The organism is Variovorax sp. GrIS 2.14 (assembly GCF_046115955.1).
Classification (GTDB): Bacteria; Pseudomonadota; Gammaproteobacteria; order Burkholderiales; family Burkholderiaceae_C; genus Variovorax.
Map to the genome: position 1 here is coordinate 112404 of NZ_JBJXIA010000012.1, position 45863 is coordinate 158266.

The 45863-nt window shown below is 64.0% G+C and carries 46 protein-coding genes (1 of these 46 only partly in view); 26 read left to right on the plus strand and 20 right to left on the minus strand.

Features of this window, described 5'->3' with window-relative positions; genetic code table 11:
• From RCH10_RS19110 to RCH10_RS19150, 9 genes are all read left to right on the plus strand, one after another.
• On the plus strand, positions 1–1523 hold the 3' portion of the coding sequence (locus tag RCH10_RS19110) for an ABC transporter ATP-binding protein (protein WP_409053617.1). The gene continues 100 nt to the left of window position 1, outside the view; 1523 of the gene's 1623 nt are visible here — the last part of the coding sequence; its start codon lies off the left edge, out of view; the stop codon is at positions 1521–1523.
• An 8-nt stretch (positions 1524–1531) separates the two neighbouring features.
• A complete protein-coding gene (locus tag RCH10_RS19115; RefSeq protein ID WP_409053618.1) occupies positions 1532–2737 on the plus strand; it encodes a YbfB/YjiJ family MFS transporter in 1206 nt (401 codons plus the stop codon).
• A gap of 141 nt (positions 2738–2878) precedes the next feature.
• Positions 2879–3532: a ribosome maturation factor RimP gene (gene rimP, locus RCH10_RS19120; RefSeq protein ID WP_323501345.1), complete on the plus strand. Its 654-nt coding sequence runs from the start codon at positions 2879–2881 to the stop codon at positions 3530–3532.
• 15 nt (positions 3533–3547) lie between these two features.
• Complete coding sequence (gene nusA, locus RCH10_RS19125) at positions 3548–5032, plus strand: transcription termination factor NusA (protein WP_187052082.1); 1485 nt, start codon at positions 3548–3550, stop codon at positions 5030–5032.
• A gap of 24 nt (positions 5033–5056) precedes the next feature.
• On the plus strand, positions 5057–7954 hold the full coding sequence (gene infB, locus RCH10_RS19130; RefSeq protein WP_409053619.1) for a translation initiation factor IF-2: 2898 nt from the start codon (positions 5057–5059) through the stop codon (positions 7952–7954).
• Positions 7955–7975: 21 nt separating this feature from the next.
• Entirely contained in the window at positions 7976–8347 is a 372-nt protein-coding gene (gene rbfA, locus RCH10_RS19135) for a 30S ribosome-binding factor RbfA (RefSeq protein WP_187052080.1), read from the plus strand.
• A gap of 2 nt (positions 8348–8349) precedes the next feature.
• Positions 8350–9330, plus strand: a complete 981-nt coding sequence (gene truB / locus RCH10_RS19140) for a tRNA pseudouridine(55) synthase TruB (protein ID WP_409053620.1) — start codon at positions 8350–8352, stop codon at positions 9328–9330.
• Entirely contained in the window at positions 9327–11153 is a 1827-nt protein-coding gene (gene typA, locus RCH10_RS19145) for a translational GTPase TypA (protein WP_187052078.1), read from the plus strand. The genes truB and typA overlap by 4 nt, the downstream gene beginning before the upstream one ends.
• 38 nt (positions 11154–11191) lie before the next feature.
• On the plus strand, positions 11192–12112 hold the full coding sequence (locus tag RCH10_RS19150; RefSeq protein ID WP_409053621.1) for a DMT family transporter: 921 nt from the start codon (positions 11192–11194) through the stop codon (positions 12110–12112).
• A gap of 58 nt (positions 12113–12170) precedes the next feature.
• On the opposite strand, the gene RCH10_RS19155 is transcribed toward RCH10_RS19150, so the two are convergent.
• The 6 genes from RCH10_RS19155 to smpB form a co-directional block, all read right to left on the minus strand.
• Entirely contained in the window at positions 12171–12554 is a 384-nt protein-coding gene (locus RCH10_RS19155) for an ATP-binding protein (RefSeq protein ID WP_409053622.1), read from the minus strand.
• Between the two features lie 72 nt (positions 12555–12626).
• A complete protein-coding gene (locus RCH10_RS19160; protein WP_409053623.1) occupies positions 12627–13472 on the minus strand; it encodes an anti-sigma factor family protein in 846 nt (281 codons plus the stop codon).
• A gap of 7 nt (positions 13473–13479) precedes the next feature.
• On the minus strand, positions 13480–13986 hold the full coding sequence (locus RCH10_RS19165; RefSeq protein WP_409053624.1) for a sigma-70 family RNA polymerase sigma factor: 507 nt from the start codon (positions 13984–13986) through the stop codon (positions 13480–13482).
• A gap of 155 nt (positions 13987–14141) precedes the next feature.
• The gene (locus RCH10_RS19170) at positions 14142–15245 is read right to left on the minus strand and encodes a glycosyltransferase family 4 protein (RefSeq protein ID WP_409053625.1); all 1104 of its coding nucleotides are present in this window, start codon (positions 15243–15245) and stop codon (positions 14142–14144) included.
• Positions 15242–15850 (minus strand): putative colanic acid biosynthesis acetyltransferase, encoded by a 609-nt coding sequence (locus RCH10_RS19175; RefSeq protein ID WP_409053626.1) that lies wholly within the window; start codon positions 15848–15850, stop codon positions 15242–15244. Before RCH10_RS19175 ends, RCH10_RS19170 begins: the two co-directional genes overlap by 4 nt.
• An 87-nt stretch (positions 15851–15937) precedes the next feature.
• On the minus strand, positions 15938–16417 hold the full coding sequence (gene smpB, locus RCH10_RS19180) for an SsrA-binding protein SmpB (protein WP_187052072.1): 480 nt from the start codon (positions 16415–16417) through the stop codon (positions 15938–15940).
• A gap of 63 nt (positions 16418–16480) precedes the next feature.
• Here smpB and RCH10_RS19185 point away from each other — a divergent pair, with 63 nt between their 5' ends.
• Complete coding sequence (locus tag RCH10_RS19185; protein WP_323495209.1) at positions 16481–16927, plus strand: type II toxin-antitoxin system RatA family toxin; 447 nt, start codon at positions 16481–16483, stop codon at positions 16925–16927.
• 5 nt (positions 16928–16932) lie between these two features.
• Positions 16933–17262, plus strand: a complete 330-nt coding sequence (locus RCH10_RS19190) for an RnfH family protein (protein WP_409053627.1) — start codon at positions 16933–16935, stop codon at positions 17260–17262.
• Between the two features lie 38 nt (positions 17263–17300).
• On the opposite strand, the gene RCH10_RS19195 is transcribed toward RCH10_RS19190, so the two are convergent.
• Positions 17301–17837, minus strand: a complete 537-nt coding sequence (locus RCH10_RS19195; protein ID WP_323495211.1) for a DUF4124 domain-containing protein — start codon at positions 17835–17837, stop codon at positions 17301–17303.
• Between the two features lie 194 nt (positions 17838–18031).
• On the opposite strand from RCH10_RS19195, the gene guaB reads away from it, so the two are divergent.
• The 6 genes from guaB (at position 18032) to RCH10_RS19225 (ending at position 24294) form a co-directional block, all read left to right on the plus strand.
• Positions 18032–19501: an IMP dehydrogenase gene (gene guaB / locus RCH10_RS19200; protein ID WP_409053628.1), complete on the plus strand. Its 1470-nt coding sequence runs from the start codon at positions 18032–18034 to the stop codon at positions 19499–19501.
• Positions 19502–19510: 9 nt separating this feature from the next.
• Positions 19511–21136 (plus strand): glutamine-hydrolyzing GMP synthase, encoded by a 1626-nt coding sequence (gene guaA, locus RCH10_RS19205; RefSeq protein ID WP_409053629.1) that lies wholly within the window; start codon positions 19511–19513, stop codon positions 21134–21136.
• Positions 21137–21303: 167 nt separating this feature from the next.
• A complete protein-coding gene (locus RCH10_RS19210; protein ID WP_409053630.1) occupies positions 21304–21936 on the plus strand; it encodes an FMN-binding negative transcriptional regulator in 633 nt (210 codons plus the stop codon).
• 39 nt (positions 21937–21975) lie between these two features.
• Positions 21976–22224: a hypothetical protein gene (locus tag RCH10_RS19215; protein WP_409053631.1), complete on the plus strand. Its 249-nt coding sequence runs from the start codon at positions 21976–21978 to the stop codon at positions 22222–22224.
• Between the two features lie 55 nt (positions 22225–22279).
• Positions 22280–23350 carry a tRNA adenosine(34) deaminase TadA gene (tadA, locus tag RCH10_RS19220; RefSeq protein ID WP_409053632.1) on the plus strand — a complete coding sequence of 357 codons (1071 nt, stop codon included), beginning with the start codon at positions 22280–22282 and terminating at the stop codon, positions 23348–23350.
• Positions 23347–24294: an LD-carboxypeptidase gene (locus RCH10_RS19225; RefSeq protein WP_409053633.1), complete on the plus strand. Its 948-nt coding sequence runs from the start codon at positions 23347–23349 to the stop codon at positions 24292–24294. Before tadA ends, RCH10_RS19225 begins: the two co-directional genes overlap by 4 nt.
• Before the next feature lie 47 nt (positions 24295–24341).
• Here the strand turns inward: RCH10_RS19225 and RCH10_RS19230 are convergent, their stop codons facing one another.
• Positions 24342–24794 carry a hypothetical protein gene (locus RCH10_RS19230; protein WP_409053634.1) on the minus strand — a complete coding sequence of 151 codons (453 nt, stop codon included), beginning with the start codon at positions 24792–24794 and terminating at the stop codon, positions 24342–24344.
• 243 nt (positions 24795–25037) lie between these two features.
• On the opposite strand from RCH10_RS19230, the gene RCH10_RS19235 reads away from it, so the two are divergent.
• From RCH10_RS19235 to RCH10_RS19265, 7 genes are all read left to right on the plus strand, one after another.
• A complete protein-coding gene (locus RCH10_RS19235) occupies positions 25038–25982 on the plus strand; it encodes an adenylate/guanylate cyclase domain-containing protein (RefSeq protein ID WP_409053635.1) in 945 nt (314 codons plus the stop codon).
• 216 nt (positions 25983–26198) lie between these two features.
• Complete coding sequence (locus RCH10_RS19240; RefSeq protein WP_409053636.1) at positions 26199–28478, plus strand: AMP-binding protein; 2280 nt, start codon at positions 26199–26201, stop codon at positions 28476–28478.
• Between the two features lie 25 nt (positions 28479–28503).
• Complete coding sequence (locus RCH10_RS19245) at positions 28504–29475, plus strand: ABC transporter permease (RefSeq protein WP_187052060.1); 972 nt, start codon at positions 28504–28506, stop codon at positions 29473–29475.
• A 91-nt stretch (positions 29476–29566) separates the two neighbouring features.
• Positions 29567–30580 (plus strand): sugar ABC transporter substrate-binding protein, encoded by a 1014-nt coding sequence (locus RCH10_RS19250; RefSeq protein ID WP_323495222.1) that lies wholly within the window; start codon positions 29567–29569, stop codon positions 30578–30580.
• Between the two features lie 22 nt (positions 30581–30602).
• Entirely contained in the window at positions 30603–32717 is a 2115-nt protein-coding gene (locus RCH10_RS19255) for an ABC transporter permease (RefSeq protein ID WP_409053637.1), read from the plus strand.
• Positions 32717–33883 (plus strand): strictosidine synthase, encoded by a 1167-nt coding sequence (locus RCH10_RS19260; protein ID WP_409053638.1) that lies wholly within the window; start codon positions 32717–32719, stop codon positions 33881–33883. Before RCH10_RS19255 ends, RCH10_RS19260 begins: the two co-directional genes overlap by 1 nt.
• Positions 33880–35439, plus strand: a complete 1560-nt coding sequence (locus tag RCH10_RS19265) for a sugar ABC transporter ATP-binding protein (protein ID WP_323495225.1) — start codon at positions 33880–33882, stop codon at positions 35437–35439. The genes RCH10_RS19260 and RCH10_RS19265 overlap by 4 nt, the downstream gene beginning before the upstream one ends.
• Before the next feature lie 26 nt (positions 35440–35465).
• Here the strand turns inward: RCH10_RS19265 and RCH10_RS19270 are convergent, their stop codons facing one another.
• Positions 35466–35930 (minus strand): SET domain-containing protein, encoded by a 465-nt coding sequence (locus RCH10_RS19270; protein ID WP_323495226.1) that lies wholly within the window; start codon positions 35928–35930, stop codon positions 35466–35468.
• Between the two features lie 139 nt (positions 35931–36069).
• Positions 36070–36315, minus strand: coding sequence for a hypothetical protein (locus RCH10_RS19275; RefSeq protein WP_409053639.1), 246 nt, complete (start codon positions 36313–36315; stop codon positions 36070–36072).
• 79 nt (positions 36316–36394) lie between these two features.
• Between RCH10_RS19275 and RCH10_RS19280 the strand changes: the two genes are divergently transcribed.
• On the plus strand, positions 36395–37045 hold the full coding sequence (locus tag RCH10_RS19280; RefSeq protein WP_409053640.1) for a response regulator: 651 nt from the start codon (positions 36395–36397) through the stop codon (positions 37043–37045).
• Positions 37038–38813: an ATP-binding protein gene (locus RCH10_RS19285; RefSeq protein WP_409053641.1), complete on the plus strand. Its 1776-nt coding sequence runs from the start codon at positions 37038–37040 to the stop codon at positions 38811–38813. The genes RCH10_RS19280 and RCH10_RS19285 overlap by 8 nt, the downstream gene beginning before the upstream one ends.
• A gap of 21 nt (positions 38814–38834) precedes the next feature.
• Here RCH10_RS19285 and RCH10_RS19290 read toward each other — a convergent pair whose 3' ends face one another.
• Genes RCH10_RS19290 through RCH10_RS19335 form a run of 10 tightly spaced genes read right to left on the minus strand, consistent with a single transcriptional unit; the run spans position 38835 to position 45704 of the window.
• On the minus strand, positions 38835–39719 hold the full coding sequence (locus RCH10_RS19290) for a F0F1 ATP synthase subunit gamma (protein ID WP_409053642.1): 885 nt from the start codon (positions 39717–39719) through the stop codon (positions 38835–38837).
• Positions 39716–41248 carry a F0F1 ATP synthase subunit alpha gene (locus RCH10_RS19295; protein WP_409053643.1) on the minus strand — a complete coding sequence of 511 codons (1533 nt, stop codon included), beginning with the start codon at positions 41246–41248 and terminating at the stop codon, positions 39716–39718. The genes RCH10_RS19290 and RCH10_RS19295 overlap by 4 nt, the downstream gene beginning before the upstream one ends.
• Positions 41232–41975 carry a hypothetical protein gene (locus RCH10_RS19300; RefSeq protein WP_409053644.1) on the minus strand — a complete coding sequence of 248 codons (744 nt, stop codon included), beginning with the start codon at positions 41973–41975 and terminating at the stop codon, positions 41232–41234. Before RCH10_RS19300 ends, RCH10_RS19295 begins: the two co-directional genes overlap by 17 nt.
• A gap of 15 nt (positions 41976–41990) precedes the next feature.
• Positions 41991–42236: a F0F1 ATP synthase subunit C gene (locus RCH10_RS19305; protein WP_012494624.1), complete on the minus strand. Its 246-nt coding sequence runs from the start codon at positions 42234–42236 to the stop codon at positions 41991–41993.
• Complete coding sequence (locus tag RCH10_RS19310) at positions 42233–42934, minus strand: F0F1 ATP synthase subunit A (protein ID WP_409053645.1); 702 nt, start codon at positions 42932–42934, stop codon at positions 42233–42235. Before RCH10_RS19310 ends, RCH10_RS19305 begins: the two co-directional genes overlap by 4 nt.
• On the minus strand, positions 42931–43230 hold the full coding sequence (locus tag RCH10_RS19315; RefSeq protein ID WP_409053646.1) for an ATP synthase subunit I: 300 nt from the start codon (positions 43228–43230) through the stop codon (positions 42931–42933). Before RCH10_RS19315 ends, RCH10_RS19310 begins: the two co-directional genes overlap by 4 nt.
• The gene (locus tag RCH10_RS19320; RefSeq protein WP_409053647.1) at positions 43227–43517 is read right to left on the minus strand and encodes an AtpZ/AtpI family protein; all 291 of its coding nucleotides are present in this window, start codon (positions 43515–43517) and stop codon (positions 43227–43229) included. The genes RCH10_RS19315 and RCH10_RS19320 overlap by 4 nt, the downstream gene beginning before the upstream one ends.
• Positions 43514–43978, minus strand: a complete 465-nt coding sequence (locus tag RCH10_RS19325) for a F0F1 ATP synthase subunit epsilon (RefSeq protein ID WP_409053648.1) — start codon at positions 43976–43978, stop codon at positions 43514–43516. The genes RCH10_RS19320 and RCH10_RS19325 overlap by 4 nt, the downstream gene beginning before the upstream one ends.
• Positions 43975–45411, minus strand: a complete 1437-nt coding sequence (gene atpD / locus RCH10_RS19330; protein WP_409053649.1) for a F0F1 ATP synthase subunit beta — start codon at positions 45409–45411, stop codon at positions 43975–43977. Before atpD ends, RCH10_RS19325 begins: the two co-directional genes overlap by 4 nt.
• On the minus strand, positions 45408–45704 hold the full coding sequence (locus RCH10_RS19335) for a hypothetical protein (RefSeq protein WP_323501335.1): 297 nt from the start codon (positions 45702–45704) through the stop codon (positions 45408–45410). Before RCH10_RS19335 ends, atpD begins: the two co-directional genes overlap by 4 nt.
• Between the last annotated feature and the right edge of the window lie 159 nt (positions 45705–45863).

Sequence of the window (45863 nt, forward strand, 5' to 3'; positions counted from 1 at the left end):
AGCTTGCGCTCGTCGGGGAGTCGGGTTCGGGCAAAACGGTGACTGCGTTGTCGCTGTTGCGCCTCGTGCAAAACGCCACGGTGAGTGGCGTCGCCAGGCTTCAGGGTGGCGACAAAGATTCAGGTTTTCGCGATCTGCTGTCGCTCCCTGAGCAGCGACTGCGCGGCATCCGCGGCAAGGAGATCGCGATGATTTTCCAGGAGCCGATGACAGCGCTCAACGCGCTCTACAGCGTCGGCGACCAGATCGCGGAGGTGCTCGAACTGCACGAAGGCCTGTCGGCGCGTGCTGCCCAGGCTGCAGCGGTCCAGCTACTGGCCGACACCGGCATCGCCGAGCCGGCACGGCGGGCGCAGGCGTTACCACATCAGTTGTCGGGCGGGCAGCGCCAGCGCGCCATGATCGCCATGGCCCTGGCCTGCAAGCCGCGGGTGCTGCTGGCCGACGAGCCGACTACCGCGCTCGATGTCACGGTGCGGGCGCAGATTCTCGAACTGCTGGCCGACCTGCAGCGCCGCTACGGCATGGCGGTGCTGTTGATCACGCACGACCTGAATCTGGTCCGCAAGTTCGCCGATCGCGTGGCCGTGATGGAAAACGGCGACATCGTGGAGCAGGGCGATGTTGCGGCGGTGTTCGACGCACCGCGCCATGCCTACACGCGCAAGCTGATCGACAGTCATCCGGTGCGCAACGTGAGCCCGGTGCCGAGCACGAACGATGCGGCGCCTGTGCTTCAGGCCGAAGCGCTGCGAGTGGTCTACCCGGTGCCGCGCCCCGGCATCGCCGGATGGTTCAGCAAGGGATCGTTCGTAGCCGTCGAAGGCGCGGATTTCCGCATCGTGCCGGGCGAAACGCTGGGTGTGGTCGGCGAGTCGGGCTCGGGCAAGTCGACGTTGGCGCTGGCCGCGCTGGGCTTGCTGCCGCACGGTGGCACGCTTGCAGTGACGGGGCAACGCTGGGCCGCCGGCAAGGGCGCTGATCGGGCATTGCGCCGCGTCATGCAGGTCGTCTTTCAAGATCCGTTCTCGTCGCTCTCACCGCGGATGACAGTCGAGCAGATCGTCGGCGAGGGGCTGCTTGTGCACGAGCCGGCGCTCGGCTCGTCCGCGCGGCGGGATCGCGTGCTGACGGCGCTGGCCGATGTCGGCTTGACGGAGGTTCAATTCCCCGCGCTGCTCGACCGTTATCCGCATGAGTTTTCGGGTGGCCAGCGGCAGCGACTGGCCATTGCGCGTGCCCTGATCGTCGACCCGCAGTTGCTGGTGCTCGACGAACCTACAAGTGCGCTCGACGTCACGGTGCAAAAACAGGTGCTCGGTCTCCTGCAAAAGCTGCAGCGCGAGCGCGGGCTGAGTTACCTGCTCATCACGCACGACGTCGAAGTGATTCGGGCCATGGCGCATCAGGTGATCGTCATGAAGGACGGTGCCATCCTGGAGCGCGGCAGTGTCGATGAAGTGCTCGACTCACCACACCATCCCTACACGCAAACACTGGTCCGGGCTGCATTGGCCACCTGAAATGAAGAATGACAAGTTTTGAATCGGATCGACGCGGAGCCTGGCGTGCGGCGCTGGCTTGCATGGTCACGCTCGCGGTCGCCATGGGCCTGGGGCGCTTCGCTTTCACACCGATGCTGCCGATCATGTTGCATGAGGGCAAGCTCGACCTGCAGGCGGGCGGTTTGCTGGCGTCGCTCAACTACCTGGGTTACTTCGTTGGTGCGGTGACCTGCGCGTCGCTCCGGGTCAAGGCCACAACGATGGTGCGCAGCGGCCTGATTGCGACCGCGGCGTTGCTGATCGGAATGGGATTGCTGCACGGCTTCAGCATCTGGGGCGTGCTGCGGACGGCCGCTGGCGTGATGAGTGCTTGGGTGTTTGTCTTTGCGTCCGGCTGGGGCGCACGCCGGCTCGCAGAAACCAATTCGCCGATGCTGGGCGGCGTGATCTTTACCGGGCCAGGCGTTGGCATCGCGACGACCGGCCTGCTTGGCGGCGTGGTGGGGCGGTGGGGCTCCGATGCGGCGTGGATCGGTTTCGGCATCGTGGCGCTGGCGCTGATCGCGGTGATCTGGCGCGTGTTCGACGATGGCGCGAAGGCCGTGCCAGCGTCGGTGGGCATGTCGGCGGCGCCTCGTTCTGCTGCAGCGACTCAGGCGGCGCGCGGGGACGCCGGCTGGTTGATCGCGCTGTACGGTATCGCCGGCTTTGGGTACATCATCACAGCGACGTTTTTGCCTGTCATCGCGCGGCAGGCATTGCCTGGGTCTCCGTGGCCAGACCTTTTCTGGCCTTTGTTCGGGCTGGCGGTGATCGTCGGCGCGCTGATCGGCGCCCGAGCGCCAACGCATTGGGACAACCGGCTGCTCATGGCCATTGCCTATGCGCTGCAGGCGGCAGGTGTCGTGCTGTCGGTGGTTTGGCCCACCATCGTCGGCTTCGCGCTTGGCAGCTTGCTGCTCGGCTTGCCGTTTACGGTCATCACGCTGTTTGCCGTGCGCGAGGCGCGGCGGCTCCGCGGCAATTCAGCGGCAGGGCTGATCGGCTATGCGACGGCGTCTTATGGCGTCGGCCAAATTCTGGGGCCGCTTTTTGCTGCGCCGCTGGCGCAGCGCACCGGTTCTTTCGGGGTGCCCTTGCTGGTCGCGGCGGCAGCCTTGGCGCTCGGCAGCGTCATGTTTGCGTGGGTATGGTCGAAATCGCGTGCCTCAAGCCACGTGGCAGCCGTCTAAGGCCTGGGAAAGCCTTTATTTGTCACCTGAATGGCATATAATTCGAGGCTCACGACCAAACGGGCGGGTACCAACCGCCCGTTTTTTTTGGTCTGTGCATTTCCGGCATTCCGGCTTTCCAGATAGGGCAACTTCGAACACGTGGCATTGCAGCAGACAGTGGAACAAACCGTGGTCGCGACCGTAAAAGGGTTGGGCTACGACCTCGTCGAGATCGAAAGATCGGCCGGGGGGTTGCTGCGCGTGACGATTGATTTGCCATGGAAGGCCCCCAATTCGGAAGCTGTGGCTGCCGGGTTGCCCGATCCTGCCGTCACGGTGGAAGATTGCGAGAAGGTCACGCGGCAATTGCAGTTCGCGTTGGAAGTGGACGGTGCTGAATACAAGCGGCTCGAGGTTTCCTCGCCGGGTATTGACCGGCCGCTGCGCAATGAGCAGGATTTCGAGCGTTTCGCAGGCGAGGTGATCGACCTCACGCTGAAGGCCCCCATGGGAGCGGCTGCGGCGGGCCAGGTGTCGCCCACCCGCAAGAAGTTTCGCGGCACGCTGGAGCGTGTCGAAGGTGCGGCTGGCGCCGACGGAAGCGATTCCGTCAGAGGCTGGCAGATCGTCTGGAGCGAAGAGCCGAAGACCAAGCCTGGACAAAAAGTGAGCAAGAAGCGTGAGCCGGCCCCGTTGCAGGCGCTCGGCTTCAGGTTGGACGAGCTGCGTGACGCGCGGCTCGCGCCGATTGTGGATTTCAAGGGTCGCAAGACGAAAACCGCCAAAGCCGCCACAGGCAATGGACAGGATTGATCGAGGAGCAGTGGCATGAATCGCGAAATGTTGATGTTGGTGGATGCGATCTCGCGCGAGAAGAACGTCGAACGTGACGTCGTTTTCGGCGCGGTCGAGTCTGCGCTGGCCCAGGCCACCAAGAAGCTCCACCAGGGCGACGTGGACATCCGCGTGGTCGTGGACCGCGACAGCGGTGACTACGAGACTTTCCGCCGTTGGCATGTCGTTCCGGATGAAGCCGGCCTGCAGCTGCCCGACCAGGAAATCCTCCTGTTCGAAGCCAAGGAAGAGATGCCCGACATCGAGGTCGACGAGTACATCGAAGAAACGGTGGACTCGGTACCCATCGGCCGCATTGGCGCGATGGCGGCCAAACAGGTCATCCTGCAAAAGATCCGCGACGCCGAGCGGGAGATGCTGCTCAACGATTTCATGTCGCGCGGCGATAAGATTTTCGTCGGCACCGTCAAGCGCCTGGACAAGGGCGACATCATCGTTGAGGCCGGTCGCGTCGAAGGGCGCCTGCGCCGCAGCGAAATGATCGCCAAGGAAAACCTGCGCAATGGCGACCGCGTCCGCGCCATGATCATGGAAGTCGACCTGACGCTGCGCGGCGCGCCGATCATCCTGTCGCGCTCGGCGCCGGAATTCATGATCGAGCTGTTCCGCCAGGAAGTGCCAGAAATCGAACAGGGCCTGCTCGAAATAAAGAGCTGCGCTCGCGATCCGGGCTCGCGTGCCAAGATCGCCGTGCTGTCGCACGACAAGCGTGTCGACCCGATCGGCACCTGCGTCGGCGTGCGCGGTACACGTGTCAATGCCGTTACCAACGAGCTGGCCGGCGAGCGCGTCGACATCGTGCTGTGGTCCGAAGATCCAGCGCAGTTCGTCATCGGTGCTTTGGCTCCCGCCAATGTGTCGTCGATCGTCGTCGATGAAGAAAAGCACGCCATGGACGTGGTGGTCGACGAGGAAAACCTCGCCATCGCCATCGGCCGCGGTGGGCAGAACGTGCGCCTTGCGTCCGACCTGACCGGCTGGAAGATCAACATCATGGACGCCAACGAGTCTGCGCAAAAGCAGGCCGTCGAAACCGATGCCAGCCGCAAGCTCTTTATGGAAAAGCTCGATGTCGACGAGGAAATGGCCGATATCCTGATCTCCGAGGGCTTCAACAGCCTCGAAGAAGTGGCTTACGTGCCGATCTCAGAACTGCTTGAAATCGAGAGCTTCGACGAAGACACGATCAATGAGCTGCGCACGCGTGCAAAAGATGCGCTGCTCACAATGGAAATCGCCAAGGAAGAGGGCGTCGAGACCGTCTCGCAAAATCTGCGCGACCTCGAAGGCCTGGACCCTGAGTTGATTCCAAAACTGGCCGAGGCGGGTGTACACACCCGTGACGACCTGGCCGACCTTGCGGTCGATGAACTTACCGAGATCACCGGCCACAGCGCCGCTGACGCCACGACCCTCATCTTGAAAGCCCGCGAACATTGGTTCGCTGGCCAAGAGTGACGGTCATGAAGGCACGAAACCAATATGTCCAGTACCACTGTCGCCGAGTTCGCGAACGAGCTCAAGAAGACTCCCGAAACCTTGCTTGACCAGCTCAAGAGCGCAGGCGTGCCCAAAGCCGCGCCTACCGATGCGCTCACGGAGGCCGACAAGCAGCGCTTGCTCGGTTTCCTGAAGGCCAGCCACGGCACGGCCGAGTCCGAGCGCAAGAAAATCACGCTCACCAAGAAGTCGACCAGCGAGATCAAGCAGGCCGACGCGATGGGGCGTGCCCGCACGATCCAGGTCGAAGTGCGCAAGAAGCGCACATTCATCCAGCGCGATGAAGGGCCGACCGCGGCGCCCGAGCCGGTGCATGAGGCTGAGGCGCCTGCTGCCCCTGGTATAGACGAAGCTGAATTGGCGCGGCGCGAAGAAGAAGCTCGCCGTCAGGCCGAACTGATTCGCCGCCAGGAAGAAGAACTGGTCGAAAAGCGCCGCATTCGCGAAGAAAGCGAAGCGCGAGAGCGCGAGCACGCCGAGCGTGCTGAAAAAGCCGAACAGGAAGCACGCGCCGCCGAAAAGAAGGCGGCTGCTGTGCCGGCCGTCGCGACCGAAGGCGCGTCCAGCAAGGCTGCGGTAACCGAAGAAGCGACCAGCGCTGCTGCCACCAAGGCGGCAGCCGACGCCACCGTGGCGCAAGCCAAGGAAGACGCCAAAGCCAAGGCCGCGGCCGATTCGAAGGCCCGTGCCGACGAAGAATCTGCACGTGCCAAGGATCTGGACGAACGCCGCCGCAAGGCACTCGCCGAAGCCGAAGCCATCCGCGCGATGATGAATGCGCCCGCTCGCGTGCTTGTGCCGCACAAGGTGCCCGAAAAGCCTGCGCCAGAAGTCAAGCCGGCCGTTAAGGGCACTTTGCACAAGCCCGCCACGCCCGCGGCACGTCCCGGCGCACCTGCAGCGCCTGGCACGACCGCGCCCGGCGCCAGCAAGGACGTCAAGTCCGCCAAGCTCTCGTCGAGCTGGGCTGGCGATCCGGCCAAGAAGAAGGAAATCAAGACCCGCGGCGATGCCAGCGGTGGCGTCGGTCGCGGCAATTGGCGCGGAGGCCCGCGCGGCCGTCGTGGCAGCAACGATCGTGGCGGCCACGAAGAGCAGCAGCAAGCCGCTCCGGTCGAAGCGCGCGTGCTCGACGTGCACGTGCCGGAAACCATCACCGTGGCCGAGCTTGCGCACAAGATGGCCGTCAAGGCCCAGGAAGTCATCAAGCAGTTGATGAAGGCCGGGATCATGGCGACCATGAACCAGTCACTCGACCAGGACACCGCGATGGTGATCGTGGAAGACATGGGTCACAACGCGATGGTGGCGGCACTGGACGATCCAGAAGCCTTCACCGACGACGACGCGGCCGCACAGACCGCAGAGTCGTTGCCACGTGCCCCCGTGGTGACGGTCATGGGTCACGTCGACCACGGCAAGACTTCGTTGCTCGACTACATCCGCCGTGCCAAGGTCGCAGCGGGCGAAGCCGGCGGCATCACGCAGCACATCGGTGCCTACCATGTGCAAACCGATCGTGGCATGGTGTCGTTCCTCGACACCCCCGGTCACGAGGCGTTCACCGCCATGCGGGCCCGTGGCGCGCAGGCGACCGACATCGTCATCCTCGTGGTGGCGGCCGACGACGGTGTGATGCCGCAGACCAAGGAAGCCATCAAGCACGCGAAAGCTGCCGGTGTGCCGATCGTGGTCGCGATCAACAAGATCGACAAGTCCGATGCCAACCTGGACCGCGTCAAGCAGGAACTGGTGGCCGAAGAAGTCGTGCCCGAAGAGTACGGCGGCGAGGTGCCTTTCATCTCTGTTTCGGCCAAGACCGGGCAGGGCGTGGACGAACTGCTCGAGCAGGTGCTGCTTCAGGCTGAAGTGCTGGAACTCCGCGCGCCGGTCGATGCCGCTGCCAAGGGTCTGGTTATCGAAGCGCGCCTCGACAAGGGTCGTGGCCCTGTCGCTACGGTGCTGGTCCAGTCGGGTACGCTGAAGACTGGCGACGTGGTGCTGGCCGGCTCTACTTTCGGCCGCGTGCGCGCCATGCTGGACGAAGACGGCAAGACGATCAAGACTGCGGGTCCATCGATCCCGGTCGAGATCCAGGGCCTGACCGAGGTGCCGCAAGCCGGCGACGAGTTCATGGTGATGGCCGACGAGCGCCGTGCGCGCGAAATCGCCACCTACCGTGCCGGCAAGTTCCGCAACACCAAGCTGGCGCGTTTGCAGGCATCGAACCTGCAGAGCATGTTCACGGACCTGTCTGCAGGCGAGGTGCAGACGCTGCGCCTGATCATCAAGGCTGACGTTCAGGGTTCGCAGGAAGCATTGGCGCAATCGTTGCTCAAGCTGGCGACCGAAGAAGTCAAGGTGCAGATCGTGTACGCCGGTGTCGGCGGCATCAGCGAGAACGACATCAACCTGGCCATCGCATCGAAGGCGGTCGTCATCGGCTTCAATGTGCGGGCCGACTCCGGTGCGCGCAAGCTGGCCGAGAACAACGGCGTGCAGCTGAACTACTACAGCATCATTTACGACGCTGTGGACGAGATCAAGGTCGCGATGTCCGGCATGCTGGCGCCCGAACGCCGCGAAGAGATCATCGGCTCGGCCGAGATCCGCACGGTGTTCGTCGCTTCCAAGATCGGTACGGTCGCAGGTTGTATGGTCACTTCGGGTTCGGTCAACCGCAGCGCACATTTCCGTTTGCTGCGCGAGAACGTGGTCGTCTATACCGGCGAGGTCGACTCGATCAAACGTATGAAAGACGACGTGCGCGAGGTCAAGGAAGGCTTCGAATGCGGTATCAAGCTCAAGAACTACAACGACATCAAAGAGGGCGATCAGCTCGAGTTCTTTGAGATCAAGGAAATTGCCCGGACGCTGTAAAGCGCCCAAGCGAACCTGGCCATGCCCAAGAGAAAAGCCGCAGCCCCCAACCGCTCGTTCAAGGTTGCTGATCAGATCCAGCGCGATCTGACGGAACTGATCGCGCGCGAGTTGAAGGACCCGCGCGTGGGCATGGTCACGATCCAGGGGGTCGAGGTCACGCCTGACTATGCGCACGCCAAGATTTTCTTCAGCGTGCTCACGGGCGACATTGTCGAGACCACCGAAGCGTTGAATCAGGCAGCCGGATTTCTCCGCAACGGCCTGTTCAAACGCCTCCATATCCATACCGTGCCGACGCTGCACTTCCTGTTCGACCGAACCACCGAGCGTGCGGCCGACATGAATGCGTTGATCGCTCAGGCCGTCGCTTCCCGCTCGAAGGACGAGTAGCCATGAACGCCCCTCGCACCAGGGTGCAGCGGCGCCCCGTGCATGGGGTGTTGTTGCTCGACAAACCTCTCGGCCTTTCGAGCAACCAGGCGTTGCAGCGGGCCAAGTGGCTGCTGCGCGCCGAAAAGGCGGGGCATACCGGCACGCTCGATCCGTTGGCGACTGGCGTTTTGCCGTTGTGCTTCGGTGCAGCGACGAAGTTCAGTCAACTGCACCTCGAGGCCGACAAGACCTACGAGGCCACGGCCCGACTGGGCGTGAAAACATCGACCGGCGATGCTGAAGGCGAAGTGATCGCAGAACGTGCAGTTCACCTCGATGCCGAAGACCTGAAACGTGTCGAGGCGCGGTTCACCGGGCCGATCCGCCAGATTCCGCCGATGTACAGCGCGTTGAAGAAAGACGGCAAAGCGCTGTACGAATACGCCCGCGAAGGCATCGAGGTCGAGCGTGCGCCGCGCGACGTCGTCGTGCACAGGCTTTCGGTCACTGAGACGCCCGACATGGCGCCGTACCGCGCCGTGAGGATCGCCGCGACAGTGACCAAAGGAACTTACATCCGCACGCTCGGCGAAGACATCGGCGAAGCGTTGGGTTGCGGCGCGCACCTGACTGCATTGCGCCGCACCGCGACGGGTGACTTCGACGTCTCGCAATGCGTGACGCTCGAAGCGCTCGAAGCCATGGCCGAAGACGAACGGCTCGCGCTCTTGCTCCCTGCCGAGTCCCTCGTCGCCGGCCACGACCGCGTCACGTTGGGCACGGAAGATGCGGCGCGGTTCCTGTCCGGCCTGCGCCGGCGCGGCGATTGGGCCGATGCAGCCGAGGTGGCGGTATTCGGCATTGAGCCTGCTGCGTTTTTGGGCTCGGCCCATATCGTGGCCAACGAATTGATTCCGGGGCGCTTGCTGAACCCCATTGAAATCCAGCAAATCCTTTTGAACGCCCCCGTCCCCCATTTTTTCTGCGAAACGACATCATGAGCATCAAGCAAATCCGCAATATCGCCATCATTGCCCACGTCGACCATGGCAAAACCACGATGGTCGACCAGCTGCTGCGCCAGTCCGGCACCTTCGCCGAGCACGAGAAAGTGGTCGACACAGTGATGGACAACAACGCGATCGAAAAAGAACGTGGCATCACGATTCTTGCCAAGAATTGCGCCGTGACCTGGGAAGGCACGCACATCAACATTGTCGACACTCCCGGTCACGCCGACTTCGGCGGCGAAGTCGAACGCGCACTGTCTATGGTCGACGGCGTTGTGCTGCTGATCGACGCGCAAGAAGGCCCGATGCCGCAAACGCGCTTCGTGACCAAGAAGGCATTGGCCCTCGGCCTCAAGCCTATTCTGGTGGTGAACAAAGTCGACAAGCCGGGTGCGCGCCCTGACTTCGTTGTCAACGCGGCGTTCGACCTGTTCGACAAGCTCGGTGCGACCGACGAGCAGCTCGATTTCCCGGTGGTGTACGCCTCGGGCATCAATGGCTGGTCGTCGATGGAAGAAGGCGAGGCGGGTGAGCAGTGGGGCCCCGACATGTCGGCGCTCTTCAACACCGTGCTCAAGCACGTGCCGGCTCAAAAGGGTGACCCGGATGCACCGCTGCAATTGCAGATTTCCGCACTCGATTTCTCCACCTTCGTCGGCCGCATCGGCGTTGGCCGCATCAGCCAGGGCACCGTCCGGCCGATGATGGACGTGGTTGTGATGGAAGGTACGGACGGCAAGGCCGTCAAGGGTCGCGTCAACCAAGTGCTGACGTTCCAGGGACTGGAGCGCGTGCAAGCGACGGAAGCCGGTCCGGGCGAAATCGTGCTGATCAATGGCCTGACCGACATCGGTATCGGCGTCACCGTGACCGATCCGATCAATCCGGCACCGTTGCCCATGCTCAAGGTCGACGAGCCGACGCTGACGATGAATTTTTGCGTCAACACGAGCCCGCTCGCCGGTCGTGAAGGCAAGTACATCACCAGCCGCCAGATCTGGGACCGCCTGCAGAAAGAGCTGCAGCACAACGTAGCGTTGCGCGTCGCCGAAACCGGGGAAGAAGGCATCTTCGAGGTCATGGGCCGCGGCGAACTGCACCTCACCATCCTGCTGGAGAACATGCGCCGCGAAGGTTACGAGCTCGCTGTGTCCAAGCCGCGCGTGGTGTTCAAGGATATCGACGGGGTGCGCCACGAGCCGATCGAAATGGTGACCATCGACGTCGAGGAGCAACACCAGGGCGGCGTGATGCAAGCCATGGGCGAGCGCAAGGGCGATCTGGCCAACATGGAATCGGACGGACGCGGCCGTGTTCGTCTGGAGTACCGCATTCCGGCGCGCGGCCTGATCGGCTTCACCAACGAGTTCCTGAACCTGACGCGTGGCTCGGGTCTGATCGCGAATATCTTCGACAGCTACGAACCGCACAAGGGCGACATCGGCGGCCGCAAGCAAGGCGTACTGATCTCGATGGACGACGGTGAAATTTTCACCTACGCCCTGGGCAAGCTGGACGACCGCGGCCGTATGTTCGTGCGCGCGAACGATCCGGTTTATGAGGGCATGATCGTCGGCATCCACAGCCGCGACAACGATTTGGTGGTCAACGCCACCCGTACCAAGCAGCTGACCAACTTCCGCGTGTCTGGCAAGGAAGACGCGATCAAGATCACACCGCCGATCGAACTCACGCTCGAATACGGCGTGGAGTTCATTGAAGACGACGAGTTGGTCGAAATCACGCCAAAGAGCGTTCGTCTGCGCAAGCGGTTCCTGAAGGAACACGAGCGCAAGCGCGCCGGCCGCGACTAAAAAACTGCGGGCTTTCGAAGACCGTGAGTTCGAGTCGGATGGCGGCTGACGAACATGCGGTGACTTCGGGGCGCATGGCCCACGGACGTGCCGTGTGGCTCATGGTTCTCGTCACGCTGATGTGGGCTACAGCCGGCGTCGTGACGCGCCAATTGGAGCATGCACGGAGCTTCGAGGTCACTTTTTGGCGAGCGTCATTCACCGTGTTGTCGCTGCTTGTGATCCTGCCGACCTGGCGCGGCCGGGCGGTGTTCGCGACGATCCGGCAGGGCGACCGTTCCCTCTGGGTATCTGGCGTCTGCTGGAGCGTGATGTTCACGGCCTATATGGTCGCGCTCACGCTGACCAGCGTCGCGAACGTGCTGGTGACGATGGCGCTGGCGCCTTTATTCACCGCGCTCGCGGCTCGTCTGTTCATCGGGCACCGGCTGGCAACGCGCACCTGGATCGCGATCCTCGTCGCCGGCATCGGCATCGGCTGGATGTACGGCTCCGAATTTTCGAGCGCCGGTGGTCAGCTTCTCGGCACACTGGTTGCGTTGTGCGTACCGTTGGCCGCTGCGGGCAATTGGACGGTCACGCAACACGCGCATGCAGCCGGACACGATGTGGACATGGTGCCTGCGGTGTTGATCGGTGCGGCTTTGTGTGCCTTGGCTACTTTGCCGCTCGCATGGCCCTTTCAAGTCAACGCTCACGACCTCGGCTTGCTGGCATTTCTGGGATTGGTCCAGCTGGCCATTCCCTGCGTGTTTTCAGTGATGTGCGCCCGTGTGCTCAAGGCACCGGAGTTGTCGCTGCTGGCGCTGCTCGAGGTGATCTTCGGCATCGCTTTGGCTTGGCTTGGCGCGGGCGAAGAACCCGCTTTGCGCGTGCTCGCCGGGGGTACTGTGGTCATCGCTGCGTTGGTCGGCAACGAGCGGCTCGGACTTTCGAGGCGCAGCGGCAAATCGGTCTGAGCCAAGAAAATAAAAAAGCCGGCACTTGGCCGGCTTGGCTGAGCCAGCGCGCAGGCGCTCAGGGGCGCGCAAGCTTCCACGCATTGTTGAAGTTGTCGCCCGTTCGATCGCCCGCCTTGGCGTCGTTCGCGTAGTAGTAGAGCGGGGAGCCCTTGTAGGCCCACTGCTGGGTGGCATCGTCGCGCACGATGATGGTGTAGCCGCCCATCGGCTTGGCCGTTGCGGCGACCGGCAGCGCCGGCCAGAGCTTGGCGCACGCCGCATTGCAGACCGACTTGCCGCTGTTGGCGGTGTCGCGGTTGAACGTGTAGAGCGACTTGCCGTCAGGCCCGACGAGCACGCCATCAGATGTCTTTGTCGGGGTGTCGGCCATCATGGACGACATGCTTGCGCAGCCTGCGAGCAGGGTGACGGCGAGGATCGATGCACTGAGCAGTTTCATATCAAGTTTCTCCTTCGGTTTCAAAAAAACGCCGGCACATTGGAGCTGTGCCAGCGACCAGTCTAAATTGCCCTAAGACAGCTGACGGTAGGTGACCGTCGCCAATTTCATCAACGCGTCGCGCGGCAATTTGCCGGCGACGGCATAGCCGAACCCATGATCGACCCAGTAGAAGCTGGGTACCGGCCCCTCCGATGTGAAACGGAATGCCGTTTCCCGAGATGGCGTGAAGGCACTCGCCGCGGCGTCCAGGGCACCGATGTAAAGGGTCACCCGTTCGCCAGTGGCGCTTTCGAACATGAACTGGGCGCGCGCGCCTTCGTCGCCCGGCAACAGCCGACCTCCGACCAGCGAATAGCCTTCGCTCGAGAGATCCGGCACTTTGAGTGGCCGGTCGAGCCGCTTCGAGAGCCATTGCACCAGATGCTGTTGCTCGGCGGCAGCGACCTCCACGGGATGGCGCTTTTCGGGCGCATACACCGCATGCGCCACCGACGCCGCATGCACGAATTCGTGCGACGCAAGCGCCCCTGTCGGCGCCGGTCCGGGCCCAGGCGCCTTCGCCAAGGTCGTGCCGTGCGACAGCGTCCACTGTGCGTTGACCAGCCAGCCGGCGCCAAAGGCGATCGCGAAGCCCGCTGCCATTCCACCCCAGCGCGTCCACACCGACTGCGCTGCATGGCGAGCCGATCGGGCGCCCAGCGCGTTCAGTAGTGGTGCGGGGATCGGTTCGTCGAGCAAGCCAAGGTGCAACTGGCGAAGCGCATCGCGCTGCACTCGCCACGAGGCGACGCGGGCCGCAAGAGCTGGCTCCCGCTTCAGCAAATCGTCGATCGCGGCACCGCGTTCGAGCGCCAATTGGCCGTCGACGAAAGCATGCAGTTCATCGTCGGAAACGGAGGAAATGTGGGCGTTCATGTTCAGCTCACTTGAGGCGGCGCAGGCCAGGTCGGTTAGGCGTTGCGGTGGTACCTTCCATCAGCTCGTGCAAACGTGCGCGAGCACGCGATAGGCGGGACATGACCGTGCCGGCCGGGATGCCGAGTACCTTTGCGACTTCGGCATAAGAGAGGTCTTCCAGTGTGACCAACAAGAGCACTGCGCGCTGTTCCTCGGGCAGTTGATGCAGGCAACGTTGCAGATCGATACCGTGGTCGCGCCCTGACTCGACGGCGCGAAGTTCATTCGATACGTCTTCGAGCGGCACGGTTGCGCGAGGCGGCGTCCGGCGCATTTGGCTGGCAAAAAGGTTGTGCATGATGGTGAAAAGCCATGCTCGCAGATCGCTGCCGACGGTCCAAAGCCGCCATTTGCTGCAAGCCCGCTCCAGCGTGTCCTGAACCAGATCGTCGGCCGCCCAGGCGTCGCCGGTCAGCACGCGCGCATAGCGTCGCAAGCTGGGAATGTGTTCGATCAGGGGCTGCGAATCCATGCGTTGGCTCAGTGCGTCGCCATTTCGCCGCGACAGAGCGAAGCGGTAACGCAAACAATGACATTGGCGAGGAGTCGTGTGGAAGACAAGGCGGTGCCCCTTTCCACACACGAACGCCGAAAGTCGTCGGTTTATTCCACCGACCTGCAAAAAAACTAAGTGGTGCTCAGGACCTCGCTATAAGCCGAGACAAATCGCTTTGCGATTCGCGGCCAGTCATACGCGTCTGCGAACGCCACGCTCGCGCTGCGCATCGACTGCTGGTGCGGCTGATCCATCGACAGGAACTCGACCAGTTTCGCAAAGTCGGCGTCGCTGCCGTCGAATGCGAGGCAGAGGCCGTTCTGGCCGTTCTGCACGAACTTGTTCATTGGCTCGACGTCACGGCACACCACGAGCAGCCCAGCCGCCATCGCCTCGAGCAAGGTCAGACCGAAGCCTTCGTATTCGCTGGCGGTCGCGAAGACCGTTCGATCGCGCAAGGCTGCTTTCAAATCGATATCGTTCATCGGCGGCGCCAGCCGCACGCTGTCTTGCAAACCCGCGCTGTCGATGCGCGCCTGGAATTTGCAAGCCAATCCGCTGACGTCCGTTCCGGTGATGAGCAGGTCGAGCGGATAGCCCATGGCCTTCAGTCGCACGGCGTAGTCGAGCAGGCGATCGACGCGCTTGTTTTCGGAGAGGCGACCCCAGTAGACCCAGCGCCGCAAATCGTTGCTCGGGGGCCGGTCGGCAATTTGGTGGCGCTGCACGTCGATGCCGTTGCCGGTCACCCTGATCCGCTTGGTGAACCGGCCGAAGTAAGCAGCGTCGTTTTCGCTGGTCGCCAACACCAATCTGTAGGAGTCGAGCATGCGGCGCAGCGCGAACTCTTCATGCAGTCGCTTGGCGCCTGCCAACCGGCGCGTGTGATGAAAGCCGCCATGGGTGCTCAGCACCCGCGGAAGTTGGCTGCCGGACAGCATGACGCCTACCGACAAGGCCATCAATTGAGGATCGTGGATATGTAGCAGGTCGAAGCCCTGAATCGCCTGCCTCAACTGCGGTGCGTATCCGACCAGTTTGCTGCCGATCAGTGGCACGTTGGTGACTTTGATACCTTCGACCGTGCGCGTCTGTAGCCGCTTGTGATCGGGGGAAACATAGAGCACCTCGACCTCGACGCCCAGTCGCTGGCAGTGCACCGACAGATTCAACACCACTGTCTCGATCCCGCCGATCTCCGGATGGAACGTCGGCGTGATGTTCAGGACTTTCACCGGCCTGCATCTCCGGGTGCGCTCGTGTCGCCGGCCGTACCGAGGATGACGCGGCGTTTGACGAACTGCGCCGGATTGCCTGCATAGACGCCCCAGGGTTCGAGCGATTTAAATGCAACCGCGCGTGCGCCGAGCACCGATCCCTCGCCGATCTTGACGCCGGGACCCACAAACGCTTCAGCAGCCACCCATACGTCCGCGCCGATGTGGATCGGCTTGGCGATCAGCTGAAAGTCGCGCGTACGGATGTCATGGCTGCCGGCGCAAAGGTGTGCGCCCTGCGAAACCAGCGCGCGTTCGCCGAGCGAAATCGGCGCCATGTTGTAACAGTTGACGCGATCCGCTAGCAGGCTGCGGTCGGCCATCTGCAGGTGAGGTGGATACCAGACTTTGGCGGTGCCCCGGACATCACAGGCAACGCCCATGCGGGCGCCGAACAGCATGAGCAAGAAGCGGCGCCATGCGCCGAATGGCGGCGGCGTCCAAGATGCGAGCAAGGCCCACGTCAAGTTCCACAAGGCGCGAAAAAGGCGGTTCGAGAGACTGAAACTCGGTCCGCCCTCGCGTGAATTGACCTGAATTGCGTCGAGAGGTTGAAGCGCCATGTGTTTGAAAAATAGTGGGCGGCGTGGTCCGAGCGCAGAAATTCGCTCGTGACACTGTTACGTTCTGTGACTATAACGCCAAAGTTCTCATTTGCTGAACTTCTTCATCGCGCGCTCGACTTCACGCTTGCCTTCGCGGTCCTTGATCGTGTCGCGCTTGTCATGCTCGGCTTTGCCCTTGGCCAGTGCGACCTCGCATTTCACCTTGCCTGCCTTCCAATGGAGGTTGAGCGGCACCAGGGTGTAGCCCTTTTGTTCGATCTTGCCGATCAGGCGGCGAATCTCTTCCTTGTGCAGCAAGAGCTTCTTGGTGCGGACCGAATCCGGCGTGATGTGGCTCGACGCGCTGTTAAGCGGGTTGATCTGCAGGCCGATGACGAAGAGTTCTCCGTTACGGATCACCACATAGCCATCGGTCAGTTGCACCTTGCCTTCGCGCAGCGATTTCACCTCCCAGCCTTCGAGCACGATGCCCGCCTCGAAGCGCTCCTCGAAGAAGTAGTTGTAAGCGGCCTTTTTGTTGTCGGCGATGCGGGAGGAGGGGTCTTGTTTCTTTTTGGTTGCCATGGCTCGGAAAGGTGGGGTCGGCATGGCTTCAATACAATCCGTCGCGCACGCCGTGCCGATTCTATGAAAACCGTTCAAAAGTCCGTCCTCATCTGGTACAGCGCCGAGGAGATGTACGCCCTGGTCACCGATGTTGCCAAGTACCCCGAGTTTTTGCCCTGGTGCAATCGGGCTAGCGTGATTGACCAGGACGAAAGCGGAATGACTGCTGAAGTCGGCCTTTCGTTCGGCGGAATCCGGCAGAGCTTTACGACGCGCAACACACAGATTGCCGGTCGCGAAGTGCAACTCAAACTGGTCAGCGGACCCTTCTCGAACCTCGATGGTGTCTGGAAGTTCACGCCGGTGGGCGAAACTGGCGAGCGGGCTTGCCGAGTCGAACTGAACCTGAACTACGGCTTCAGCAATTTCGCGCTGCAGGCCTTGATCGGCCCCGTATTCGACAAGATTGCATCGAGTCTGGTCGAGGGGTTCGTCAAGCGCGCCGAGCAGGTTTACGGCAAGAGCTGAATCGCATGCAGATCACATTGGTCTATTCGCCAGGGCCCCGCCAGATCTTTGAAGAGACCGTGACGCTGTCCAATGGTGCGACGGCGCGGGATGCTCTGATCGCCAGCCGCCTTCCCGCCTCGTTCCCTGCGCTCGATTGGGCTGCCTTGCCCGTGGGCGTCTGGGGCCGGGTATGCGAATGGGACCGTATGCTGGCAGAGTACGACCGGATCGAGCTGTGCCGGCCACTGAAGGTGGATCCCAAGGTGGCGCGACGCGAGAGATTTCAACGCCAGGGTGCGCGCGGGACCGGGTTGTTTTCCAGCCGTCGCCCGGGTGGAAAGGACGGCTACTGACTTGAGCTGCAAGCCTGCTCGGACGCCTGCATGCAAACTTACTTGCAGTCGCTGGCAATGACCGTCTGCAAGCGCTGCTGCTCTTCGGCACGCGCCTTGTCGTCGATGATTTCGCGTTCGCCCTGGGCGTTCAAGCGCGCCACACGGATGCCGCTGTCGAAGGTGGCCTTGCTCTGTCTTGCGCGATTGCAGTTTTCGGCTTTTGCCTGCGCGACCTTCTGAAGCTCTGCTGCGCGCTTGGCCTTTTCGGCTTCTTCCGCCTTCTTCGCTTTTTCTTCGAGTTCCTTGTCGACGCCGGATGGCCGAGCGCCACTCGCAGCCATGGCGGGCGCAGGCGCCGTGCCCGGTTCCGCTGCATCGGGAGCGGCCGAAGGGGTCCCTTGCGAGAAGGTCACCCGCGGACTGCCTCCGCCCGGGCGGCGCACGATGTTCTTTTCCGGAATATCAGGCGGCGGCGACTGGTCGCTGAAAACCTTCTTGCCCGCGCTGTCGATCCATTGCCATTGCGCGCTTGCGACCGTCGGCACGGCGCAGACCAATGCAAGGACGAGCGAATTCAAGTGGACGAATTTCATGGCGGGCAGTTTAGCGCTCCCTTACCTTTTGCAACGTTTTGACGTGGCGGATTTGAGGGGATCGCGGGGAAACAGCCACAGTTCGCCTCGAATGTGGCGCGGCGCCACATCTCCCTCCATCCGGCCCTTGGTCCGGCTTTCGGTCCGGGTAAGTACGGGGCCATCGCTACAATCCGTCTTTTGGAGCCTTCCCCATGCGCCTTCTCGGCAAAGCGCTGACCTTCGACGATGTGTTGTTGGTGCCAGCGTTCTCCCAGGTCCTGCCCAAGGACACCTCCCTCGCCACCCGACTTTCCCGCAACATCACGTTGAATCTGCCGCTCGTCTCAGCGGCGATGGACACCGTGACCGAAGCACGCCTCGCCATCGCGATCGCCCAGGAAGGCGGCATCGGCATCGTCCACAAGAACCTGACGGCGCAGCAGCAGGCCGCTGAGGTGGCCCGCGTGAAGCGCTACGAATCCGGCGTGCTGCGCGACCCGGTGGTGATCACGCCGACGCATTCGGTGCGGCAGGTGATGGCACTGTCTGACCAGCTCGGCATCTCCGGCTTCCCGGTAGTCGACGGTGGCAGGGTCGTCGGCATCGTGACCGGCCGCGACTTGCGCTTCGAGACACGCTACGACGTGCCTGTCAGCGAGATCATGACGCAGCGCGACAAGCTCATCACCGTCCCCGACGGCACGACACTTGCGGACGCCAAAGCGCTGCTCAACAAGTACAAGCTCGAGCGATTGCTGGTCATCAACAGCGATTGGGAACTCAAAGGCCTGATCACTGTCAAGGACATCACCAAGCAGACCAGCTTCCCCAACGCAGCGCGTGACGCCTCCGGGCGTTTGCGCGTGGGTGCAGCCGTCGGCGTTGGCGACGGCACCGAGGAGCGCGTGGAAGCGCTGGTGGCCGCGGGTGTCGACGTCATCGTGGTGGACACCGCGCACGGCCACAGCGCTGGCGTGATCTCGCGCGTGCGCTGGGTCAAGAAGAACTATCCACAGATCGACGTGATAGGCGGAAACATTGCGACCGGCGACGCGGCACGCGCGCTGGCCGATGTGGGCGCCGATGCGGTCAAGGTCGGTATCGGCCCGGGCTCGATCTGCACCACGCGCATCGTGGCCGGCGTTGGGGTGCCGCAGATCATGGCGGTCGACAGCGTCGCCACCGCCTTGCAAGGCACCGGCGTTCCGCTGATCTCCGACGGCGGCGTGCGCTATTCGGGCGACATCGCCAAGGCCATCGCAGCCGGCGCCAGCACCGTGATGATGGGCAGCATGTTCGCCGGCACTGAAGAGGCGCCGGGCGAGATCGTGCTCTACCAGGGTCGCAGCTACAAAAGCTACCGCGGCATGGGAAGCATCGGCGCGATGCAGCAGGGCAGTGCCGATCGCTACTTCCAGGAATCGACGACCGGCAACCCCAACACCGACAAGCTCGTGCCCGAAGGCGTCGAAGGCCGCGTGCCGTACAAGGGCTCGATCGTCTCGATCGTCTACCAGATGGCTGGTGGCGTGCGGGCCAGCATGGGCTACTGCGGCTGCGCGACGATCGAAGACATGCAGAACAGGGCTGAGTTCGTCGAGATCACGACCGCCGGCATCCGCGAGAGTCATGTGCACGACGTGCAGATCACCAAAGAAGCGCCCAACTACCGGGCCGAGTGACCGACCCCCATGCAACACGACAAGATCCTGATTCTCGATTTCGGCTCGCAGGTAACCCAGCTGATTGCCCGCCGCGTTCGCGAAGCCCATGTGCTGAGCGAAGTGCACCCGTGCGACGTCAGTAACGAGTGGCTTCGCAACTACGCGAAGGATGGGTCGCTCAAGGGCGTGATCCTCTCTGGCAGCCATGCCAGCGTGTACGAAGACACGACCGACAAGGCACCGCAGGCGGTGTTCGAACTCGGCGTGCCGGTGCTCGGCATCTGCTACGGCATGCAAACCATGGCGCACCAGCTCGGCGGCAAGGTCGAGGGCGGCCATAAGCGCGAGTTTGGCGCAGCGGCCGTTCGTGCACGCGGTCATACCGACCTGTTGAACGAGATTGCCGACTTCAAGACCGACGAAGGTTTCGGCATGCTCAACGTGTGGATGAGCCATGGCGACAAGGTTACCGAGCTGCCACCCGGTTTCAAGCTGATGGCGTCGACCGAGAGTTGCCCGATTGCCGGCATGGCCGACGAAGAGCGGCATTTCTATGGCGTGCAGTTTCATCCCGAAGTCACGCACACGCAGCAGGGCACAGCGATCCTGCAGCGCTTCGTGCTCGACATCTGTGGCTCCAAGCCCGATTGGGTCATGCGAGATCACGTGGCCGAGGCGGTTGCGAAGATCCGGGAGCAAGTCGGCGACGAAGAAGTCATCCTCGGTCTGTCGGGCGGCGTGGATTCATCCGTTGCTGCCGCGTTGATCCATCGGGCCATCGGCGACCAGCTGACTTGCGTCTTCGTCGACCACGGCTTGCTGCGCTTGAACGAGGGCGATCTCGTCATGGAGATGTTCGTCGGCAAGCTGCATGCGAAAGTGATTCGCGTCGATGCCAGCGAGCTGTTCCTTGGCAAGCTCGGAGGGGTGAGCGACCCGGAAGCCAAGCGCAAGATCATCGGCGGCGAGTTCGTGACTGTGTTCAAGCAGGAAGCTGCCAAGCTGACCAGCGCGGGCGCCAAGGGTGCCAAGTGGCTGGCACAAGGCACCATCTATCCGGACGTCATCGAGTCCGGCGGCGCCAAGTCGTCGACCGGCAAGAAGAAGGCCGTGACGATCAAGAGCCACCACAACGTCGGCGGCCTGCCGGAGCAACTGGGCCTGAAGCTGCTCGAGCCGTTACGCGATCTTTTCAAGGACGAAGTGCGCGAACTCGGCGTGGCGCTCGGCCTGCCACCTGCAATGGTGTACCGCCACCCGTTCCCCGGCCCCGGCTTGGGCGTGCGCATCCTCGGCGAAGTCAAAAAGGAATACGCCGACTTGCTGCGCAGTGCGGACGCGATCTTCATCGAGGAGCTGCGCAACTTCATCGACCCGGCCAGCGGCAAGAGCTGGTACGACCTCACGAGCCAGGCTTTCGTCGTCTTCCTGCCGGTAAAGAGTGTCGGCGTGATGGGCGATGGCCGTACCTATGACTACGTCGTCGCGCTGCGCGCGGTGCAGACAAGCGACTTCATGACTGCGGATTGGGCTGAGCTGCCGTACGCGCTGTTGAAGACGGTGTCGGGGCGAATCATCAACGAGGTGCGCGGGATCAATCGCGTGACTTACGACGTGAGTTCGAAGCCGCCTGCGACGATCGAGTGGGAGTGAGCGTGTTCTTCCGGGCAGCTCAATGCGCCCATAGGGCGGTTCTCGCTATCAGCGTTCTTGCTCTTGTTGAAATGGCACCTCAACGTCGGTAACGTGGTGCATCAGTGAGCCGCCGCCTCGCGGACAATTCGAACCATCGCTCGCCCCGAGACGCCCCGAGACGCTCCATGTACCTGCCGCCCCAATTCAATGCCAAGGACCCCGCGATCGCGATCGAGCTGATGCGTGCCAACGCGTTCGCCAGCCTGATCTCGAACGACGACGATGGACTGCCTTTCGTCTCGCATCTGCCGTTGGTCGCGGAGCAACACGAAGACGGCACGATCGTCTTGCTCGGGCACTGCGCAAAGCCGAATCCGCACTGGCGCTACCTCGAAGCCCGACCCAAAGCGGTCGTGACATTTCTCGGGCCGCATGCCTACATGTCGCCTGCGGTCTATCCGGACTTGGCCCGTGTGCCGACCTGGAATTACCTCGCGGTGCACTGCAGGGTCGAGTCGGCGCTGGTGACCGAGCCAGCCGCCAAGGACGAGCTGCTGAAAAAGCTCATCGCCGAGCATGAGCCGGCCTATGCACAACAGTGGCGCGATCTTGGCGAAGACTTTCAGCAGAAGATGCTGACCGGCATCGTCGGCTTCACGTTGCGGGTGACCGACCTGCAGTGCAAGCTAAAGCTCAATCAGCACCGGCGCGAAGCGCATGCCGAGATGTATTCGCGCTTTTCTGCAGGGTCGCCGGACGAGCAGGCACTGGCTGAGTGGATGGTGCGGCTGGGCATGAACACGACCGCAGCTGCGTGAGATGAGCGACAGACATAAGCGACAGACAAGGAATCTGACATGCGCATTTTCGGATTGGTCGGTTTGCTGGTGGCCCTCGTGATAGTCGGCCTGCTGGCGAAGAAGCAGCTCGCGCCGATCGCCGCGCCGACCTTGCCAGCTACAACCTCCGTACCCGGTGCGCCAGCGCCCGCCGCTGGCACAGCGCCGACCAACGCACGCGAGCAGAGTCAGAAAATGCAGCAACAGTACAAGCAGGCGATCGATGCGGCGACGCAGCCGCAGCGCAAGATGCCTGAGGACAATTGAAAGCCCTGCGAATGGCCGCTCGCGTCTGCGACGTCCGCTCAGGCACCGGCGACCGATGACAGACAAGGATTGGATGGCGCTCGCATTGAGCGAAGCGCAAGCAGCCGCCGATGCGGGCGAAGTGCCCGTGGGTGCCGTGCTCGTGAAAGACGGCTTGCTGGTCGCCAAAGGCCGCAATACGCCGGTGGCGCAGCACGATCCGAGCGCGCACGCAGAGATCAATGCACTTCGTGCCGGCGCAACGGCACTCGGCAACTATCGGCTCGATGGCTGCGAGCTTTTCGTCACGCTCGAGCCTTGCGCGATGTGCGCGGGCGCGATGCTTCATGCGCGGCTGGCGCGTGTCGTGTTCGGCGCGGCCGACATCAAGACGGGCGCTGCCGGATCGGTCGTCGATCTCTTTGCCGAGCCACGCTTGAACCACCGAACGCGCGTCGTTGGCGGCGTGCTCGAAGCGCAGTGCAGCGAGTTGCTTCAGCGCTTTTTTCGCCAGCGCCGTGATGCCGCGCGCGAGAGCGTCCAACCGCTGAGCGACGATGCGCTGCGCACGCCGCCAGAGCGCTTTACCGGCCTGACTGACTACCCCTTCACGTCTCGCTGGATCGACGACCTCCCGAGCTTGCGTGACTGGCGCATGCATTACGTCGACACGGCACCTGCGAGCCCCAAACCCACGCTGCTGTGCCTGCACGGCCCCGGAGAGTGGAGCTACTTGTTCAGGCACCTCCTTGCCATGTCCGGCCCACGCATGCTGGCGCCCGACCTCATCGGCTTCGGCATGAGCGACAAGCCCAAGCGCGAGGTCGTGCATCGGCTCGACTGGCATTGCGACGTGATGGTTGAATGGCTGGATCGTTTGCAGACGGGTCCGATGCTGCTCGTGCACAGCGCGGCAGCGACCGACCTTGCCACGCTGTTGTCGGCGGCAGCGCCACGCCAGTTCGTGGGTGTGCTCACTGCGCCTGAAGGTGGCGAGGCCGTAGCGCACGCGTGGCGTGCGCCGTTTCCAGATCGTGGCCACGAAGCGGCATTGCGGGCGCTCCCGCCAGCCGCGGCAACGTCCGGCCCGAGCCCTTTGCAGGCGCTCCAATTGATAGAGGACGCGATGGGATACTTCCGCGAGTGACAAAACACATCTATATCTATTCCCCCGCCAGTGCGGTGCGCGACCGCGCCGCTTTCAAGCGCGGCGTCGCACGGCTCAAGGCACTGGGCTACGAGATCGAAATCGACGAAGCGGCGCTTAGCGTGCACCAGCGTTTCGCCGGCGACGACGCCGTGCGGCTCGCCGCCATCTCGCGTGCTGCCGCAAGCCACGCCGACGTGGCGCTCATCGCACGCGGTGGCTACGGCCTGACGCGCATCCTCGACGCGATTCCGTACAAGGCCATTGCCAAAGCGATCGAGCACGGCACCGAGTTCGTCGGCCTGAGTGACTTCACCGCGCTGCAGAGCGCGCTGTTCGCAAAGACCGGCGCTGTGACCTGGGCCGGCCCGGCGGTGGGCGAAGACTTCGGTGCTGAAGAAGGCGCGGACGACATCATGGAAGACTGCTTCGGCGACTTCACGAGCGGGCAGGGCGAGGGAACGGGCTGGCGCGTTCCGGTCCGCGACGCGGCCGCCATGGCGTCGCCGTTGAAAAGCATTCACGGTGCCACGTTGTGGGGCGGCAACCTGTGCGTGCTGACCAGCCTGCTCGGCACGCCGTATTTTCCGGCGGTCGACAAGGGCGTGCTGTTCGTCGAAGACGTGAACGAGCATCCTTATCGCATCGAACGCATGCTCGACCAGTTGCGTCATGCGGGCGTGCTGGCGCGTCAAAAAGCGATCGTGCTGGGTCAGTTCACAGGCATGCGCAAGATCCCCGGTTACGACCGCGGCTTCGACCTGCAGGCCGTGGTGACGCGACTGCGCGGCTTGCTGAAGATTCCGGTGTTGACGGGACTACCGTTCGGCCATGTGCCGACCAAAGTGATGTTGCCGGTGGGCGCTAAAGTCGAAATGGCGGCCGACGGGAGGGATGTATTTTTGGTGTGGGGTCATCGGCACCACCGTGACCACGCTCATTGACCTGAAGAGGTCAGCCTCGATCTGACTTGCTCAGACCGAAAATTTGTTCAAACCGGGAAACGCTGGTGAATGCGCGGGCCCATGGTGTTGGGCAATCCGCCTTTGAACATGCCGTTGATCTGCTTGACCTGACGGCGCGCTTCCAGCTCGCCATCGACTTCGCTGATTGCGGCCAACAAGTCTTGCCGGAGATACCAGAGGGCTTCCACGTCTTCGGCAAAGCGCACGCGTTGCATCAGGCGCTGGACGTTCTGGCCGGTGTGCACCTGCAACAGTGACAACATCACCGTGCGAATTTGCCCTGTCTTACGGTCGGCAGAGCGGCTCCAGCCAATGCCGGGGAAGGACAGAAGTCGAAAGAAGCTGCTTGGGGAAACCATGACGCGGGAGCTATTTGCTTGGAGACTTGTTGAACGTACGTTAATGGGCGTCAAGCGGTGGCACAAGCCCGGACACACTTTTTCATCATTAAAAACAACATACTTCACGAAACTGTTCAAGCGCTTTCCCAAGAGTTGATACATTAGTTTTAGTTTTTGGGTGTTCAGGGATGCGATGAGGGCTGAGAAAAGACTCTTTTGAATCCAGCCGCGGGCCTGCGTTCGTGCTTCGGACGCACATTGACATTGGAGAGCGCAAAACGATCGGCGGCTGCATCGAGCGTGCACGTCGCCAACCGCCAACGCCTAGAAACGAATGCTTTGCCATAATCAAACAGCTGTCGCTACCAAAAAATTCACAAAATGGGCATTCAAACCACCGTCGTCTTTGCGGACCTGACCGGGAGCACGCGGGTCTTCGAGGCCATGGGAAACGCACGAGCGACGGAAACTGTCACGCGATTGATTCAGTGGATCGGCGGCGTTTGCGAATCCCACGGCGGGCGCGTCGTCAAATCGTTAGGCGATGGCGTCTTCGCGACATTTCAGAGCGGGCCGGCTGCCACTGCGGCCGTTTTGGAGATGCAGCGCAATCATCAAAAGCGGCTGTCGGTCTGGCCGGCGCCGTTGCGCATGGACCTGCAGATCGGCGTGGCGAGCGGAGAAATCGTCGAGGTCGACGGTGATTGCTACGGCGATGCCGTCAACTTGGCTTCGCGCCTGAGCGACCTGGCCGGCCCGGGCCAGATTTGGGCGACCGATTCGGTGATCGAGCAGCTGCACGACGGCAGCGTTCGGCATCGCAATCTGGGCCCCATCAACATTCGCGGCCGCAACGAGATGGCGATCGTCCATCGCGTCGACTGGCAGGAAGAGGTTTCGGAGTTCTTGACGATGCCGGCTTCGCTGGCACCTCAAAAGGCGCCCGACTCGACCTTCGGCCAGATCGAGCTGGCCTGGCTCGATGTGCGCTCGCTGTTCCGTGCATCGGAGTTGCCGATTCATTTGGGTCGTGTCGACGATGCGCAATTCGTCGTCAACGACCCGCGCGTGTCGCGGCTGCACGCGCGCATCGAAGCGCGGCAAGGCAGTTGCGTGCTGGTCGATGTCAGCACTTACGGCACCTGGGTGCGCTTTCACGGTACCGCCGGTGCCAGCGGCGAGATCGCATTGCGCCGGCAGGAGTGCGTGCTGCATGGCAGCGGCGAGATCGGCTTGGGCGCGCCCTTGAGCGACTTCAGCGCACCGACGATTTCGTTCAACACGACCGGCGGCAACGTGCTGCTGGCGCGACGCGACGCGCGCTAATTGCGTTGCGTCGACCATCGGTCGACGTTCGGGTAACACCCGCCCCGCTTCGCCCGATGCTGCGCTGCAGCTAAGGGCAAATCAGCATACGCACCTGCCATACAACGGCAGAAACTCGCGCTCAGTCAGGATGCTTACCGTCCGGTAACCTCGTATCTTCGAGGGCGCCTCGGGTTGGTCGACCGCATCCATGGCTTCAGATCGACGAGGAGTCGCATGGGTACTGAGCTCGGGGATTCGCCTTGGCGGACCGACCGTGAAAGGCAGCAGCCACGCAGCGCCAAGCGCGACGCCGTGCTCACCGCGGCAGCACGCCTGTTCACGCACCGCGGCTTTCAGGGCACCTCGCTCGACGACATCGCGCAAAGCCTCGGTGTCACCAAGCCGACCCTCTATCACTACGTCGCGAACAAGGAAGAGATCCTCTTCGAGTGCGTGCGCCGTGGTCTGGGTGCGCTGCGGGCCTGCATCGACGAAGCGACCGAGCGCGGCCTCGCGGGTCGCGAGCGGCTCCGCGCCGCGATGGAAAACTACGCCGGCATCGTGACCAGCGACTTCGGCCTTTGTGTGATCCGCATCGGCGAAGACCCGCTGTCGGAGCCGCGCCGGCGCGAGCTGCGTGCGCTCAAGGGCGAGATCGATGTCGAGTTCCGTACGCTGATCGAGGCCGGCATGGCCGAAGGCTGGATCGCCGCCGGCGATGCGGCTATGGCGGCCTACACGGTGGTTGGCGCATTGAGCGGCGTGGGCCGTTGGTACCGGCCAGAGAACCGCGCTGCCCACAACCTCGAAGACGCGGTGCGCCATTGCATCGAAATGCTCATGCGGGGCGTGCTGAGCGCGCCGTCGCAACACAGTGCCGCGGTGCCGCTTCGTGCACGCCCCGGCCCTTGGGGAGAAACCATGTCGGAGATGCGTCGCGAAGTTCATTTTGGGGACCGCGTGGTGCGCTGCTTTACGCCGCGACGCGTGCATGTGGCGCAGTTGGTGGCCGACGTGCTCGCGGCACGCCCCGACGCCGAGGCGTTGGTCATCGGGCCCTTACGTCTTACCTGGCGCGGCTTGCACCATGCCGTGTGCAAGTGCGCAGCCGGCCTGAAGCAGCGCGGCATTGGTCCTGGCGATCGGGTCGCACTGTTCATGGACAACAGCGCCGAGTTCGTCATCGCCATCTATGCCTGCGCGTGGCTTGGCGCGGTCGCCGTGCCGATCAGCTCGCGAGCCCGTGCGGCGGAGATCGCGTATTCGCTCAACGATGCGGAGGCGCTCGCGCTGGTGTGCAGCCGCGAGCTCGCCGAGTTCGTTCCTGCGTCGACGTCGGTGCCGTCGTTGCGGCATCGCGTGGTGGTCGGTGGAACCCGGGAAGGGTTCGAGCTCTTCAGCGATCTCATGCAGGCGCAGCCGCTCACGCAACCGCACGACAGCGCCGAAGAAGACCTCGCCGTGCTGCTCTACACCTCGGGCACGACCGGCAAGCCGAAGGGCGCGATGCTGAGTCACCTCAACATCGTGCATTCGGTGATGCATTTCGTGCAGGCCATGGGCCTCGGCCCGGACGATCGCAGCGTGGTGGCAGTGCCGCTCAGCCATGTCACCGGGCTCGTGGCCGAGCTCTACACGATGCTGCATGCTCAAGGCTGCGTCGTGCTGATGCCGCCCTTCAAGGCTGGCGAATTCGTGCGGCTCGCGGCTGAAGAGCGCATGACCCACACGATCATGGTGCCCGCCATGTACAACCTGTGCCTTTTGCTGCCAAACCTGCAGGAGCACGACCTGCATCACTGGCGCATCGGCGCCTTCGGCGGCGCGCCGATGCCTTCCGCCAGCATCGAAGCGATGGCCGAGCGCCTGCCCAACCTCACGCTGATGAACGCCTACGGGTCGACCGAGACCTGTTCACCGGCGACCATCATGCCGCCCGGCCAGACACCGCAGCATCGAGACAGTGTCGGTCTGGCCGTGTCGTGTGGCGAGATCAGCATCGTCGACGACGCCGGCAATGAAGTGCCACGCGGCGAGGCCGGCGAGATATGGATCGCCGGCCCGATGGTGTCGCAGGGCTACTGGCGCAACGAGGCCGCCACCGCCAGCGAATTCAAGGGCGGCTACTGGCGTTCCGGCGACATCGGCAGCATGGACGCCGATGGCTATGTGCGCATCCTCGACCGCAAGAAAGACGTCATCAATCGCGGCGGCTACAAGATCTTTTGCGCCGCGGCAGAGAACACGATCACCGAGCACCCGGAGGTGATCGAGGTCGCTCTGGTCGGCGTGCCGTGCGCCGTGCTCGGCGAGCGCGTGCATGCCTTCGTTTGCGTGCGGCAACTGGATGCGTCGACACAAGCCGCGGCACTGCAGGCTTTCAGCACCGAGCGCCTTTCCGACTACGCCGTGCCGGAGACCTGGACCATCGGCACCGAGCCGCTGCCGCGCAACCTGAACGGCAAGGTCATGAAGCGTGCGCTGCGCGATTCGTTGCATGTCGCCATGACCTGAGCCGGAATTCGTCACAAAGCCATCGATGAAAAAAATCCACATCTCGCAGCAGAGCATCGTCTTCGTACTGTTCGTGCTGATGTTCCTCGGCTTCGCGCTGCTGTTGCCCGGCTTCGCGCAGGTCGACAACCTGCTCACGCTGCTGCAGAACGTCGCCATCCTCGGCATCCTGGGGCTCGGCATGTCGGTGGTCGTCATCGGACGTGGCATCGATATCTCGATGATCGCGGCGCTTGCGGTGCCGTCGGGGCTGCTGCTGCAGTTGATGCAAAACGGCATGACCTTGCCTGCCGCCTGCGCACTGGCTGTCGGACTGTCGCTGGCGTTCGGACTGGTCAACGGCTGGCTCATCGCGTATGCCGAAGTGCCATCGCTCTTCACCACGCTGGCATCGGGTTTGTTTCTCGCGGGGTTGGGCCAGGCGTTCTTCTTTCAACTCGAAGTGGTGCAATGGCCGAGCAATATGGACTCGATCGCCTGGATGGGGCGTGGCACGTTCGCCGGCCTGCCGATGCCGGTTGTCATGTTCGGAATCGCTGCGGCGGGGCTCGCACTGTTTTTGAAACGGCTGCGCGCCGGCGCCTTCATCTACGCCATCGGCGACAACCCTTTCGGCGCGCGCGCCACGGGCTTGCCGACCCGGCCGATCGTCGTGCTGCAGTACGTCATGGCCGCGTTGATCGGCGTCTTCGCCGGCATCGTGATGGCGGCTTCGGTCAACAGCATGCCGACGCGCATCTTCAACTCCACCATGATCTACGACGTGGTGCTGGTGGTGGTGCTGGGCGGCATCGGACTTTCCGGCGGCCGCGGTGGTGTGCTCAACGTGATCATCGGCACGCTGCTCATCGGAACCATGCTGAACGGCATGACGATCCTCGACATCTCCTATTCGGTACAGAACATCGTCAAGGGCGTGGTGCTGCTGGTCGCCATCCTGGTCGACTCGGCCTTCAATCCGCGCAACGAGGAGACGGCCCAGCAGGGCGACATCTGACCTCGAAGAATTGCTTTTTCCAAGTTCCGTTAGTGCCCCGCGCCAGGCATCCATTGGCGCTGTTCTTAAATACAAATGAAGGAGACACAGCATGCATCTCGGACAAAAAATCGCGACTGTCGCTTGCCTGACCCTCGGCCTCGCCGCCGCGCAAACCGCGCTGGCGCAGGGCAAGGGGCTGGACGAGCCGTTCCGTGACGGCTACAAGAAATCACTGGATGGCAAGACCGTCGGTTTCATCCCGGTGGCGATGGGCTTCGACCTGGCGCAGGGCTGGTACAACGGACTGAAGAAGGAGCTGGAGCCCTCGGGCATGAAGGTCGTCGCGCGCGACCCCAACTGGAACACCAACTCCGGCGCGCAGGCCTTCACCGCGCTCATCGCCGAGAAGCCCGCCGTCATCGTCATCCACAACCCCGACGTCGCGACCTACGCCAAGCTCATCGCCAAGGCCGAGAGCGAAGGCATCTACGTGGTGCAGATCAACATGCGATCGGTGCAGCCGTCGACCGTTTTCGTCGGCGCCGATTGGGTCGATGTCGGCGAGCGCAATGCCGAGTCGGTGGTGGCGGCTTGCAAGGGCAAGTCGAACAAGATCGCCATCGTGCAGGGCGCGCCGACAGCAGCGACCAGCGCCTACACGTTGAAGGGCGTGGAGAATGTGCTTGCCAAAAATCCGCAGATCAAGGTCGTCTCGAACCAGGCGGCCGACTGGGACGCCGCCAAGGCCAAGGCGCTCACGCAGACCGTGCTGAAGCAAAACCCCGACCTGTGCGGCATCATCGGATTTTGGGACGGCATGGACATCGGCACTGCAGCCGCGGTCAAGGAAGCGGGTCTCACCGGCAAGGTGTTCCTCGCGACGTCGGGCGGTGGCGAGCAGAAGGGCGCCTGCGACCAAGTGAAGTCGGGCGCTTTCGATTCCGACATCAGCTACGACGTGCCGACCCAGGCCAGCAACATGGCTGCGATGATCAAGTGGCTGGTGCAGAACGGCATCAAGCCCGGCTCCGCCAAACAGAACATCTACACCACGCTGGTGCCCATCACCAAGGAGAACGCGAGTGCCGACGGCACCTGCTGGAAACTGACCGCCAGCAAGTGACGCGACCGGCTGCGTTCTTGCCATGAATGAAACACTGACGCGGCTGCGTTACCGCTACTGGCCCGACCACTGGGTCGGCGAGATCCTGTCCAAGCGATGGACCGAGACCGCCATCCCGGTGCTGCTGCTCATCGTCGTCGTCATCGCCTCCGGGCGATTGATCGGCAATTTCTACACGCCTGGCGTGCTGGCCGACACGCTCCGGCAGGCCGGTGAGATCGGCCTCATCGTGCTCGGCATGGCGCTGGTAATGATCGTCGGCGGCATCGATCTGTCGGTCGGGTCGATGTTCGCGCTGACCAATTTCTGCGCGCTCATGCTGATGCACGTGCTCAAGTGGCCGGTGGCTTTCGCGGTCCTCGGCACGCTGGTGTGCGGCGCCTGTCTGGGCGCCATCAACGGCTTGCTGATCGGCTACCTGCGGCTGCGCGCGTTTCTCACCACGCTCATCACGCTGATCATCTTCAGGTCGGTGTATGAGATTCTGAGCATGCAGTATTCGACCGAAATCGCCGGCAATCTGCCCGATTCGGAAGTCTGGAATTTTCTGGGCGACGGCACTTTTCTCGGGCTGCCGACGGTGGCCTGGGTCTATGCCGTCGCGGCCATCGGCGGGCACTTGCTGCTGACCCGGCTGCGCCTCGGCTGGCACATCATGGCCATCGGTGGCTCACGCCGGTCGGCCTACAACGGTGGCATCGCGGTGCGGCGCACGGTGGCGCTGTGCTATGTGGGCTGCGGCATTCTTACCGGCGCGGGCGGCTGCTTTTTCGCGTCGCGGCTGGCCACGGCGGGCGCCGACATCGGCGTCGGCATGGAAGTTCTGGTGCTGACGGCGGCGGTGCTCGGCGGCATCAGCCTGGGCGGCGGTCGCGGCTCGGTCACCAAGGCGATGGTCGGCACGCTACTGGTGCTGTTGATTACCAACGGGCTGACCTCGATGTCGGCGCCTGGCGGCGTCATCCGCATGGTGCTGGCGGCCATCCTGGTGCTGGCTGCGGTGATCGATGTGCGCTGGCTGAAGAACCGACAGCGCATCATCAGCAAGGTCTACATCAGCCCTACTTATCACAAGCTCGGCGACGCGCCGGACTGTAGCGAGGAGGCCGCAGGCCGCTATGCGCTGAACAACAAGCTGCGTGACGTGAAGCTGATTGGACTCGGACGCATCGAGGCGCCCGAAGACGTCATCCTCGACCGCGAAGACAACCTCTACGCGGGCTCCCGGCACGGCGACATCATCCGTTTCTTTGCGCCTGACTACGAGCGCATGGAAATCTTCGCGCACATCGGCGGCCAACCGCTCGGCATGGCTTTCGACCGCGGAGACAACCTCTATGTGTGCGTCGGCGGCATGGGCTTGTATCGCGTCACGCCACAGCAAAAGGTCGAGCGCGTCACCGACGAGACGAACCGCAGTTGGAGCTCGATCAACGACGACAGCCGGTTGCGGCTGGCCGACGATCTCGACATCGCCGATGACGGCCGCGTGTTCTTCAGCGAAGCCACGGTGCGCTACGAAATGGACGAGTGGCCGGTCGATGGGCTGGAGGCGCGTGGCAACGGTCGCATCGTGTGCTACGACCCACGCGACAACTCGACTCGCACGGTGTTGCGCGACCTCAAGTTCCCCAACGGCATCGCCATCGCGAGCGACGGGCAGTCGATCCTGTTCGCAGAAACCTGGGGCTGCTGCGTCAAGCGCTACTGGTTCGACGGACCGAAGAGCGGGCAAGTCGAGATGGTCATTGCCGACCTGCCAGGCTACCCCGACAACATCAACCTGGCATCCGACGGCAACTACTGGCTGGCGCTGGTCGGCATGCGTTCCCCGGCGTACGACCTGGCCATGCGCATGCCGGGCTTTCGCAAGCGCATGGCGTCGCGGCTGCCGGTCGACGAATGGCTGTTCCCTAACATCAACACCGGCTGCGTGCTGAAGTTCAGCGAGGCCGGCGAGGTGCTCGAAACGCTGTGGGATCTCGGCGGCGAGAACCATCCCATGATCACTTCGATGCGCGAGCACAAGGGCCATCTGTACCTCGGCGGCATTTCCAACAATCGCATCGGCCGCTACACGCTGCCCGGAGCCGACCCCGGCTTCAACCAGTATGAGCGCCGCTGGAGGGCTGCCTGATGTTCGACACCATCCGTCAATTCAGCGATCGCGTGCTGGGCCGCGGCGACGCTGCCATCACCGTGCCGGTCATGGACGGCGCACTCAAGCCGAATCGTGCGCTCGACGATGCCGAGGTGGTCGCGACGCTGCCCGACATCGATGACCTGGCGACCGACGGTCATGCGCTTTTTGCGAGCGCCGGCCCAGTGCTGTACCGGCTCGAAGACAAGGGGCTGGTCGAGGTGCATCGATTCGATGCGGTCATTACCGCGCTGGCAGTGCAGTCGACGAATCTTCTGGCTGTGGCGTTGGAGGGCAAGCGGATCGTTCTGCTCTCGCACGGAGTGAACAGCATGGCCGGCATCGCCACGCTCGAACGGGTCGACGGCGCGCAGCTCAACAGCGTGAATGCACTTTCCTTCGACGCTGAAGGCGGCTTGTTGTTCAGCGACGGATCAGTTCGGCGCGGCCCCGACCAATGGTGCCGCGACCTGATGGAAAAAGGCCAGACCGGCCGCGTCGGCCGCTGGCATGTAGACGCGAATGGCGGATCAGGCGATGCCGAACTGCTGGCAAGCCGTCTGCAGTATGCGTACGGCGTGTTGCCGAAAAGCGGCGAAGCGTTGCAAGGTCGGCAGGGAGGCGCGGCGGGAGTGCTCTACAGCGAGAGTTGGCGTCATCGTGTCGTCCAGGGCGCCCCGGATTCGGCCAGCGCATTGTCGGCCGTGACGCGACCACTGCTCGCCGATCTGCCGGGCTATCCGTCGCGCATGGCGCCTGCCGCACGCGGCGGCTTCTGGCTGACGTGCTTCGTCTGCCGCACGCAGCTCGTGGAGTTCGTGCTGCGCGAAGATGCCTACCGCACGCGCATGCTCGAAAGCGTCGACCCGCGCTACTGGGTCGCGCCGTCGCTGCGATCCGGCACCAGTTACCTGGAGCCGTTGCAGGGCGCCGGCGTCAAGCAGATGGGTGTGCTAAAGCCGTGGGCACCACCTCGCTCTTACGGGCTGGTGCTGCACGTCGATGCGCAAGGGCACACGACAGAGTCGCTGCACAGCCAGGTCGACGGCCAGCACCACGGCATCACCGCAGTCGTCGAGTTCGGCGGTGCGCTGTACGCTGCATCGAGAGGCAGCGGGCGATTGCTGCGCGTGCCGTTGACCGGCCCAGGAGCCATGCAATGACCGACCTGATAAACGCTGCAGAGGCTGCCGCTGTGGCCGCCGCATCCGCACCTTCCGCCGCCGAAGACATCGTTCTCGAACTGCGCGCCGCTACCAAGAAATATGCCGGTGTGCCGGCCATCGAAGACGTGTCGTTCACGCTGCGGCGGGGCGAGATCCATGCGCTGCTCGGCGAGAACGGCGCCGGCAAGTCGACGCTGACCAAGGTGATGGCCGGCGTGGTGCCGCTGTCGGGCGGGCAGATGCTGGTGGAAGGGCAACCGGTCGAGTTGCGCACGCCACTCGAAGCGCGGCACCGTGGCATCGCGATGGTCTTCCAGGAGACCAGCCTGGTGCCGACGATGACGGTGGCACAGAACCTCTATCTGGGGCAAGAGGCTTTCTACAACCGCCTGCGCGGCGTCTACATCTCGGCGCAGCAGTTCCTGCAGTCGCTCAACTTCGACGTCGATCCGACCGCGACCGTTGGCATGCTCGGCGCGGCAAAGAAGCAGATGGTGGAGATCGCCCGCGCGGTGCTGCACCAGGCCCGCATCATCATCTTCGACGAGCCGACCGCCAGCCTGACGCCGGAAGAAAAGAAGTACTTCTTCGACCTGATCTTCAACTTGAAAGCGCGCGGCGTTTCGATCATCTTCATTTCGCACGCACTCGAGGAGGCGCTGCTGTTGGCCGACCGCATCACCGTGCTGCGCGACGGCCATCACGTGGTCACCGACGACAAAAAGAATTTCGACCGCACGCGCATCGTGCAGGCGATGGTCGGGCGCGACCTCTCGCAAACGCTCTACGGCCAGAAGAAGACGACGGTGCGGCCGCGTGGCGAATGCCTGCTGTCGGTGCGCAATCTGCGCATGGCGTCGATGGTCAAGAACAACTCGCTATCGGTCTTCGCGGGCCAGATTACCGGCGTGTTCGGGCTCGTCGGTGCCGGCCGTACCGAAACCTTCAAAGTGGTGGCCGGGCTCATCAAGCGCGATTTCTTCCACGGCGGCGAGGTGCTGCTGCGCGGTAAGCCGGTGCGTTACAAGGTCGCGCGATCCGCGGTACGCGACGGCATTGCCTACATCACCGAAGACCGAAAGATCGAAGGCTTCTTCGAGACCATGTCGATCTCGCAGAACATCTACATGGGCTGGCTGGGAAAGCTCGGCAGCGCTTTCGGCGTGGTGTCGGGTGCCAAGGCCAAGGCGGTGGGGGAGCACTGGATCAAGCTGTTGAACGTGCGCGCCATCAGCAAGGACGTAAAGGTGATCGAGCTGTCGGGCGGCAACCAGCAGAAGGTGGTGATCGCCAAGTCGCTGGTGCAGGACCCCGACATCATCATTTTCGACGAGCCGACCCGCGGCGTCGACGTGGGCGCCATCGCCGAGATTCATGCAGAGATCAACCGGCTGGCCGACGCCGGCAAGGCTGTGGTGGTGATCTCGTCCTACTTGCCCGAGGTGCTGGCGTTGTCGGACCGCGTCCTGGTCGCCAAGCAGGGCAAGGTGGTGACGGAGTTTTCGGCGACCGAGGCGACGCAGGAAAAGATCATGTACGCGGCGATCCACTGACGCGTTAGGCGCCAGTGCTCACCAGGTCAGACCGGCCCGAGCAGCGTGCCGCGGCACCCCGCCGATTTGCAGTAGCAAGGGTAGCCCGTGCGGGGCTCCGACTCATCGACGGTGAGCGCGTAGTCGATGAAGAGTTCGTCGCCCGCGCGCACCGGCTTGATGGTGCGAACTTCGAGCACGATACGGCGCCCCTTTCGCTGGACCTCGACCGCCTCGCAGTTGGGCTCGCATGCATGGTTGAGGTGCCGCGTCGCGTTGCCGCCGTCGGCGCCGTCGATCAGCGTGCCGTCCGAGAGGCCGAAGAGATAGGTGAGGCTGGAGTCCCAGTCCACCGCCTCGGCCTGTTCGGCGCTGTAGCGGCGACCCGCGTACTGGCCCAGCTTGGTGCCGACTGGCAAGTCTTGCGACGCGAAGGCGCCGAGTCCGTGAACGCCGCTGTCATGGACTTCCACGCCGGGAAGTGAAAGGGCGGTGAGATCGATCTGAATCATGAAGATGAGTAAAGCAAAAAACGGCCCATTCCGACAAGCGGTCGGCGGGCAAAGAAGTGGAGGACGAGAGGCAAAGGCAAAGACAAGAGCCAAGGTGGGGGGCAGAAAGCAGAAGTTGTTCGTTGTGCCGGACTGCGCCTCAGCTCCGATCCAGCACCAGCCCGGCGCATAACGCCACGCCGACCGCGTAGAGCATCCAGGTGCGCGATATCGCATATGGATAGAGCATCAGCGCGACGCCGAGCCACAAGGTACGCGGCTTCTTCTGCTTGCGCCCGTAGCGGAATGCGACCCACCCGACCAGCCCGAAAATGATGGCACCCACGATATACGCCGGACTCGGCAACTCGAGTCCGAGCGATTGAAGTGCAGCCAGGTCATCCATCGCGCCGATCGTAATCGGCAAACCGGGGCGTTCCCGCGCTTCACAAAATCTCACCGATACTCGCGCCCGGAGGTAGAGGATGAACGTACTGATGGTCGACGACCACGTGATGTTTTTGCAGGGCATGAAGAACCTGCTGAATGTGCTGGTGCCCGAACTGCGCGTCGAGACCACCGGCGACATGGTGCAGGCCACTGCGCTGGTGCAGCGCACGCCTTTCGATCTGGTGCTGCTCGACTGGCATTTAAACGATGGCGACGGCACCCAATCGATTCGCCGTCTCCGCGACGCTGGCTGCATGGCGCGCGTCGTCGTTTTGTCGGGCGAAACCAATGCGGCACTGATCCGCCAGTCCGTCGAACTCGGCGCGGCTGGCTTTATTCCCAAGAAGTACAGCTCCGAGATGATGGTTGCGGCGCTGCGCAACGTGCTGGCGGGCCGGATCTTCTTGCCGTCCGAAGCGCTCGACGGCAGCGCAGACCGTGGCGACCAGCCTGCCACTGTCACTGCTACCGTCGCCGACCCGCGTCTCTCGAACCTCACCGTGCGGCAGATGGACGTTTACCGCGCAGCGACCCGTGGTTTGCCCAACAAGCTGATCGCGCGCCAGCTCGACATCGCCGAATCGACCGTCAAGGCGCACCTCACGGCCGTATACAGCGCGCTGGGCGTTCGCAACCGCACCGAAGCCGCCTACCAGGCGTCGCGCGAGGGCGTGCGGGTTGACTGAGGCATCGCGCGAGGCGAGCGTCGAGCGTCGCATCGCCGAGCGGCGCGTGGCGTTGATGACCCAGTATTCGCGCCGTCTGCCGGCGGTCTACATCGGCTACATCGTCATCGCCGTGGTCGCGGTTCGGCAAGGCCTGCACCTCTGGCCCTGGGTCTGGCTCGCCTGCACCGGCGCGGTGATGGTCTACCGCTTCAGCCTCGGTCGCACCGTCGAGAAAATGAAGTCGGTCGAAGAGCGTATCGCCGCACTCCCGAAACTGGTGCGCGGCTTCACGATGAACGGGCTGGCGACCGCGCCCATCGTGCCGCTGGCCTTCACCGCGCCCGACAACGTCGCGCCGCTGCTGGTCGGCATCATGCTGGTGGCGGGTTGCGCGGTGGGTGCGGCGTCGGTCGCAGGTTCGCAGCGCGCCTTCATCGGGTTTTGCAGCCTGACCTTCTTGCTGATGGCCGTCGGCTGGGCCTGGCGCGGCGAGACGCTGGGCATTGCGCTGTGTATCGGCATCGTCACCATGTACCTCGTCTTGCTTGCCAGCGTGCGCGACCATGGGCGCAATCTGAAGGAGCTGATGGGGCTGGTCGAAGACAACGCCCGGCTTTCTGACGCGGTCGAGGCGGAGCGCGACCGTGCCGAGGCGGCGAGCGAAGGCAAAACGCGTTTTTTTGCCGCGGCCAGCCACGACCTGCGACAGCCGCTGCATGCGCTGTCGATCAACGCGACCACGCTCGACATCCTGGCCGAGCGCGGCACCGACACCTTGCTGAAAGAGGTGAGTCGCGGCATCGGCAGTGCACTGCGCCAGAGCAGCGGGCTGCTCGACGGCCTGCTCGATATTTCTCGCCTTGACGCGCACTCGATTCACGCCGATCTCGCGGCACATGACATCGGCGCACTGCTGCGGGCGGTGCGCGATGAGTATCTGGCGCTGGCCACCCAGCAGGGCCTCGAGCTCGAGCTCCGATTGCCGGACGAGCCGTTGTGGGGCCGCACCGACGGCGACCAGCTGATGCGCATTCTCGGCAACCTGATGAGCAACGCGATCAAGTTCACCCGGCGCGGCGGCATCACGCTGTCGGCGCAGCGCGAGCCCGATGGCCGCTTGCAGATCGAGGTGGCGGACACCGGCACCGGCATCCCGGCGGATCAGCGCGAGCGCGTGTTCGAGGAGTTCTATCAGCTCGGCAATCGGTCTCGCGACCGCTCGCAGGGTTTGGGTTTGGGGCTGGCGATCGTGCGACGCACGGCGGCCCTGCTGAAGCTGGATGTGGCGCTCGACAGCGAGCCGGGCCGCGGCACCACCTTCACGCTGCGCATGGATGCCGCCGAGCCGGAGCAGCACGACATGGCGCACGATGCCGGCACTTCGCCGCGTGCGTCCGACGGCCGAAAGCTGGTCGTGCTGCTGGTCGACGACGAAGCCGAAGTGCGCTCCGCGCTGTGCACCTACCTGGCGCAGATCGGCTGGTCGGTCGAGGGCGTCGAAAGCGGTGCTGCGGCGGAGCAGGTGCTGCGAAGCGGCTTCATGCCCGATGTGCTGGTGGTCGACTTTCGCCTGTTGAAGGAAACGGCTCTCGACGTGATCGATCGACTGCGCCGGCTGCTCCCCGCATTGCCGGCCGTGATCGTGACCGGGGAAACGGCGCCCGCGCGCTTCATCGAGCTGTCGGCGGCTGCGACCCGTGTGTTGCACAAGCCGCTTGCCGGCGAGCTGCTCGCGCGCACTTTGCAGGACGTGGTGGCGGCCGCGCCGAGCCCCACCCCGGCCTGACCTGCCGATCTGCCTGTGCTGTCAGCAGCGCGCGGCGGCCGTGGCGCCGGCCGCCAACTCGATGATTTCGGCGGTGATCTCGTCCTGACGCACACGCCGCTGCGTCGCTTGCAATGCCGCCAGTCGTTGCTCGACCTGGTGGCGTGCGGCTGCCATCGCTTCCATGCGCGCTTCGTTTTCGGCGGCGAACGCATGGAGCGCGGCCCGACAGATTTCGGCGTAGAGGTAGTCCTCTGCGAGCGCCACGACCAGGCCGGATGGCGCGAGGTTGAGCAATGGCCGCTCGGCATTTTCGGGGCGCGGAAATAGGCTGAAATCGACAGGGAACAGGCGCTGGCGTCTCACATGCACGCCGTGGCCGGGCTGCCATTGGCTGGAGATCACATCGAGCGTGTCGATGGCGCCGATCGCTATGCGGGCATACAGCGCCTGGACAACGCGCTCGGCCAGCTTGGGAATGGCAAAAGAATGCGAGGGCATCGCCGCTTGCCAGGCCACCGAGACGCCACGTGACGCAGCGACTGCGCTTCCACGCGTGCCGATCAAGAAGACTTCAGGCTGTGCTGCGTCGGTGCCTTCTGCAGGGCCCGAGTAAGAGCCAGAGCGTGTATTCAGGGTGTCGAACACACGCTCGCTGAACGCACCGGCAAAGCCTTGTTCCGCCGTAAAGACCAGCAAAGCAGGCCGCGTAGGGCGAGGCGCAACGGACGACGGGTCGGCTGCTTCGAAATCGAGTGCGCGGCCCATCGCTGCAGCAATCGTTTGTGCATACGCATCGACCGCCGCCAGCTGGTTGCGCGCCTGCTGCGCACGTGCCGCAGCGACGCCGCGCATCGCGTTGACCACGGCGCCGAGTTGCCGCACGCCGTCGATGCGCGCATCGATGTCGGCGAGGCGTTCGGTCATGGCAGGACAGCGGTGACGTAGTGCTTGAGCGCATCGAGCAGCGACTCGCGCTGTGCGTCGTCCAGCTTGCCGTTGTCTTGCACCGCTTGCACAGCGTTGGGCGCGTCGCGGTCCATCGCGTCGGCGAGGCCCGCCCTGAACTCCGCGATGGTCGCCAGCGGCACCGCATCGAGCAGCCCTGCCTGCACCGCCAGCACCAGCGCGACCTGGTCGGCGAGCCGCAGCGGTGCATGCTGCGGCTGGTTCAGGATGGCCCGAATGCGGGTACCGCGCGCCAGCTGGTTGCGCACGCGGGTCTCCACCATAGCGCCGAAGCGGGTGAACATTTCGAGCTCCAGGAACTGCGAGTAGTCGAGCCGCAGCGTGTCGGCTGCCTTGCGCAGCGCCGGCGCCTGCGTCTTGCCTCCGACCCGGCTCACGCTGGTGCCGACGTCGACCGCGGGCTTGTGCCCTTCATGGAACAGGTTGGCGTCGAGGACGACCTGGCCATCGGTGATCGAGATCAGGTTGGTCGGAATGAAGGCGCTCAAATTGCCGGCATCGGTCTCGGCGATCGGCAGCGCAGTGAGCGAGCCGCCACCTTTTTCCGGAGACAGCTTGGCGGCGCGCTCGAGCAGCCGCGCATGCACGTAGAACACGTCGCCCGGGTACGCTTCACGGCCCGGCGACTGGCGCGTGAGCAGGGCGATCTCGCGGTGGCTCGCAGCGTGCTTGCTGAGGTCGTCGATGACGATGAGCGCATGCTGGCCGCGGTCCCGAAAGTACTCCGCCATCGTGAAGCCGGCGAAGGGCGCGATCCACTGCAACCCGGCCGAGCTGGACGCACCCGCCACCACCACGATGCAGCGCTCCGGTGCACCCAGCGTCTGGATCGCCTCGATCGCGCGCCGCACCGCCGAACTCTTCTGCCCGACCGCGACGTACACGCAAACGATGTCGCTGTTCTTCTGGTTGATGATGGTGTCGATGGCGATGGTGGTCTTGCCGCTGGCCCGATCGCCGACGATCAGTTCCCGCTGGCCACGCCCGAGCGCGAACAAGGCATCGATCACCAGCAGGCCGGTCTGCACCGGCTGCGTCACCAGGTCGCGGTCGATGATGTCGGGCGCCGGCCGCTCGATCGGCTCCCTCGTGTGGCTGGCAAGCGGTCCCTTGCCGTCGAGCGGCCGGCCGAGCGAATCGACCACGCGGCCGAGTAGCGCCGGACCGACCGGCACGCGCACCACGTCGCCGCTGCCACGCACCGCATCGCCGGCCTCGATGGCATCGACGGCGTCGAGCAGAACGCAGCCGATGCGGTCGCGCTCGAGCACCTGCGCGAAGCCGAACTGGCCCTTGTCGAAGCGCAGCAATTCGTCGAGCCGGATGTCGGGCAGACCCGAGACGAACGCGATGCCGTCGGCCACTTCTTCGACACGGCCGATCTGCTCGGCGCGCGGCGCGAGCACCGTGGCGGCGAGTTTGCCGCGCGACTGTTCTAGCCACGCGTCAGCGCGGACATCGTCCTTCAGGTCAGGCGACGATGTCATGGGCCAGCTCCGAGCGGATGTGTTGCAGGTCGGCGCGCCAGCTGTTGCTGACGAGCAGATGCGGGCCACGCAGTTCGAGCCCAGCGACCAGCGCCGGCTCGACGGCGAAGACGAACTGCGGCGCGGCGCCGAGTGCTTCGGCGATCTGCTGGCGCGCACGGTCTGCATCTTCGGCCGCGAGCGGTGCGGCACTCACGACGTCGAGCGCTACGCCTGCAGCCGCGATGCCGTGGCGCTCCGCCTCGGACAGTGCGCGAAGCTTGTCGAGCAAGCGAACCAGAAACGCGGCCTCCAGAGCAGGACCGGCCAGCGGCGCACAAAGGCGCGAGGCGATGTCGATAGCCAATGCGCTGGCACTGCCGCGCCACGCGCTTTCGGCGGCGGCCTTCTCCTTCGCAGCGGCTTCGTGTGCTCTGGCTTCGATGTCCGTGGCTTGCTGCATCGCTGCTTCGATGCGCGCGGTGTGCGCCAGCTCGGCAGCGGCGTGGGCGTCGGCCAGGAGGGTGTTGCGCTCCTCGACAAATCCGGCGCGTGTGCGGGCGATGTCGGCGAGTGCCGCAGCCGCCAAGGCGCGTTGTGCCTCCGCATCGGCCAGCGTCTGGCCCGCTGCGACTCGACGCTGTTCGATCATGGCCGACACCGGCTTCCAGAAGAAGTGCCCGAGCAGCCAGACCAGCACCAGAACGTTGACGGCCTGAAAGCCGAGCGTCCACCAATCGACGGTCATCGCGTCACTTTCGCGTCACTTCAAGAGCGGGTTGGCGAAGAGCAGCAGCAGGGCGATAACCAGGCAGTAGATCGCCATGGTCTCGATCATTGCCAGCCCGACGAAGAGCGTGCGCGAGATCGTGTTGGCCGCCTCGGGTTGCCGCGCGATGGCGTCCATGGCGGCGGCGACTGCGCGACCCTCCGCGAGCGCCGGGCCGATGGCCCCGAAAGAGACCGCGAGCGCAGCCGAGACGATGCTGATGAAAGCCAGCCAGTTCATGGTGAAGTCCTTGGGTCTGAAATTGATGGGGATGGGGTGTTGGCTTCTTCGACCGCGCTGGCGATGAACACCATCGCCAGCACCGCGAAGATGTACGCCTGCACGGCGCCGGTGAGCAGGTCGAGCGCCATCAACGGAATCGGCACCAGCAAGCCGGCCAGCGACGCGACGATGCCCACGACGAACACGCCGCTCATCACGTTGCCGAAGAGGCGCACCAGCAACGAGAAGGCCCGAGTGATGCTCTCGATGAAGTTGAGCGGAATCATGATCGGATTGGGCGCCGCGAAGGTCGCCAGGTAACCGCGAACGCCGACGGTGCGGACGCCGTACCAGATGACCGAAAGAAAGACGAGGAGGGCGAGCGCGGCATCGGTCTCGAGCCGCGCGGTCGGTGGTTCGACCCCCGGCACCAGCGACGACCAGTTCGAGACGAAGATGAAGATGAACAGCGTGCCGATGAAGGCGCGGTACGGCGCTGGCGCGACGCGCATGGTGTCGCGGATCTGGCTGTCGACGACTTCCACGATCATCTCGAAGGTGGCTTGCGTGGCCGACGGCACCAGCTTCAGTCGACGGCGAATCGCGATGGCGCCGAGCACCAGCACGGCCATGATCGCCCAAGTGATGAGCACGGCGGCGGAGATCGGCACCGGCCCGACGCGGAACAGCGGCGCGCTGGTGAGCGGCGAAATCAAGCGGCTTTCTCCTTCCGCGGCGATACGTCTTCTACGCGGCGCATGCGCCGCACCGAGACGAGGCGGGCGATGAAAATCGCCAGGGACGTCGCAAGCAGCGGCAGTGCGCCTTCGAGCGCCACCGGCACGAGCACCGCACCCAGCAAAATGAAGCGGCCGACCGACAGCGCGATCACTTTGCTGATGGGTGCGCCGCGCGCGAGCATGCGCGCGTTGCGCCACAGGCCGTAAAAGTACAGCCACCCCAGACCGAAGCCGACCGCCAGATGGGCCGCGAGCAGAAGCGCGGTGCTCATGTGGACTTCATCCATTTCCACGCCGACCAGCATCCGAGGCCGAGGCCTGCCAGCAGCAGCGGCGCGGTACAGAAAACGCCCGAGCTGAACTTGCCGTCGAGCCAGCGGCCGACGAACACACCGAGCAGCGTGGGCGTGACGATCATCCAGCCGAGCACGCCGATCTGTGCGAGACGGCGCCCGACGGACGGCTCGCCTTCAGCCTGCGACTTGCGGTGGCGCTCGCTGCGCAGGCGGCTCTCCTGGACCAACGGGTCGTCATGTTCGGGGGGCGGCGATGCACTCATGCCGAACGTCCGGCTTGCGCCGATGGCCCGTACCCCATCGGCGCGCGTGAACGCAAGTGGCGCATGAGCTGCCGAATCGCGTTGAGCTGCAACTGCGCGCTCGCCACGTGCTCGACGCGCTCGGCGTCGAGGTCGCTGCGAAAACGCGTCAGTACCTCTTCGTCGAGCGTCGCGAGGTCGGTCCCCACGACTGCTTCGCGCGTGGCGATGGCGATGGTCTGTCCGTTGGAGACAGAGAAGACGCCGCGCCGGACGGCGCAGTAGTTTCGGTTGGCGGATTCGCTCCGCTCGCTTCCGGGTACTCCGTTCGTCCAGCTCACCACCGATATCGCGAGGCTGGTCAAAAAATCCGCATGGCCGGCGAAGATGCCGAAGCTGCCGCTGGCGTCTTCGGCGCGCAGCGAGTTCACCTGATCGTCTTCGACCACGATGGTGAGGGGCGTGGTGATGCGCAGCTTCATGCAGGTTGTGTCACCGCGGTGGCTGCCGCGGCCGCCTGCTCCTTCTGCCGCGCCTCGTCGAGCGTGCCGACCATGTAGAGCGAGCTTTCGGACCAGCTGTCGCACTCGCCGTCGAGGATGGCGCGGCAGCCAGCCAGCGTATCGGCGAGGACGACGCTGCGGCCGGGCGTGCCGGTAAAGGCTTCGGTCACCGTAAAGGGCTGCGTCAGAAAACGCTGCAACCGGCGCGCGCGCGTCACGGTCAGCCGGTCTTGCGCACCCAGCTCTTCGACGCCGAGCAGCGAGATGATGTCCTGCAGTTCCTTGAAGCGCGCGAGTGCCTCACGCACGCTTTCTGCCAAACGGTAGTGCGCCTCTCCGACGACCAGTGGATCGAGCAACGCCGATGACGACGCCAGCGGGTCGATGGCCGGATAGAAGCCCTGCGCCGCGGCGTCGCGCGAGAGCATCACGATGCTGTCCATGTGGCTGGAGATCGTCGTCACCGCAGGGTCGGTGAAGTCGTCGGCCGGCACATAGACCGCCTGGATCGCCGTGACCGAGGCACCCGCCACCGAGGCGATGCGTTCCTGCAGCGAAGCGACTTCGGTCGCGAGCGTCGGCTGATAACCGACGCGCGACGGCAGCCGGCCGAGCAGGCTCGACACTTCGCTCCCGGCCTGCACGAACCTGAAAACGTTGTCCATCAACAGCAGTACGTTCTGGTGCTTCTGGTCCCGAAAATACTCGGCGATCGTCAGTGCCGTGAGCGGCACGCGCCAGCGCGCACCGGGTGGTTCGTTCATTTGGCCGTACACCAGCACGGTGCGCGGCAGCACCCCCGAGCCGCGCATGTCGTTGAGCAGTTCGTGCCCTTCGCGCGATCGTTCACCGACGCCGGCAAACACCGAAATGCCCTGGTATTTCTCGACCATCGAGTGGATCAGCTCCATCACCAGCACCGTCTTGCCGACACCGGCACCACCGAACATCGCAGCCTTGCCGCCCTGCGCCAGCGGCGTCAGCAGGTCGATGATCTTGATGCCGGTTTCGAAGACGGTATTGCCCGACGTGCCTTGCGCCAGCGTCGGCGGCAATGCGTGGATGGCGCGCCGCGGTGTGTCGGCCGGCAGGGCAGGCCCGCGGTCGCGCACGGCACCGACAACATCGAGAAGGCGCCCCAACACTGCATCGCCGACCGGTACCGAAATGGATTGGCCGGTGGTGTGCACTGCGGTGTTGCGCGCGAGGCCGGCCGTCGGTTGCAACGCGATGGCGCGCACCGTCGCAAAGTCGAGATGGCCGTGCACTTCGAGCACGAGCGGCTCGCCTCGGTCCCAGTCGATTTCGAGCGCGGTGTGAATGGCAGGCAGTGCGCCTTGGTCGAAGCGCACATCGATCACGGCACCACGCACCGCCACGACGCGGCCTTGCGGTGCGCTCACGGAGGTCATGGGCCGGCAACGATCGGCGACGGGCCCACTGCGGGAGGGATGGTGGTCGGAGCCGCTGTCGAGGCCACCGCGACCTCATCGCGCATCAGGGCGGCCAGGCCCAGCGCCGTGATTTGCATGACGGTCGCGTGCCCGGAGTAGATCGTGTGCCCCGCCCCATGCCGCAGCGGCGGCAGATCGGCGTCGATCAGGTGCGACATGCGCAGCACGATGCACTTCTCGATGTCGCTTTGCGCGTGCAGGTCGATCGGAAGCAGCGAGCAGCGGAGCCGGCGCAACAGGTTCATCGGCATGATCTTCTCCTTGCTTTCAGGGTGCGATCGGAGCCACCGGCCACGTCCACCCGAGGATGTCCGGCATGTCGATGCCGTGCTCTGTGATGAAAGCGCGGTGCTCCAGCAAGCGGTCGCGCAGATGCTGCTGCACATGGCCGGCGCTGTTGCGCACGCGAT

What these genes read in the sequence shown, in the direction of transcription:
- RCH10_RS19290 (WP_409053642.1), bottom strand. Translation starts at nt 39,719, where the DNA reads ATGACCGAACGCCTCGCCGACATCGATGCGCGCATCGACGGCGTGCGG.
- RCH10_RS19295 (WP_409053643.1), bottom strand. Translation starts at nt 41,248, where the DNA reads ATGACATCGTCGCCTGACCTGAAGGACGATGTCCGCGCTGACGCGTGG.
- RCH10_RS19115 (WP_409053618.1), top strand. Translation starts at nt 1,532, where the DNA reads ATGACAAGTTTTGAATCGGATCGACGCGGAGCCTGGCGTGCGGCGCTG.
- RCH10_RS19325 (WP_409053648.1), bottom strand. Translation starts at nt 43,978, where the DNA reads ATGAAGCTGCGCATCACCACGCCCCTCACCATCGTGGTCGAAGACGAT.
- RCH10_RS19335 (WP_323501335.1), bottom strand. Translation starts at nt 45,704, where the DNA reads ATGCCGATGAACCTGTTGCGCCGGCTCCGCTGCTCGCTGCTTCCGATC.
- RCH10_RS19160 (WP_409053623.1), bottom strand. Translation starts at nt 13,472, where the DNA reads ATGAACGCCCACATTTCCTCCGTTTCCGACGATGAACTGCATGCTTTC.
- RCH10_RS19280 (WP_409053640.1), top strand. Translation starts at nt 36,395, where the DNA reads ATGAACGTACTGATGGTCGACGACCACGTGATGTTTTTGCAGGGCATG.
- truB (WP_409053620.1), top strand. Translation starts at nt 8,350, where the DNA reads ATGAACGCCCCTCGCACCAGGGTGCAGCGGCGCCCCGTGCATGGGGTG.
- RCH10_RS19190 (WP_409053627.1), top strand. Translation starts at nt 16,933, where the DNA reads ATGCAGATCACATTGGTCTATTCGCCAGGGCCCCGCCAGATCTTTGAA.
- typA (WP_187052078.1), top strand. Translation starts at nt 9,327, where the DNA reads ATGAGCATCAAGCAAATCCGCAATATCGCCATCATTGCCCACGTCGAC.
- RCH10_RS19215 (WP_409053631.1), top strand. Translation starts at nt 21,976, where the DNA reads ATGCGCATTTTCGGATTGGTCGGTTTGCTGGTGGCCCTCGTGATAGTC.
- rbfA (WP_187052080.1), top strand. Translation starts at nt 7,976, where the DNA reads ATGCCCAAGAGAAAAGCCGCAGCCCCCAACCGCTCGTTCAAGGTTGCT.
- RCH10_RS19255 (WP_409053637.1), top strand. Translation starts at nt 30,603, where the DNA reads ATGAATGAAACACTGACGCGGCTGCGTTACCGCTACTGGCCCGACCAC.
- RCH10_RS19300 (WP_409053644.1), bottom strand. Translation starts at nt 41,975, where the DNA reads ATGACCGTCGATTGGTGGACGCTCGGCTTTCAGGCCGTCAACGTTCTG.
- RCH10_RS19150 (WP_409053621.1), top strand. Translation starts at nt 11,192, where the DNA reads ATGGCGGCTGACGAACATGCGGTGACTTCGGGGCGCATGGCCCACGGA.
- RCH10_RS19210 (WP_409053630.1), top strand. Translation starts at nt 21,304, where the DNA reads ATGTACCTGCCGCCCCAATTCAATGCCAAGGACCCCGCGATCGCGATC.
- RCH10_RS19270 (WP_323495226.1), bottom strand. Translation starts at nt 35,930, where the DNA reads ATGATTCAGATCGATCTCACCGCCCTTTCACTTCCCGGCGTGGAAGTC.
- RCH10_RS19245 (WP_187052060.1), top strand. Translation starts at nt 28,504, where the DNA reads ATGAAAAAAATCCACATCTCGCAGCAGAGCATCGTCTTCGTACTGTTC.
- infB (WP_409053619.1), top strand. Translation starts at nt 5,057, where the DNA reads ATGTCCAGTACCACTGTCGCCGAGTTCGCGAACGAGCTCAAGAAGACT.
- RCH10_RS19320 (WP_409053647.1), bottom strand. Translation starts at nt 43,517, where the DNA reads ATGAGTGCATCGCCGCCCCCCGAACATGACGACCCGTTGGTCCAGGAG.
- RCH10_RS19195 (WP_323495211.1), bottom strand. Translation starts at nt 17,837, where the DNA reads ATGAAATTCGTCCACTTGAATTCGCTCGTCCTTGCATTGGTCTGCGCC.
- RCH10_RS19265 (WP_323495225.1), top strand. Translation starts at nt 33,880, where the DNA reads ATGACCGACCTGATAAACGCTGCAGAGGCTGCCGCTGTGGCCGCCGCA.
- RCH10_RS19305 (WP_012494624.1), bottom strand. Translation starts at nt 42,236, where the DNA reads ATGAACTGGCTGGCTTTCATCAGCATCGTCTCGGCTGCGCTCGCGGTC.
- tadA (WP_409053632.1), top strand. Translation starts at nt 22,280, where the DNA reads ATGACAGACAAGGATTGGATGGCGCTCGCATTGAGCGAAGCGCAAGCA.
- atpD (WP_409053649.1), bottom strand. Translation starts at nt 45,411, where the DNA reads ATGACCTCCGTGAGCGCACCGCAAGGCCGCGTCGTGGCGGTGCGTGGT.
- smpB (WP_187052072.1), bottom strand. Translation starts at nt 16,417, where the DNA reads ATGGCAACCAAAAAGAAACAAGACCCCTCCTCCCGCATCGCCGACAAC.
- RCH10_RS19260 (WP_409053638.1), top strand. Translation starts at nt 32,717, where the DNA reads ATGTTCGACACCATCCGTCAATTCAGCGATCGCGTGCTGGGCCGCGGC.
- RCH10_RS19315 (WP_409053646.1), bottom strand. Translation starts at nt 43,230, where the DNA reads ATGAGCACCGCGCTTCTGCTCGCGGCCCATCTGGCGGTCGGCTTCGGT.
- RCH10_RS19165 (WP_409053624.1), bottom strand. Translation starts at nt 13,986, where the DNA reads ATGGATTCGCAGCCCCTGATCGAACACATTCCCAGCTTGCGACGCTAT.
- RCH10_RS19240 (WP_409053636.1), top strand. Translation starts at nt 26,199, where the DNA reads ATGGGTACTGAGCTCGGGGATTCGCCTTGGCGGACCGACCGTGAAAGG.
- nusA (WP_187052082.1), top strand. Translation starts at nt 3,548, where the DNA reads ATGAATCGCGAAATGTTGATGTTGGTGGATGCGATCTCGCGCGAGAAG.
- guaA (WP_409053629.1), top strand. Translation starts at nt 19,511, where the DNA reads ATGCAACACGACAAGATCCTGATTCTCGATTTCGGCTCGCAGGTAACC.
- RCH10_RS19185 (WP_323495209.1), top strand. Translation starts at nt 16,481, where the DNA reads ATGAAAACCGTTCAAAAGTCCGTCCTCATCTGGTACAGCGCCGAGGAG.
- RCH10_RS19175 (WP_409053626.1), bottom strand. Translation starts at nt 15,850, where the DNA reads ATGGCGCTTCAACCTCTCGACGCAATTCAGGTCAATTCACGCGAGGGC.
- RCH10_RS19155 (WP_409053622.1), bottom strand. Translation starts at nt 12,554, where the DNA reads ATGAAACTGCTCAGTGCATCGATCCTCGCCGTCACCCTGCTCGCAGGC.
- RCH10_RS19235 (WP_409053635.1), top strand. Translation starts at nt 25,038, where the DNA reads ATGGGCATTCAAACCACCGTCGTCTTTGCGGACCTGACCGGGAGCACG.
- guaB (WP_409053628.1), top strand. Translation starts at nt 18,032, where the DNA reads ATGCGCCTTCTCGGCAAAGCGCTGACCTTCGACGATGTGTTGTTGGTG.
- RCH10_RS19250 (WP_323495222.1), top strand. Translation starts at nt 29,567, where the DNA reads ATGCATCTCGGACAAAAAATCGCGACTGTCGCTTGCCTGACCCTCGGC.
- RCH10_RS19275 (WP_409053639.1), bottom strand. Translation starts at nt 36,315, where the DNA reads ATGGATGACCTGGCTGCACTTCAATCGCTCGGACTCGAGTTGCCGAGT.